This window comes from Providencia sp. PROV150 (genome assembly GCF_028481025.1).
In the GTDB taxonomy this organism is placed as follows: Bacteria; Pseudomonadota; Gammaproteobacteria; order Enterobacterales; family Enterobacteriaceae; genus Providencia; species Providencia hangzhouensis.
Window position 1 is genome coordinate 115344 of the sequence record NZ_JAMPPJ010000027.1, and the last position, 56705, is coordinate 172048.

The 56705-nt window shown below is 41.3% G+C and carries 63 protein-coding genes and 1 other RNA gene (2 of these 64 cut by a window edge); 28 read left to right on the top strand and 36 right to left on the bottom strand.

Translation table 11 applies throughout. From position 1 onward, the window contains the following. The 6 genes from yhdP to PSE83_RS17330 form a co-directional block, all read left to right on the top strand. Window positions 1-1977 carry the 3' portion of an AsmA2 domain-containing protein YhdP gene (yhdP, locus tag PSE83_RS17305; RefSeq protein WP_071585864.1) on the top strand. The gene continues 1815 nt to the left of window position 1, outside the view, so the window shows 1977 of its 3792 coding nt (coding positions 1816-3792); the start codon falls outside the window, past its left edge; its stop codon occupies window positions 1975-1977. Continuing rightward, window positions 1977-2828, top strand: a complete 852-nt coding sequence (gene nit1 / locus PSE83_RS17310; RefSeq protein WP_272661003.1) for a deaminated glutathione amidase — start codon at window positions 1977-1979, stop codon at window positions 2826-2828. Before yhdP ends, nit1 begins: the two co-directional genes overlap by 1 nt. A gap of 5 nt (window positions 2829-2833) precedes the next feature. Then, a complete protein-coding gene (tldD, locus tag PSE83_RS17315) occupies window positions 2834-4279 on the top strand; it encodes a metalloprotease TldD (protein WP_272661004.1) in 1446 nt (481 codons plus the stop codon). 109 nt (window positions 4280-4388) lie between these two features. Then, a complete protein-coding gene (locus PSE83_RS17320; RefSeq protein WP_004258351.1) occupies window positions 4389-4877 on the top strand; it encodes a ribonuclease domain-containing protein in 489 nt (162 codons plus the stop codon). Between the two features lie 13 nt (window positions 4878-4890). Then, window positions 4891-5178: a barstar family protein gene (locus PSE83_RS17325; RefSeq protein WP_004258345.1), complete on the top strand. Its 288-nt coding sequence runs from the start codon at window positions 4891-4893 to the stop codon at window positions 5176-5178. A gap of 60 nt (window positions 5179-5238) precedes the next feature. Beyond that, window positions 5239-5826: an RBBP9/YdeN family alpha/beta hydrolase gene (locus tag PSE83_RS17330; RefSeq protein ID WP_004258339.1), complete on the top strand. Its 588-nt coding sequence runs from the start codon at window positions 5239-5241 to the stop codon at window positions 5824-5826. Here PSE83_RS17330 and PSE83_RS17335 read toward each other — a convergent pair. Beyond that, a complete protein-coding gene (locus tag PSE83_RS17335; RefSeq protein ID WP_004258336.1) occupies window positions 5823-6152 on the bottom strand; it encodes a low molecular weight protein tyrosine phosphatase family protein in 330 nt (109 codons plus the stop codon). The genes PSE83_RS17330 and PSE83_RS17335 overlap by 4 nt on opposite strands. Before the next feature lie 402 nt (window positions 6153-6554). Next, window positions 6555-7100 carry a ribosome biogenesis factor YjgA gene (gene yjgA / locus PSE83_RS17340; protein ID WP_004258329.1) on the bottom strand — a complete coding sequence of 182 codons (546 nt, stop codon included), beginning with the start codon at window positions 7098-7100 and terminating at the stop codon, window positions 6555-6557. A 185-nt stretch (window positions 7101-7285) separates the two neighbouring features. Between yjgA and pmbA the strand changes: the two genes are divergently transcribed. Next, window positions 7286-8626: a metalloprotease PmbA gene (gene pmbA / locus PSE83_RS17345; RefSeq protein WP_004258326.1), complete on the top strand. Its 1341-nt coding sequence runs from the start codon at window positions 7286-7288 to the stop codon at window positions 8624-8626. Window positions 8627-8759: 133 nt separating this feature from the next. Here the strand turns inward: pmbA and rnk are convergent, their stop codons facing one another. From rnk to kdsD, 11 genes are all read right to left on the bottom strand, one after another. After that, the gene (gene rnk, locus PSE83_RS17350; RefSeq protein WP_004908251.1) at window positions 8760-9170 is read right to left on the bottom strand and encodes a nucleoside diphosphate kinase regulator; all 411 of its coding nucleotides are present in this window, start codon (window positions 9168-9170) and stop codon (window positions 8760-8762) included. Between the two features lie 234 nt (window positions 9171-9404). Beyond that, window positions 9405-9677 (bottom strand): PTS phosphocarrier protein NPr, encoded by a 273-nt coding sequence (gene npr / locus PSE83_RS17355; protein WP_004258320.1) that lies wholly within the window; start codon window positions 9675-9677, stop codon window positions 9405-9407. 5 nt (window positions 9678-9682) lie between these two features. Further along, window positions 9683-10534 carry an RNase adapter RapZ gene (gene rapZ, locus PSE83_RS17360; protein WP_004258318.1) on the bottom strand — a complete coding sequence of 284 codons (852 nt, stop codon included), beginning with the start codon at window positions 10532-10534 and terminating at the stop codon, window positions 9683-9685. 119 nt (window positions 10535-10653) lie between these two features. Beyond that, window positions 10654-11121: a PTS IIA-like nitrogen regulatory protein PtsN gene (ptsN, locus tag PSE83_RS17365; RefSeq protein WP_004258311.1), complete on the bottom strand. Its 468-nt coding sequence runs from the start codon at window positions 11119-11121 to the stop codon at window positions 10654-10656. 93 nt (window positions 11122-11214) lie between these two features. Then, entirely contained in the window at window positions 11215-11502 is a 288-nt protein-coding gene (gene hpf / locus PSE83_RS17370) for a ribosome hibernation promoting factor (protein ID WP_004258306.1), read from the bottom strand. Window positions 11503-11524: 22 nt separating this feature from the next. Next, window positions 11525-12970, bottom strand: a complete 1446-nt coding sequence (gene rpoN / locus PSE83_RS17375) for an RNA polymerase factor sigma-54 (protein WP_004258305.1) — start codon at window positions 12968-12970, stop codon at window positions 11525-11527. A gap of 42 nt (window positions 12971-13012) precedes the next feature. Continuing rightward, complete coding sequence (gene lptB / locus PSE83_RS17380) at window positions 13013-13738, bottom strand: LPS export ABC transporter ATP-binding protein (protein WP_164565527.1); 726 nt, start codon at window positions 13736-13738, stop codon at window positions 13013-13015. A gap of 5 nt (window positions 13739-13743) precedes the next feature. After that, on the bottom strand, window positions 13744-14304 hold the full coding sequence (gene lptA / locus PSE83_RS17385) for a lipopolysaccharide ABC transporter substrate-binding protein LptA (protein ID WP_004908264.1): 561 nt from the start codon (window positions 14302-14304) through the stop codon (window positions 13744-13746). 1 nt (window position 14305) lies between these two features. Continuing rightward, window positions 14306-14881 carry an LPS export ABC transporter periplasmic protein LptC gene (lptC, locus tag PSE83_RS17390; protein ID WP_004258294.1) on the bottom strand — a complete coding sequence of 192 codons (576 nt, stop codon included), beginning with the start codon at window positions 14879-14881 and terminating at the stop codon, window positions 14306-14308. Between the two features lie 16 nt (window positions 14882-14897). Then, window positions 14898-15458 carry a 3-deoxy-manno-octulosonate-8-phosphatase KdsC gene (kdsC, locus tag PSE83_RS17395; RefSeq protein ID WP_004258291.1) on the bottom strand — a complete coding sequence of 187 codons (561 nt, stop codon included), beginning with the start codon at window positions 15456-15458 and terminating at the stop codon, window positions 14898-14900. A 14-nt stretch (window positions 15459-15472) separates the two neighbouring features. After that, window positions 15473-16441, bottom strand: a complete 969-nt coding sequence (kdsD, locus tag PSE83_RS17400) for an arabinose-5-phosphate isomerase KdsD (RefSeq protein ID WP_036958027.1) — start codon at window positions 16439-16441, stop codon at window positions 15473-15475. A gap of 476 nt (window positions 16442-16917) precedes the next feature. Here kdsD and mlaF point away from each other — a divergent pair, with 476 nt between their 5' ends. The 7 genes from mlaF to murA all read left to right on the top strand — a co-directional run bounded on the left by mlaF (window position 16918) and on the right by murA (window position 21766). Further along, window positions 16918-17721 (top strand): phospholipid ABC transporter ATP-binding protein MlaF, encoded by an 804-nt coding sequence (mlaF, locus tag PSE83_RS17405; RefSeq protein ID WP_004258281.1) that lies wholly within the window; start codon window positions 16918-16920, stop codon window positions 17719-17721. A 6-nt stretch (window positions 17722-17727) separates the two neighbouring features. Further along, a complete protein-coding gene (gene mlaE, locus PSE83_RS17410; RefSeq protein ID WP_004258277.1) occupies window positions 17728-18510 on the top strand; it encodes a lipid asymmetry maintenance ABC transporter permease subunit MlaE in 783 nt (260 codons plus the stop codon). A 3-nt stretch (window positions 18511-18513) separates the two neighbouring features. Then, window positions 18514-19017 carry an outer membrane lipid asymmetry maintenance protein MlaD gene (mlaD, locus tag PSE83_RS17415; protein WP_004258272.1) on the top strand — a complete coding sequence of 168 codons (504 nt, stop codon included), beginning with the start codon at window positions 18514-18516 and terminating at the stop codon, window positions 19015-19017. Between the two features lie 35 nt (window positions 19018-19052). After that, a complete protein-coding gene (gene mlaC, locus PSE83_RS17420; protein ID WP_004258271.1) occupies window positions 19053-19682 on the top strand; it encodes a phospholipid-binding protein MlaC in 630 nt (209 codons plus the stop codon). 1 nt (window position 19683) lies between these two features. Then, complete coding sequence (gene mlaB / locus PSE83_RS17425) at window positions 19684-19974, top strand: lipid asymmetry maintenance protein MlaB (protein ID WP_004258270.1); 291 nt, start codon at window positions 19684-19686, stop codon at window positions 19972-19974. Window positions 19975-20196: 222 nt separating this feature from the next. Then, window positions 20197-20451, top strand: coding sequence for a BolA family iron metabolism protein IbaG (gene ibaG / locus PSE83_RS17430; RefSeq protein WP_004258269.1), 255 nt, complete (start codon window positions 20197-20199; stop codon window positions 20449-20451). Between the two features lie 52 nt (window positions 20452-20503). Further along, window positions 20504-21766: a UDP-N-acetylglucosamine 1-carboxyvinyltransferase gene (murA, locus tag PSE83_RS17435; RefSeq protein WP_004258258.1), complete on the top strand. Its 1263-nt coding sequence runs from the start codon at window positions 20504-20506 to the stop codon at window positions 21764-21766. Window positions 21767-21864: 98 nt separating this feature from the next. On the opposite strand, the gene degS is transcribed toward murA, so the two are convergent. The 3 genes from degS to zapG form a co-directional block, all read right to left on the bottom strand. Next, complete coding sequence (degS, locus tag PSE83_RS17440) at window positions 21865-22929, bottom strand: outer membrane-stress sensor serine endopeptidase DegS (RefSeq protein WP_004258255.1); 1065 nt, start codon at window positions 22927-22929, stop codon at window positions 21865-21867. 115 nt (window positions 22930-23044) lie between these two features. Continuing rightward, on the bottom strand, window positions 23045-24439 hold the full coding sequence (locus PSE83_RS17445) for a Do family serine endopeptidase (RefSeq protein WP_102137919.1): 1395 nt from the start codon (window positions 24437-24439) through the stop codon (window positions 23045-23047). A 378-nt stretch (window positions 24440-24817) separates the two neighbouring features. Continuing rightward, entirely contained in the window at window positions 24818-25222 is a 405-nt protein-coding gene (gene zapG / locus PSE83_RS17450) for a Z-ring associated protein ZapG (RefSeq protein ID WP_004258244.1), read from the bottom strand. Between the two features lie 346 nt (window positions 25223-25568). Between zapG and zapE the strand changes: the two genes are divergently transcribed. The 5 genes from zapE to sspB all read left to right on the top strand — a co-directional run bounded on the left by zapE (window position 25569) and on the right by sspB (window position 29528). Further along, window positions 25569-26699: a cell division protein ZapE gene (gene zapE / locus PSE83_RS17455; RefSeq protein ID WP_036958025.1), complete on the top strand. Its 1131-nt coding sequence runs from the start codon at window positions 25569-25571 to the stop codon at window positions 26697-26699. Window positions 26700-27006: 307 nt separating this feature from the next. Then, on the top strand, window positions 27007-27435 hold the full coding sequence (rplM, locus tag PSE83_RS17460) for a 50S ribosomal protein L13 (protein WP_004258237.1): 429 nt from the start codon (window positions 27007-27009) through the stop codon (window positions 27433-27435). Between the two features lie 14 nt (window positions 27436-27449). Further along, window positions 27450-27842 (top strand): 30S ribosomal protein S9, encoded by a 393-nt coding sequence (gene rpsI, locus PSE83_RS17465; RefSeq protein ID WP_004258235.1) that lies wholly within the window; start codon window positions 27450-27452, stop codon window positions 27840-27842. 545 nt (window positions 27843-28387) lie between these two features. Beyond that, a complete protein-coding gene (sspA, locus tag PSE83_RS17470) occupies window positions 28388-29029 on the top strand; it encodes a stringent starvation protein SspA (protein ID WP_004258227.1) in 642 nt (213 codons plus the stop codon). 7 nt (window positions 29030-29036) lie between these two features. Further along, on the top strand, window positions 29037-29528 hold the full coding sequence (gene sspB, locus PSE83_RS17475) for a ClpXP protease specificity-enhancing factor (RefSeq protein ID WP_172412237.1): 492 nt from the start codon (window positions 29037-29039) through the stop codon (window positions 29526-29528). Between the two features lie 73 nt (window positions 29529-29601). Here sspB and PSE83_RS17480 read toward each other — a convergent pair whose 3' ends face one another. After that, the gene (locus PSE83_RS17480; protein WP_210853260.1) at window positions 29602-31008 is read right to left on the bottom strand and encodes an FAD-dependent oxidoreductase; all 1407 of its coding nucleotides are present in this window, start codon (window positions 31006-31008) and stop codon (window positions 29602-29604) included. A gap of 300 nt (window positions 31009-31308) precedes the next feature. Between PSE83_RS17480 and arcB the strand changes: the two genes are divergently transcribed. The 3 genes from arcB to mtgA all read left to right on the top strand — a co-directional run bounded on the left by arcB (window position 31309) and on the right by mtgA (window position 35268). Beyond that, on the top strand, window positions 31309-33654 hold the full coding sequence (gene arcB, locus PSE83_RS17485; protein WP_165879525.1) for an aerobic respiration two-component sensor histidine kinase ArcB: 2346 nt from the start codon (window positions 31309-31311) through the stop codon (window positions 33652-33654). 232 nt (window positions 33655-33886) lie between these two features. Next, window positions 33887-34537: an isoprenoid biosynthesis glyoxalase ElbB gene (gene elbB / locus PSE83_RS17490; protein ID WP_094961520.1), complete on the top strand. Its 651-nt coding sequence runs from the start codon at window positions 33887-33889 to the stop codon at window positions 34535-34537. A gap of 8 nt (window positions 34538-34545) precedes the next feature. Continuing rightward, complete coding sequence (gene mtgA, locus PSE83_RS17495) at window positions 34546-35268, top strand: monofunctional biosynthetic peptidoglycan transglycosylase (protein WP_036958022.1); 723 nt, start codon at window positions 34546-34548, stop codon at window positions 35266-35268. Between the two features lie 63 nt (window positions 35269-35331). On the opposite strand, the gene dolP is transcribed toward mtgA, so the two are convergent. The 4 genes from dolP to PSE83_RS17515 form a co-directional block, all read right to left on the bottom strand. Continuing rightward, on the bottom strand, window positions 35332-35907 hold the full coding sequence (gene dolP, locus PSE83_RS17500) for a division/outer membrane stress-associated lipid-binding lipoprotein (protein ID WP_004258215.1): 576 nt from the start codon (window positions 35905-35907) through the stop codon (window positions 35332-35334). A gap of 9 nt (window positions 35908-35916) precedes the next feature. After that, window positions 35917-36507 carry a DnaA initiator-associating protein DiaA gene (gene diaA, locus PSE83_RS17505; protein WP_004908326.1) on the bottom strand — a complete coding sequence of 197 codons (591 nt, stop codon included), beginning with the start codon at window positions 36505-36507 and terminating at the stop codon, window positions 35917-35919. A gap of 116 nt (window positions 36508-36623) precedes the next feature. Further along, a complete protein-coding gene (locus PSE83_RS17510) occupies window positions 36624-37004 on the bottom strand; it encodes a YraN family protein (RefSeq protein ID WP_004258211.1) in 381 nt (126 codons plus the stop codon). A 39-nt stretch (window positions 37005-37043) separates the two neighbouring features. Beyond that, window positions 37044-38744 carry a penicillin-binding protein activator gene (locus PSE83_RS17515; protein ID WP_094961522.1) on the bottom strand — a complete coding sequence of 567 codons (1701 nt, stop codon included), beginning with the start codon at window positions 38742-38744 and terminating at the stop codon, window positions 37044-37046. A 61-nt stretch (window positions 38745-38805) separates the two neighbouring features. Here PSE83_RS17515 and rsmI point away from each other — a divergent pair, with 61 nt between their 5' ends. From rsmI to PSE83_RS17530, 3 genes are all read left to right on the top strand, one after another. After that, a complete protein-coding gene (gene rsmI / locus PSE83_RS17520; protein ID WP_004258206.1) occupies window positions 38806-39678 on the top strand; it encodes a 16S rRNA (cytidine(1402)-2'-O)-methyltransferase in 873 nt (290 codons plus the stop codon). Between the two features lie 95 nt (window positions 39679-39773). Then, window positions 39774-40147: RNase P RNA component class A (gene rnpB / locus PSE83_RS17525), an RNA gene on the top strand. 311 nt (window positions 40148-40458) lie between these two features. Then, window positions 40459-41535, top strand: coding sequence for a 4Fe-4S binding protein (locus PSE83_RS17530; RefSeq protein WP_164565521.1), 1077 nt, complete (start codon window positions 40459-40461; stop codon window positions 41533-41535). Window positions 41536-41673: 138 nt separating this feature from the next. On the opposite strand, the gene dagF is transcribed toward PSE83_RS17530, so the two are convergent. The 10 genes from dagF to PSE83_RS17580 all read right to left on the bottom strand — a co-directional run bounded on the left by dagF (window position 41674) and on the right by PSE83_RS17580 (window position 50693). Continuing rightward, window positions 41674-42414 carry a 2-dehydro-3-deoxy-phosphogluconate aldolase gene (gene dagF / locus PSE83_RS17535; RefSeq protein WP_004258199.1) on the bottom strand — a complete coding sequence of 247 codons (741 nt, stop codon included), beginning with the start codon at window positions 42412-42414 and terminating at the stop codon, window positions 41674-41676. 1 nt (window position 42415) lies between these two features. Beyond that, the gene (locus PSE83_RS17540) at window positions 42416-43528 is read right to left on the bottom strand and encodes a DgaE family pyridoxal phosphate-dependent ammonia lyase (RefSeq protein ID WP_165879518.1); all 1113 of its coding nucleotides are present in this window, start codon (window positions 43526-43528) and stop codon (window positions 42416-42418) included. Further along, window positions 43512-44651, bottom strand: a complete 1140-nt coding sequence (locus PSE83_RS17545) for an amidohydrolase/deacetylase family metallohydrolase (RefSeq protein ID WP_272661005.1) — start codon at window positions 44649-44651, stop codon at window positions 43512-43514. Before PSE83_RS17545 ends, PSE83_RS17540 begins: the two co-directional genes overlap by 17 nt. A 242-nt stretch (window positions 44652-44893) precedes the next feature. After that, window positions 44894-45544, bottom strand: a complete 651-nt coding sequence (locus tag PSE83_RS17550; RefSeq protein WP_004258187.1) for a DUF4310 family protein — start codon at window positions 45542-45544, stop codon at window positions 44894-44896. Window positions 45545-45546: 2 nt separating this feature from the next. Next, window positions 45547-46338 (bottom strand): DUF4311 domain-containing protein, encoded by a 792-nt coding sequence (locus PSE83_RS17555; protein ID WP_004258184.1) that lies wholly within the window; start codon window positions 46336-46338, stop codon window positions 45547-45549. A 26-nt stretch (window positions 46339-46364) separates the two neighbouring features. Continuing rightward, on the bottom strand, window positions 46365-46661 hold the full coding sequence (locus PSE83_RS17560) for a DUF4312 family protein (RefSeq protein ID WP_004258180.1): 297 nt from the start codon (window positions 46659-46661) through the stop codon (window positions 46365-46367). Continuing rightward, window positions 46661-47026 (bottom strand): SFCGS family glycine-rich protein, encoded by a 366-nt coding sequence (locus tag PSE83_RS17565; protein WP_004258177.1) that lies wholly within the window; start codon window positions 47024-47026, stop codon window positions 46661-46663. Before PSE83_RS17565 ends, PSE83_RS17560 begins: the two co-directional genes overlap by 1 nt. Window positions 47027-47058: 32 nt before the next feature. Beyond that, entirely contained in the window at window positions 47059-47397 is a 339-nt protein-coding gene (locus PSE83_RS17570) for a transcriptional antiterminator (RefSeq protein ID WP_004258172.1), read from the bottom strand. A gap of 482 nt (window positions 47398-47879) precedes the next feature. Further along, entirely contained in the window at window positions 47880-49850 is a 1971-nt protein-coding gene (locus PSE83_RS17575; RefSeq protein WP_004258168.1) for a BglG family transcription antiterminator, read from the bottom strand. A 135-nt stretch (window positions 49851-49985) separates the two neighbouring features. Then, window positions 49986-50693: a pirin family protein gene (locus PSE83_RS17580; RefSeq protein WP_094961527.1), complete on the bottom strand. Its 708-nt coding sequence runs from the start codon at window positions 50691-50693 to the stop codon at window positions 49986-49988. Between the two features lie 123 nt (window positions 50694-50816). Here PSE83_RS17580 and PSE83_RS17585 point away from each other — a divergent pair, with 123 nt between their 5' ends. Further along, entirely contained in the window at window positions 50817-51710 is an 894-nt protein-coding gene (locus PSE83_RS17585) for a LysR family transcriptional regulator (RefSeq protein WP_004258161.1), read from the top strand. Between the two features lie 391 nt (window positions 51711-52101). Here the strand turns inward: PSE83_RS17585 and PSE83_RS17590 are convergent, their stop codons facing one another. The 5 genes from PSE83_RS17590 to PSE83_RS17610 all read right to left on the bottom strand — a co-directional run bounded on the left by PSE83_RS17590 (window position 52102) and on the right by PSE83_RS17610 (window position 54645). Further along, entirely contained in the window at window positions 52102-52497 is a 396-nt protein-coding gene (locus PSE83_RS17590) for a DoxX family protein (RefSeq protein WP_004258158.1), read from the bottom strand. A gap of 237 nt (window positions 52498-52734) precedes the next feature. Beyond that, on the bottom strand, window positions 52735-53034 hold the full coding sequence (locus PSE83_RS17595; protein WP_004258151.1) for a YqjK-like family protein: 300 nt from the start codon (window positions 53032-53034) through the stop codon (window positions 52735-52737). Beyond that, window positions 53021-53428, bottom strand: coding sequence for a phage holin family protein (locus PSE83_RS17600; protein ID WP_004258148.1), 408 nt, complete (start codon window positions 53426-53428; stop codon window positions 53021-53023). The genes PSE83_RS17595 and PSE83_RS17600 overlap by 14 nt, the downstream gene beginning before the upstream one ends. Before the next feature lie 6 nt (window positions 53429-53434). Continuing rightward, window positions 53435-53740 carry a DUF883 family protein gene (locus PSE83_RS17605; RefSeq protein WP_004258145.1) on the bottom strand — a complete coding sequence of 102 codons (306 nt, stop codon included), beginning with the start codon at window positions 53738-53740 and terminating at the stop codon, window positions 53435-53437. A gap of 236 nt (window positions 53741-53976) precedes the next feature. Beyond that, window positions 53977-54645, bottom strand: a complete 669-nt coding sequence (locus PSE83_RS17610) for a DedA family protein (protein ID WP_004258110.1) — start codon at window positions 54643-54645, stop codon at window positions 53977-53979. A 614-nt stretch (window positions 54646-55259) separates the two neighbouring features. Between PSE83_RS17610 and PSE83_RS17615 the strand changes: the two genes are divergently transcribed. Next, window positions 55260-56219: a TerC family protein gene (locus PSE83_RS17615; protein ID WP_004258103.1), complete on the top strand. Its 960-nt coding sequence runs from the start codon at window positions 55260-55262 to the stop codon at window positions 56217-56219. A 264-nt stretch (window positions 56220-56483) separates the two neighbouring features. Beyond that, on the top strand, window positions 56484-56705 hold the start of the coding sequence (gene sstT / locus PSE83_RS17620; protein WP_004258100.1) for a serine/threonine transporter SstT. It continues 1032 nt past the right edge of the window; 222 of the gene's 1254 nt are visible here — the first part of the coding sequence; it begins with the start codon at window positions 56484-56486; the stop codon falls past the right edge of the window.

Consider the following 56705-nt stretch of genomic DNA (forward strand, 5'->3'; position numbering starts at 1 on the left):
AACCTTGATGCGAACATCCCTGATTACACTAAAGAAATGCTGTATATCAATGCAGACATCAGTGGAACTGGAAAACAAATCCAGCAATATTTTGTGCATACCCCGATGAACCACTCAATTGGCGATACGCTTGAAGAGTTACAAATTGGGGGGACTGTTAATGGCCAATTAGGGTTATCTATTCCATTGGTGGCGGGTAAAGATGTTTTTGCCAAAGGGAAAGTTAATCTCAATAAAAATGATTTATACATTCAGCCAATTGATAGCACTATTTCCGCTTTAACGGGCAGTTTTGAGTTTAACAATGGAGATTTACGCGGTGAAAACTTGCAAGGCCATTGGTTTGAACAGCCCATTACTGTTGATTTCACCACTACAGATCAAGCAAAAAATTATTTAGTGGATGTGAATGTTAGCGGAAACTGGGCGGTGAATAAGTTGGCAATGTTGCCTGCTGAGATTAAGCAAAAGGTGTCAGGAACCACTAACTGGAAAAGCCAAGTTGCGATCACTATTCCGAATACAGCAAAAGAACCTGTTGGCTTACAAATAGACGTTAGCGCAGGGCTAAAACAACTGAAAAGCCAGCTACCCGCTATTGATAACGCTCTATTAGCCGAACTTGGGCAAATTAATGTTCAGGCTAAAGGAACAACAGAACAGTTGGTGGTTGGTGGTGATATCGGTAAGCGCATTGGTTTTAATACTCAATGGGGGCTGAGTAGTAAGCCTTTAAGCTTATTAAAAGCCCATGTTGCCCAATGGCGTGATGGTATTCCTGAATTACCTAAAAATGCAACTTTTGTTGTTGATTTGCCACCGATTACCGATATGAACTGGGAGAAATTAGCCGGGTTGTTAGTGTCATCCCATAGCCGCGAAGGGGGGATGAATATTGGTTTACCTGACATGCTTGAGGTCAATATCCCATCAATCTACCTCGCTGGGCAGCAATGGAATGCAGTAAATTTTTCCTATGACTTACAACGGGCTGAGCAATTAGTCAGTATCAATAGTGAAAACTTAAAAGGTTCGTTACAAATCTTTGCTTCACAGCCTTGGCAGGTCGCCATTGATTATTTGTATTACAACCCTAGTGAATCCTCTAGTACTCAAATCAATGACCTTGCTACGACACAAATCGATTTTAGCCAATGGCCGCAGTTCCAGTTTCACTGTAAAGAGTGTTGGGTCGCTGGGCAGAAATTGGGGGAAATTAGCGCTAATATCCAACCTAAAGGCACTTTATTGCAACTGACAGATGGCACGCTAGATAACAGCGTCACGAAATTAAAGTTAGATGCTATTTGGAACAGCGAAAAAGGCAATAAAACACAAATTGCAGGTTCATTAACCGGTGAAGCTTTTGACGAAACGGCGGCGTATTTTGGTATATTGGTTCCCATTATCCAATCACCTTATACTATTGAATTTGATTTAGATTGGGCTAATTTGCCTTGGTCACCAGATATCGCCTCTTTAAATGGTAAAATGTCTGCAAAATTGGGCAAAGGAGCGATTGCACAAATGGGTGGTGGTCGTGCAGGGCAAATATTGCGTCTAGTCAGTTTTGATGCCCTGCTGCGTAAACTACGATTTGATTTTAGCGATACATTTAGTGATGACTTTGATTTTGACTCCATTAAAGGTGATGCGACCATTAAAAATGGTGTACTGGTTTCGAAAAATACCTATGTTGATGGTTTAGTTGCCGATATCGCTTTTAATGGCCAAATTGACCTTGTTAAACGCCAAATTAATGTTGAAGCCGTCATTACACCGGAAATATCTGCTACAGTAGGAGTAGCAACCGCGTTTGTGGTAAACCCATTTGCAGGCGCTGCCGTATTTGCGGCAACGAAAGTGCTCGGTCCACTATGGAGTAAAGTTTCCGTTATTCGTTACCGAGTAACAGGTAGTTTGGACGAGCCGAAAATTGATGAAGTATTACGTCAACTGAAGGAGACTCAAGAGTAATGAAAAATGGCAACGTTGCACTTTTGCAGTTATGTAGCGGAAATAATACTAAACACAATTTGGCGCAAATCGAACAACAGATCAAACAGTTACCAGAGACTGTTGAATTAGTACTGACCCCTGAAAATGCATTGTTATTTGCGGATGCGGCGACTTATCGTAAACAAGCGGAAGAGCAAGGAAAAGGCCCTTTGCAAAGTGCGATCAGCGAAATGGCCAAACGTTATCATGTTTGGATTTTAATTGGCTCAATGCCAATGATTAGCCGTGAAGATCCTGAACGTATTACGAGTAGTAGCTTATTATTTGATTCTGAAGGAAATATTAAAGCTCGCTACGATAAAATTCATATGTTTGATGTCAATATCGAAGACGAACAAGGCACGTATAACGAGTCTGTGATTTATCAACGCGGTGAACATATCACTGTCGTTGATACACCAGTTGGCCGTCTTGGCATGACAATTTGCTATGATTTACGTTTTCCTGGTTTATTCCAAGCATTACGTGAACAAGGCGCAGAAATTATCTCTGTACCAGCGGCATTTACTCGTTACACTGGGCAAGCACATTGGGAGCCGTTATTACGTGCCCGTGCGATAGAAAACCAATGCTATATTTTAGCGCCTGCTCAAGTCGGTGTGCACGGTACACGTCGCACATGGGGGCACAGCCTTGCGGTTGATGGGTGGGGTAAAGTGATGAAAAAGAACGTGGATGCAGTCGCGTCTACGGTACTGAATATTAAAACGGACAGCTTGGGTGTCATGCGAGAGCAAATCAAAGTGGTTAAACATAACCGCTTTAGACCACAATTGACATCCTTGATTAAAAAAGAAACCAAAGAGTAACGAATATGAGTTTAGTTTCTGTCAGCGAACATTTGCTGGCCGCCAACCGCCTTGGGCAAGAAAATCTGTATGACATTTTAGGTTTGTTATCTGAGCGCCATCTGGATTATGCGGATCTATTCTTTCAATCGAGCTTCCATGAGTCATGGGTGCTTGAAGATAGGATCATCAAAGATGGCTCTTACAATATCGACCAAGGTGTTGGTGTGAGAGCAGTCAGTGGTGAAAAAACCGGGTTTGCATACGCAGACCAAATTTCGCTACATGCGCTGACACAAAGTGCGACCGCAGCACGCAGTATTGTGAATGAGCAAGGTTCTGGTAAATCACAAATTCTAACTAACGTTGAATATAAGAAACTGTATTCAATGGCAGACCCACTGCAAAGCTTATCGCGGGAACAAAAAATTGATTTACTGCATCGTGTTGACCAAGTTGCACGTGCAGAAGACCCACGTGTTATCGAGGTCAATGCCAGTTTAACGGGTGTTTATGAGCAAGTGTTAGTCGCCGCAACAGATGGCACTTTGGCGGCAGATGTTCGTCCGTTAGTGCGTTTGTCAGTCAGCGTGCTGGTGGAACATGACGGTAAGCGCGAACGCGGTGCAAGTGGCGGTGGTGGCCGTTATGGTTACGAATATTTCTTGGAAATTCACCAAGGGCAAGTGGTTGCTGAACAATATGCACGCGAAGCGGTGCGTATGGCGCTGGTGAATTTGTCAGCGATCGCTGCGCCTGCTGGAATGATGCCGGTTGTGCTGGGTGCTGGTTGGCCAGGGGTTCTATTGCATGAAGCGGTAGGCCATGGTTTAGAAGGTGACTTTAACCGTCGCGGCACCTCTGTTTTTTCAGGTCAAATAGGCGAACAAGTGGCATCACCTCTGTGCACTGTGGTGGATGATGGCACGATAGCGGGCCGTCGAGGCTCTCTCGCCATTGATGACGAAGGGGTACCTGGGCAGTATAACGTCCTAATAGAAAATGGTATTTTACGTAATTATATTCAAGATAAACTGAATGCACGCCTGATGGGAGTTGCTCCAACAGGTAATGCACGCCGTGAATCTTATGCGCACTTACCTATGCCGCGTATGACCAATACCTACATGTTAGCAGGTACATCAACGCCAGAAGAAATTATTGCGAGTGTGGATAAAGGCATTTATGCACCAAACTTTGGTGGTGGTCAGGTAGATATCACCTCAGGTAAATTTGTATTTTCAACATCAGAAGCTTACCTGATTGAAAAAGGTAAGATTACTTCTCCTGTGAAGGGGGCGACGTTAATAGGCTCAGGTGTTGAAGCTATGCAGCAAATTTCAATGGTTGGTAATGACTTAGCGCTAGATAAAGGTGTTGGTGTTTGTGGCAAAGAAGGCCAAAGTGTTCCTGTTGGTGTAGGCCAACCTACATTAAAACTGGACAAACTGACCGTTGGCGGTACCGCATAATCGTTCATGGCGATATAAACTAGGCTCTGCTCGCCCTTGTAACAACTTCTTGTCGATGTTGTGACTGGGGCGATTGTGTGCCTGCAAAGCACAAAACAACTGAGGTGTTATGAATAAACGTTTTTTACCCGTCGTATTGATGGCTATTTTGATTGTGATTAGCCTTTATTTTAATGGTGGAGATAAAACACCATCTGAACCATCCGTTAATCAAAGCAATCCACCTTCTCGTGAAGCGATAACGCCAAAAGAAACACCACAACCGATTGATAAGCTAACTGCACAAGATAACGTGGTTAGTTTTATGGAAAAATATCAAAAACTTCCCGCTTTCTATATGACGAAAAAACAAGCCCGTGAAGCCGGATGGGATGCGAAAAAAGGTAATCTTTGCGATGTGTTACCTGGAAGAGCGATTGGCGGCGACCGTTTTTCTAACCGTGAGAAAAGTTTACCCATTGCACAAGGACGCCAATGGTTTGAAGCAGACATTAATTATCGCTGTGGTCATCGCGGGGCGGACCGTTTGCTATACTCATCAGATGGGATGATTTTTGTGACTCATGACCATTATAAGAGCTTTACACAAGTCAACTAAAGGAAATACCTTGATGAGCAAACAGGTAAGCTTTGATTTTAGGCAAATAAACTCATTGAATGATTTTTATGACCAATTTGCTCAACAATTTTCCCTTCCTGATTGGTTTGGTCATAATCTTGATGCTTTGTGGGATATGGTTTCCGCAGGCATTGAGTTACCTGTAACCATCACGTTTTCACATATGAGCGCGGAACAGCGTATAAAATTCGCAGATGTTATTGATGTGATGAATGACGCACAAGACATGTGGGAAGAAGAGTTTATTTTTGCTTTAGATATAACAAAAAGCTCTAACTAATATTCCTATCACTCATGGTAAAGTCTAAATAAGATAACTGAGCTGATAGGGGTCTTTAGGATGAATAACGTTACTTGCACTGCATTTCCACTAAAAGAAAAAAAATTTCTTATTGTTCATGGTTACACGGCATCCCCTGAAAAAAATTGGTTTCCATGGTTGAAATCAGAGCTTGAAGCCTTAGGCGCTTTTGTTAACGTCCCCACCATGCCTGACTCTTTAGCCCCCAACCCTGAAAGGTGGCAGCAGCGCTTACAGCATTTACCTTTTGATATTGATGAAAATACGGTTTTGATTGGCCATAGCTTAGGTTGCGTTACTGCATTGCGGTTTCTTCAACATGCAGGGCAATCGGTGGCAGGTTATGTATTGGTATCAGGGTTTGACGAAGAACAGCCTACATTGCCTGAATTACAGCCTCACACCGTTGAACCATTGAATTATGACGAACTCATAAAAGTGGCAAATAATCGAATATCGATTATATCAACCAATGATGAAATTGTGTCGCCGGGGTCTTCGAAAGCATTGGCAGAGGCCTTAAAAACACAGGTTATTATTGAGGAATCTGCTGGGCATTTCCTTGATAGAGAAGGCTATACTGAGTTCAAAACACTACTTGATACGATCAAAACGCATTTTAGCTAGTTATGGTTGGTAAGAATACTAGGCACACTGGTTTTGAGTATTTCAATCAACTCTGGGTCCATATATGGGTAATCATCAGGAATATCCAGAACATGAAGCGGTTTGTATTCCAAAAGGCGGGGGAAATCTGCTTTTAAGCGGTTTTTATGTTTTTGCTCCATCACAAAAATTACATCTGCCCAGCGGATTAAATCCGCATTAACAGGGCGCTTCGCATTGCGGCTCGTTCCCGCTGAACGGGTGACCCAACTTTCATGGTTGCGCCAGATCTGTTCAGCGGTTGGACTACGCCATTGGTTTTTACTGCAAATGAATAAAATATTCACGAGTTGTTGTGTATCTCTTCAAGGCTAATACGGGCAAGCTGTATATTACTTACTTGCGGGTATGCCATACCTAATTGGGCTGCACGGATCATTTTTTCGCTTCGACCGTACATCTGTTTCCAGTTTTTTCAGGTGTATAGCAGTCAACTAGTCGTGAATTTAGTTGATCACGGGATTTATTGATTCGAGCTTTGGCTCTGCGCCATGCTCTATTTCGGGTATTATCCATATCTTCCTCATTATTTATCGGGGTTCAGCAGCCGCGATAATACGGGTCAGAGTATGTCTAACAATGGCATGATAGGTTGTTTCGGCAGCGCTATCAACACGCTTCTGGCTTTTTCAGATTATTGCTTAATTTACAAAAAAAAATCCCCTAGCCGTAGCATAGGGGATAATTCATTAAGCCATTTCAGAGAGATCTTTCAAATATTGAAAGATTTGGCGATAAGCTTTTGGCGGTTTGTTGCCTTCACGCTCTTTTTTTGCATTACGGACTAATGCACGCAGTTGTTGCCTGTCTGTTTGTGGGAACAGGGCAACCACGTCTTCAATGACTTCATCACCGCCATCTAATAAACGGGTACGTAAGTCTTCCAGTTTATGTAAAATTACCACTTGCTGGTTGTGGCGGTTTTTAAGCTTGTCCAGAGCCTCAGTAATGGGCTCAACCTCACGTGAACGTAATAACTTACCAATCAATTGCAATTGGCGGCGACGGCCTTCACGTTTGATTTTTTGGGCAAGTTCAATGGCTTCAAGTAATTGAGTATCTAACGGGATGCGTTCTAATTCACTTTTACTTAAATCAACGAGCTCAGCCCCTAACTTTTTGAGGATCTCAGCATCGCGTTTAATTTCGCTTTTACTGACCCAAATGATTTCCTCGTCTTCTTCGTCTTGCGGCGCTGGGATATCATCCAGCCAGTCATCAGGCTGTTTGGCCATATCGATTTTCCTTTTTACCGAACACAGTGGTTTAATTACGCGTAATTAATATGATTTACTGTGTTGTGAGTGTTAACATTCATCTATTATATATTGTAACTGGGAAAACCCCTCTATGACTACCTAGCATTTGCTTGTTAGGGCAGAAAATCACGTTTCCCCCACATTATTGATTGGACTAAAGCATGAGTGTAACTGAACAAGTCACCGAACAACGTAAAAAACTCGAAGAAGCCGTCGCGCACGCATTAGAATTTGCTAAAACACGTTGTGATGCTGCGGAAGTCGCAGTAAACAAAAGCACTGGGATTAGTGTGAGTACCCGCCAAGGGGAAGTCGAAAATGTTGAGTTTAACAGTGATGGAGCGCTAGGGATCACTGTTTATTATCAACAACGTAAAGGCAGTGCGTCTTCAACAGATTTAAGCCCTGAAGCTATTGAACGGACTGTTCAGGCGGCAATTGATATTGCTAACTATACCTCAGAAGACCCGTGTGCAGGGCCGGCAGACAAATCTTTGCTGGCTTTTGAAGCACCAGACCTCAATTTGTTTCAAGCGAGCGAACTTTCTCCTGAAGAGGCGATCCGCTTAGCGTCGATTGCGGAAATGTCAGCATTAAATGCAGACTCCCGCATTGTGAATACGGAAGGCGGTAGCTTTAATGGGCACTACGGGGTTCGTGTATTTGGTAACTCCCATGGCATGCTGCAAAGCTATTGTTCAAGCCGCTATTCGATGTCAAGTTGTGTGATTGCTGAGCAAAATGGTGAAATGGAGCGTGATTACGCTTATACGATTGGCCGTAGCTTAGGGGCATTACAGTCGCCTGAGTGGGTTGGGCAGGAGTGTGCTCGTCGTACTTTGTCTCGTTTATCGCCACGTAAATTACCGACAATGAAAGCCCCTGTTATTTTTGCTGCAGAAGTGGCAACAGGCCTATTTGGTCACTTAGTGGGTGCCATTAGTGGCAGCAGTATTTACCGTAAATCTTCTTTCTTACTCGATAGCTTAGGAAAGCAAATTTTACCAAGCTGGCTAACTATCAATGAGCAACCCCATTTAATGGGCGGGTTGGCGTCATCACCTTTTGATAGCGAAGGCGTACGCACTTGTGAGCGCAATATTGTCGAAAATGGCGTTTTGCAAACGTGGTTAATGACCAGCTATTCTGCAAGAAAATTGGGTTTACAAAGTACTGGGCATGCTGGAGGCATCCATAACTGGCGTATTGCAGGGCAAGGGCTTTCATTCGAAGCATTGCTGAAACAAATGGGAACAGGGCTAGTCGTTACTGAATTAATGGGACAAGGGGTTAGTGGTATCACTGGTGATTACTCTCGTGGGGCTTCAGGTTTTTGGGTCGAAAACGGTGAAATTCAGTATCCTGTGAGTGAGATTACCATTGCTGGTAACCTAAAAGAGATGTGGGCGAATATGGTTACTATCGCTGATGATATTGAAACTCGCAGTAATATTCAGTGTGGTTCGGTACTGATCCCAGAAATGAGTATTGCCGGGGAGTAGGTTTCTACTCTGCCCATTTAAAGGCAACAAAAAAGGCACTCAATTGAGTGCCTGAATATGTCAGAGGACTTACCTGAGTTTTTTAAATAAAACTTTTTTCGCTAAGCCTTCCTTAATTCAGCCGTTATCGTTATTAACGGTGGAACTCACCAGCCGCTTCTGGCTGATAAACGATTTCCAGTACGCGAACACGTGTTTGAACGCCGTTTGGCAGTTCCCAACTGATTTCATCGTTTACATGCAAGCCCAACAAGGCTGCCCCAATCGGTGCCATAACAGACAGCTGCTCTGCACTATCTTTCAGGGACGCAGGGTAAACTAAGGTGCGTGTGCGTTCTTCGTTGCTGATTAAATCCAAAAAGCGAACGGTACTGTTCATCGTGACCACATCCGCAGGGATCTCTTGTGGGCTTAAGATATCTGCACGGTCAAGTTCATCATTGAGCGCTTCGGCAACTGGTGTGCCCGCATAAGCCGGCTGTTCCATCAGTGCATCTAAACGTTCAGCATCTAAATCATTGATAATAATTGTTGGCTTTGTCATACCACACTCCAATAGAGACATACAAAGCAAACACCCCCCACCCATAAGGTAGGGGGTGTCGCTAGAAATAAGTTTGTTTAAAATATTAGGCGCTATACGCTTTAAAGGGAAGAGATCATGATCACGATCTCTAAGCCTGCCTAGATAAAAATCTACTGATTGATATTATCAGTAGCTAGCTTGAAACTCAGCTATTTTTTATTAGCTACAGCCACGTTCCATCGGTTATATCAGCTATTCTTCATCAAACCTGTTTTCGAATAGGTTGATAATTGCGGACAAGGCCTGGTTTTCATCTGGGCCGCTAACTTCGATATCAATCTTACTGCCTTGTTCTGAGTCTAACATCAACATCGCAATAACGCTATCGGCCTCAGCCTCAATTTGATTATTATTACGCAAAATAACTCTTGAGTTAAATTGTTTAACTAAATCATAGAGTAACATAGCAGGCCTTGCATGCATTCCAAGCCGATTTTTGAGCGTTATTGTGGCTTTTACTGTCATTGCTGTTATTTGCGCTTTTCCAATGTTCTGTGGCGTGACTGCACGTTTTTACCACGGGAACGGAAATAGTCGGCAAGCTGCTCTGCGACATACACGGAACGGTGTTTACCTCCCGTACAGCCAATTGCAACAGTTAAGTAGCTACGGTTATTGGTTTCTAACATCGGCAGCCATAATTCTAAATAGCTACGAGTTTGATAGATGAAGTTATGGACTTCAGTATGCCTATCCAAGAATGCAGCGACTGGCCGGTCAAGGCCTGTCATCGGGCGCAATTTCGGGTCCCAGTGTGGGTTTGGTAAAAACCGTACATCGAATACATAATCGGCATCAATAGGAATACCATGTTTGAAACCAAAGGATTCAAACACCATTGTCAGTTCACGCTCACGCTTGCCCATCAAACGTGTTCTTAGCATTTCAGCTAATTCATGAACGGACATTTCAGAAGTATCGATGACTAAATCAGCACGAGAGCGTAAAGGCTCAAGTAACTCATTTTCTTCATCTATTGCGCTCTCAAGTGAAAGATTTTTACTTGAAAGTGGGTGCAACCGACGAGTGTCACTGTAACGGCGAATAAGCGTGTTGCGGTCAGCATCTAGAAACAACAATTGAGGAGAGAAGGTTGAAGGCAATTTATCAATCGCTTCTTCGAAAATCTCTGGATTATCGGGCATATTACGCACGTCGATACTAACCGCTGCTGAAATGTTACGATCAGCCAGTGAATTCGCTAACTCCGGTAGTAATACAACCGGTAGGTTATCTACGCAATAGAAACCCATATCTTCCAGCGCACGTAAGGCAACGGATTTCCCCGAACCGGAACGGCCGCTGACTATCATCAGCACCATGAGCTTGCTCCCTTTTGTTTCCTAATAATGAGTTTCTTGAAAAGCAGTACTTGCCAATTAATATTATTTAGAAACCATAACAATATCATTTGCATATGGCAAGATACATAATTTATCACTTACTCTGTAATTATGCTGTATAGCTCTTCATCACTTTGTGCACTGCGTAGGCGTTTACAGAGCGTTTTATCGGCTAGTTTTTTGGCGATAAGCGACAACGTATGCAGGTGCGTTTTACATTGGTCAGATGGCACAAGTAAGGCGAAAAGCAAGTCAACAGGTTGATTATCAATTGCATCAAAAGCAATGGGTTCCTCTAGATGTAAAAAGACGCCGACAGCACGGCTACTTTCACCTTCATTCAGCTTTCCATGAGGAATGGCAATACCACCACCAATACCTGTTGTGCCAACTTTTTCTCTGGTTAATAACGCTTCAAATACCGTATTTTCAGGTAATTCCAATTCAACGGCAGCCAGCTCACTAATAATTTCTAAAGCTCTTTTTTTACTCGTGCACACAATATTATTACGTGTACAGGCTGATGATAAAACAACGTTTAACTGGATTTCTATATCACTATTCATTTTATTGTTCACTTAGGACTACAAAACCAGATGGTGTATCCCACCATCTGGTTTGAAACATTATTCGGCTAATTAATAAGCCGCATCAATGCATTAATGTTGTCTCAGTTTTTCTTTATGTTTGGTTAATTGGCGCGACAGCTTGTCTACGAGTATATCTATAGCAGCGTACATATCATTTTCTTCCGCTGATGCGTGGAGATCCGCTCCATTAACTTGCACGGTTGCTTCAGCAATTTGCTGAACTTTTTCAACTTTCAAGACAACTTGGATACCATTAATGCGATCAAATAATTGCTCCAATTTTTTGAGTTTTTTCTCAACAGTCTCGCGCAATGCAGGAGTAACTTCAATATTGTGTCCAGTAATCTGAAATTCCATACAATCTTCCTTATTTTATCAATTAAACCAGTTGCTTACGCTGGTTAGAGGGCGGAATGGATAACGATTCTCGATACTTAGCAACAGTTCTGCGAGCGACTTGAATGCCTTGTTCTGCAAGCATACTCGTCAATTTACTGTCACTCAATGGTTTTGCTGGGTTTTCAGCAGCAACCAGTTTTTTCACCAATGCTCGAATTGCGGTTGAGGAGGCTTCGCCACCTGTGTCCGTATTGACATGGCTGGAGAAAAAATATTTCAACTCAAAAATGCCTCGTGGGCTATGGAGAAACTTTTGAGTTGTCACTCGTGAGATAGTTGATTCATGCATGTCCACTTGATAGGCGATATCGGCCAGTATCATCGGTTTCATGTGTTCCTCACCCAGCTCAAAGAATTCTTGTTGCTGTTCTACAATACAAGTCGCGACTTTTAATAGTGTCTCGTGGCGGCTCTCAAGGCTTTTAATCAGCCATTTTGCATCTTGTAGATGACTACGAATATATTGAGAGTCATCTTCATTTGCTGAATTGTTTAGCATCGAAGCATAATGGTTATTAATACTTAGTTTAGGGATGCTATCTGTATTTAATTCAACTTGCCAGTGCCCTGCGATTTTTTTCACTAAAACATCTGGAATAACGTATTCCGACTCCCCAGTATTGATGGATTGGCCTGGTTTTGGATTCAGCGTTAAAATTAAGTCTATCGCAGTTTTTAGGGCATCTTCTTTTAAACGAGTTAATTTCCCTAACTGACGAAAGTCACGGTTAGCCAATAAATCAATATGATTACTGATAATGAGCTTTGCATCTTGTAGCCCATCAGTTTCCTTAGGGTAGAGTGACAATTGGATTAATAAACACTCTTTTAAGTCTTGTGCTGCGACACCCAATGGGTCGAAATGCTGAATACGTTTTAGGACAGCAATGACTTCTTCAATACTAATCTCTGGGTTATCAATCCCTTCATGTATATCAGAAATGGCTGTTGTCAGGTAACCGGAATCATCTATTGAATCAATAATAGCTGTAGCTATTGCTCTGTCCGTGTCAGTAAAAGGGGTCAGTTCAGCTTGCCACGTCAGGTAATCTTGTAATGTTTGCGTAGTTTCACCTTGATAAACAGGGAGTTCATCAAAATTATAATCATTACTGGTGCCTGACGGCGTTCCTGCCGTATATATTTCATCCCAATTAGTATCTAAAGGGAGCTCATCCGGCATATCATGGTTTTCGAGCGCATCTTTGGTATCAAGCTCACTGGTATCCGCATTTTCATTCAGGGAGTCAATAGATTCAGTCTCGGGATTTAATTCTTCTTGCTCAAGCAGTGGGTTTGTTTCCAAGGCGAGTTGAATTTCTTGCTGAAGCTCAAGTGTAGACAGCTGCAACAAGCGGATAGCCTGCTGCAATTGAGGGGTCATTGCAAGTTGTTGACTGACTCTAAGCTGCAAACTTTGCTTCATGAATCTGCTTTAATCTCCCTAAAAAAATGACAACACGATAATTTATAACCGGAAACCTTCACCCAAGTATACACGTTTTACTTGCTCGTTCTCTAAGATCATGGTTGGTGACCCATGAGCAATTAAGTGCCCTTGGCTGACAATATAGGCTCTTTCACACACATCTAAGGTTTCACGCACGTTATGGTCGGTGATTAGCACACCGAGGCCGTAATCCCTTAAGTGCTGAATAATTTTTTTGATATCTAAGACGGAAATAGGGTCAACACCCGCAAAAGGTTCGTCTAATAAAATAAATTTTGGGTTAGCAGCAAGTGCACGAGCAATTTCCACACGGCGGCGCTCCCCACCGGATAGCGACTGCCCCATGTTGTCGCGAAGATGAGTAATACTAAATTCTTCCATCAGTTCTTCAGCACGTTCTTTACGTTGCTGGGAACTCAAATCTTCGCGAATTTCTAACACAGCCATTAAGTTATCATGAACACTGAGGCGGCGAAAAATTGAGGCTTCTTGAGGAAGATAACCAATTCCACGGCGCGCACGTTCATGCAGCGGTAGAAGGCTGATATCTTCACCATCAATCATAATTTTGCCAGCGTCCCGCTGAACAATACCCACCACCATATAAAAGGTCGTTGTTTTACCGGCACCATTTGGCCCCAATAAGCCAACGATTTCACCTGATTTAACTTCCAAGCTGACATCTTCAACGACTTTACGTTTTTTATAGGCTTTAGCTAGATTTTCAGCGGTTAGTGTCGCCATAACAGTTATTTACTCTTACTTGCTGATGAATTTTTATTTGCCGCAGGGCCTTTTTCTTGCAATTGTGCCGGCAGTATCACGGTGGTGACGCGTTTACCTTTATCACTAAACGCTTCCATTTGTTGCGTTGGAACTAAATAGGTAATTTTGTCACCCTGAATATTGCTGTCTAACTGCTCAAGATAGGCATTACCTGTTAATGTGACGAGTTGTTTATCAACCTCATAACGGGCTTTGCTGGCATGGCCTTTAATCGGTTTACCATCATCCTGTAATTGGTAAAAGGTAACCGGGGTCCCAAAGGCCTCAATCACAATTTTATCCGAGTCACTACTTGGACGTGTTACAACCACTTTATTGGCTCTGATATCAATAGAACCTTGTTTAATAACAACATCATCAGTAAAGGTGGTGACGTTTTTTTCTAAATCAAGAGATTGTTTGACCGAATTAATCGTCATTGGCTGCTGCGTATCACTTTTTAATGCCATCGCAGGTAGGCTAAGAGCCAAAATTGCACTGGCAACAGCTCCTTGAATAAAACGTTTCTTAGTTACTTGATTCATTTTAATGCTCTTCTGGTTGTAACACATAATGAGTTTTTACATCTTCGATTAATTCAGCCGTTTTTGTACGAAGGTTTCCCTTCATTTTCATACCGGTAGAATTGAGACCATGTCCAATGATGGTCACTTTATCATCAGATGAAACGTCTTGTGTTGTCAAATTGACAACTGCACTCTCAGTTGTAATTCGTTGGATCTGCGACTCTTTGGTTAAGCTATCAACCTGAACATCGCTATATAAATAGAGAATTCTATCGTTCGTTAACCGTGCTTTGAAAGCCTTAACCGTCCAGGTTGGCTCGCCAGCTTCGTTATAAGTGGTTAGAACTGGTTTCGAAAACCACGTGATTTTTCCTTCAGTATAATTATCTATTTTCTCTGAAACGAGTTTATACGCTAAATTACCCGTTGGATTATAGACAAAAGTCACTGAATCATCAGTTTGATAATTAGGTTGCCCATCATTAATTACTTTATCCTCTGCACTGTCGGAATCATTACCCGCTAAATTCCAGCCGATAAGGCCTAATACTACTAAGGATAAAATAACAATTAACCACTTCTTCGCATTGCTCATGAATTCAATCTATTCGTTATATTGATAAACCTTTTGCTTCTTCCAGTTTGTCTTGAGAAAGCAAAATAAGGTCACAAAGTTCGCGGACTGCACCTTTTCCCCCACCAATACGAGTCACGTAATCAGCTCTCGGTAATAACAAAGGATGGGCATCAGCGACGGCGACGGATAAGCCTACTTTGGCCATAACAGGCCAGTCAATCAGGTCGTCTCCAATATAAGCTATTTCTTCAGCTGATAATTGTAGTGTATCTAACAGTTCGTAATACGCCAAAAGCTTATCGCTTTGACCTTGGTAAAGATATGTAATGCCTAATGTTTGAGCCCTATCTTCAAGAAGTTTCGCTTTTCTTCCTGTTATGATGGCGACTTCAATACCGGAAGTTAATAAGCAGCGTATCCCATAGCCGTCACGGACATTAAAAGCTTTGAGTTCCTCGCCATTATTCCCCATATAGACCAAGCCATCTGACATGACACCATCAACATCACAGATCAGTAATTTGATTTTTTCTGCTTTATTTAAAACAGTATTGGCAACAGGGCCATAGCAGGTTTCCAAAAAGGTAGACGTCATGGTATTTCCTTATGTTATACAACACCGGCTTGTAGCAGATCATGCATATGTAGCACACCGACTAATTTATTATCATTTGCGACTAATAACGAAGTCACGTGCCGAGATTGCATTAAATTTAGTGCTTCAACCGCTAGCATTGTTGGTGATACCCGAATTCCACCGGGGGTCATTAAATCAGCAATTTTAGCGTTATTTAGGTCGATTCCCATATCAAAGATACGGCGTAAATCCCCATCAGTGAAAATACCTTCAATATTCATGTCATCATCACAAATGACTGTCATCCCCAGTTTTTTACGGGTGATTTCCACTAAAGCCTCACGTAAAGACGCGCTTTTAGGAATATGGGGGATTTCATCACCCGTATTCATTAAATCACGAACGAGGAGTAAAAGTTTGCGCCCAAGTGCGCCACCTGGATGCGAAAGCGCAAAATCATTCGCCGTGAACCCGCGTGCAGTTAATAAGGCAATAGCTAATGCATCTCCCATTACAAGTGTCGCTGTTGTACTCGTGGTCGGTGCTAGCCCCAAAGGACAGGCTTCTTGAGGTACTTTGATACACAAGTGGACATCTGCATATTTTCCCATATTACTTTCAGGGTTGTTAGTCATACAGATTAAAGGCACTTTAATTCTTTTTAAAACAGGAAGTAAGGCTAAAATTTCCCCTGACTCACCAGAATTTGAAATAGCTAACACAACATCTTTATGAGTAATCATTCCAAGGTCACCGTGGCTAGCTTCCCCTGGGTGAACAAAAAATGATGGCGTTCCTGTACTTGCTAGTGTAGCGGCAATTTTACGGCCAATATGCCCCGATTTCCCCATTCCCATTACGACGACTTTGCCTTCACAGTTAAAAATAAGCTGGCAAGCGTTGTCAAAGTCAGTATTGATATATTGTTCTAGGTTTTTTAAACCTTCGTGTTCGATATGGAGAACTTCTTTACCTACTTTCTGAAAATCGAAGTTTGACATTTCTAGTTCCATGCGTAGCTTTTAAGTTAATCGGATTAGCGAAATCAAATTGTATAACGAATACTTAGTATCAGTAAGTATTTTGTCAGTTAAGCACTTTTTAATGTTAGTTTTATACTTAATGAGTATTTTAGGGTGCTTCGATGCAGAATTTAATACGTACAAGATGGTTTTATTAGCATCTTGAACCAAAAATAGATATGCAAATTCGCGTATCCTCAAGTTAGGTAATCACAACATTCTAAGAGCTATCTGCTGTTAATAGTGATAGTTTTTGCTGACTATAAATAAATTATATCGTTTTTTCTCTGTTTTCTTTTGATAAAAACAGAGTTGTAATTCTAAAAGTCATATTTTCGACGCTATAATACTATAAATTCTATTTTGTTGTGATATTTGACGATTTTCAGTTTATCTTTCGGTAACATCTGAACGGATAAAAACATTTACGCGTGGTGTATAACGAGTTATTTAACATGCAAGCACAGACAGACAACTTAATTGAAGTACGGAACATGTCCTTTACTCGAGGAAATCGGAAAATATTTGAGAATATTAATCTGACCGTTCCCCGTGGAAAAATTACGGCAATTATGGGGCCGTCAGGGATTGGTAAAACCACATTACTGCGCTTGATTGGGGGCCAATTACGGCCAAACGAAGGTGAAATTTGGTTTGATGGTGACAATATTCCAACACTGTCACGCTCAAAGCTGTATCAGTCCCGTAAAAAGATGAGCATGCTGTTTCAATCAGGGGCGCTATTTACGGATATGAACGTATTCAATAATGTGGCTTTCCCTCTACGTGAGCACACGAATCTGCCAGAATCGCTGATTCACACTACGGTAATGATGAAATTAGAGGCGGTTGGTTTACGTGGCGCCGCAAAATTAATGCCATCCGAATTGTCAGGTGGTATGGCACGGCGTGCTGCATTAGCGCGTGCTATCGCACTTGACCCAGATTTAATCATGTTTGATGAACCTTTTGTCGGTCAAGACCCGATTACTATGGGGGTTTTGGTTAAATTGATTGATGAGCTTAATCAAGCACTGGGTGTGACCTGTGTCGTGGTTTCCCATGATGTTCCAGAAGTATTGAGCATCGCAGATAATGCTTATATTGTTGCACAGCAGCACGTCATTGCTCAGGGAACAGGCGAGGAATTACGTGAAAACCAAGACCCTCGTGTGCGACAATTTCTTGATGGTATTGCGGATGGGCCTGTTCCATTCCGTTTTCCCGCCAATGATTATCTAGCTGATTTATTAGGGTAAAATAAGATGATAATAAAGGCGATAGCAGCCTTCGGACGCCGATGGATTGATATATTTTCCGCGTTTGGTCGAGCAGGTTACATGCTGTTTCGCGCCTTACTCGGCAAACCAGAGTTTCGTAAACAATGGCCATTATTGATGAAGCAATTGTACGCCATTGGTGTGCAGTCATTGCTGATCATCGCTGTCTCAGGGTTATTTATTGGGATGGTTTTAGGGTTACAAGGTTATTTGGTTCTCACTACGTTTAGTGCTGAAGCTAGCTTAGGTATGATGGTGGCACTTTCACTATTACGTGAATTAGGCCCTGTTGTGACCGCCTTGTTGTTTGCTGGACGAGCGGGTTCTGCATTAACAGCTGAAATTGGCTTAATGAAAGCGACTGAACAAATTTCTAGCCTTGAAATGATGGCAGTTGACCCGCTTAGGCGTGTGATAGCCCCACGGTTTTGGGCTGGTTTTATTAGTATGCCGTTGTTATCTCTTATTTTTGTTGCTGTCGGTATTTTAGGTGGCGCACTAGTTGGGGTTGACTGGAAGGGGATTGATGAGGGCTTTTTCTGGGCTTCAATGCAATCTTCCGTTGATTGGCGGCTAGATTTAGTCAACTGTGTGATTAAAAGCTTAGTCTTTGCTATCACAGTGACTTGGATCGCATTATTTAATGGCTATGATGCCATCCCAACTTCGGAGGGGATAAGCCAAGCTACAACAAGAACAGTTGTGCATGCGTCATTGTCTGTTTTAGGACTGGATTTCGTACTTACCGCACTGATGTTTGGGAACTAAGTCATGCAAAGTAAAAAAAGTGAAATATGGGTTGGTTGTTTTATGTTGCTGGCGATTGCCGCAATTATCTTTTTATGTTTAAAAGTCGCTGATTTAAAATCGATAGGAAGCCAATCCACCTATCAAATCTCAGCCTCTTTTGAAAATATTGGTGGCTTAAAAGAAGGCTCACCAATTAAAGTTGGTGGTGTGGTGGTTGGCCGAGTTGCCAGTATCACACTAGATAAAAAGAATTATGTTCCTGAAGTTAAAATTGATTTATTGAGCGAATACGACAATATTCCTGATTCAAGCTCGCTGTCAATTCGCACGTCAGGTTTGTTGGGTGAACAGTATATTGCAATGAATATCGGCCCAGATGATGAAGAATTAGGTATAGCAATCTTAAAAAATGGCGGGCGTCTTGAAGATACTAAGCCAGCTATGGTATTAGAAGACTTAATTGGCCAGTTTTTATATAAAAGTGGTGATAGCCAAGGTGCAGAGCCAGAGTCAACTGCACAGTAATTTGATGCTCCCTTTGAAGAATAAAGGAATGAATTATGTTTAAACGTTTAATGATGGTTGCTATGTTGGCAATTGCGCCATTTGCCATGGCAGTAGACCAAACCAACCCTTATAAATTAATGGATGAAGCGGCGGCGAAAACGTTTAACCGCTTGAAATCAGAGCAACCTAAAATTAAGCAAGACCCTGAGTACCTTAGAACAATTGTTCGTGAGGAATTATTACCTTATGTACAAGTTAAATATGCAGGGGCTTTGGTGTTAGGAACCTATTATAAAGGGGCAACTCCAGCACAGCGTGAGGCTTATTTTAAAGCGTTTGAAGATTACCTTGAGCAAGTTTATGGTCAAGCATTGGCCATGTACCATGGTCAAACGTATCAAATAGCACCAGAGCAACCGTTGGGAGATAAAAACATTGTTGCTATTCGTGTGACTATTGTTGATACCAACGGCCGCCCTCCCGTACGTTTAGATTTCCAATGGCGTAAAAATAGTAAAACTGGCTACTGGCAAGCTTACGACATGATTGCAGAAGGTGTGAGTATGATCACAACTAAGCAAAATGAATGGGGTGATATTCTACGTAAGCAAGGTGTTGATGGCTTAACAAAACAGTTAGAAATCAGTGCAAAAGCACCTATTACTTTAGAAGAGAATAAGTAATATGAGTCAGTTGTTAGCATGGGAACTCATTGAAACAACGCTATATTTCAACGGGACATTAGACCGTGATTCGCTTATGTCTTTTTGGAATAAAAAAGAGTCATCGCTAGAACATACTGAAAGTATAGATGTTTCTGGTCTTAAACATGTGGACTCAACAGGGTTGGCGATGCTCGTTCGCTTAAAAGGTGAATTCCAAGCTAAAAACCGTTCACTGAATATTACTGGTGTCAGTGATAACTTGAAGACATTGATTGAGCTATACGGGGTTCAAGAGGTTATTCTCAATTAGGTTAAATATCCTAAATTGGGTCAAGTTATGTAAAAATGAGCGCCTCTATGTGCTTTTCGGCACGAGAGGCGTTTTCTTTGGTTTAAGTGTTAAGCCTAATCCTTTAGGATAGAGGATTAAGCTCTGGCTGTTCTTATTGCGATGTTTCTGTATGCAACGCATGCAATTTGCACTATTTAGAGTAAAATTATAAATCACAAATAATTAATAAATTGAGTCATTATGGATACCAACGAAATTAAGCAAGTATTGATGGAAAAATTGTCTCTGAATGAGGCTATTGTTACTGGTGATGGTAGCCACTTTCAGGTTATTGCTGTCGGTGACATGTTTGACGGCATGAGCCGTGTTAAGCAACAACAAGCAATTTATGCACCTTTAATGGAGTATATTGCGGATAACCGCATTCATGCTTTGTCTATTAAAGCGTACACCCCTGCGCAATGGGAGCGCGATCGTAAACTTAGTGGCCTTTGATTTCAAAGCCTAAGCGAACAGACTGTAAAATTCGACATACGAGAATACTTGAATGGATAAGTTTTTAGTTAAAGGACCAACCCGCTTAGAGGGTGAGGTCACGATATCTGGCGCAAAAAATGCGGCATTACCAATTCTGTTCGCTGCTCTGTTGGCTGAAGAGCCAGTAGAAATACAGAATGTCCCTCATTTGAGGGATATTGACACAACGATTAAATTATTAAATCAACTTGGTACTAAAGTAAAACGCAATGGCTCAGTATATGTCGATGCAAGCACGGTAACGACATACTGCGCGCCTTATGACCTCGTTAAAACCATGCGTGCATCCATTTGGGCTTTAGCGCCATTGGTTGCCCGTTTTGGTCATGGTGAAGTCTCTTTACCAGGTGGTTGTGCTATCGGTGCTCGCCCTGTTGATTTACATATTTCTGGTTTAGAGCAATTAGGCGCAAAGATTGCTTTAGAAGATGGTTATGTGAAAGCAACGGTTGATGGTCGCTTAAAAGGTGCTTGCATTGTGATGGATAAAGTCAGTGTGGGGGCGACAGTCTCTATTATGACAGCGGCAACCTTAGCTGAAGGAACCACAATAATTGAAAATGCGGCACGTGAACCTGAAATTGAAGATACTGCTAACTTCCTAAATACCCTAGGTGCAAAAATCACTGGGGCAGGGACTGACCGCATTGTAATTGAAGGTGTTGAACGTTTAGGTGGTGGAGTTTATAAAGTACTGCCTGACCGTATTGAAACGGGAACATTCTTGATTGCTGCTGCGGTTTCACGCGGTAAAGTCATCTGCCGTAATGCTCGCCCAGATACACTGGATGCGGTGCTAGCTAAATTGCGTGAAGCTGGGGCTAAAATTGAAATCGGTGATGACTGGATTAGCCTAGATATGGAAGGCAAGCGTCCAAAAGCGGTGACATTACGTACAGCACCACACCCAGGGTTCCCAACTGATATGCAAGCACAGTTTAGCTTACTTAATCTTGTTGCTGATGGGGCGGGGATGATCACTGAAACGATTTTTGAAAATCGTTTTATGCATATCCCTGAGCTGATCCGTATGGGAGCTCATGCTGAAATTGAAAGCAATACTGTGTTATGTCACGGTGTTGAAAAATTAACTAGTGCGCAGGTAATGGCAACAGATTTACGAGCATCTGCAAGTTTAGTTATTGCGGGCTGCATTGCTGAAGGGACAACGACAGTTGACCGTATTTATCATATTGACCGTGGTTATGAGCACATCGAAGATAAGCTACGTGGTTTAGGTGCTGATATTCAGCGCGTACATTCAGATGATTAATGCATTGGTAGGGTGATTGGGGCTCCTCCATTCAGCGAATCAAAAAAGGTTGTTCGATATCGAGCAACCTTTTTTTACGAAAGAGTATTTATCAATGATTATCCTGCCTGCTCATCAGGAATTTCTTCAATAATCACATCAATATTTTTAATTTCGCCATCTCGTAAGATTTGCACTGCGGTCTTGCTTCCAGGGCGGATTTCTGCGACTAAATCCATGGTTTCTGCGGCTGAAATAGCAGGTTTGCCATCAACCGATAAAATAATATCCCCTTGTAGTATGCCCGCTTTAGCTGCAGGCCCATTTGGGGCAACTTGGAAAACCCGCAAGCCTTGTATTTGGTTAATATTATTGTTATTTGACCTAATTTGAGGCAGTTCACGCGCTGTAATACCAATATAACCACGGATCACTCGGCCATCACGGATTAGCTTATCCATGATTTTAGTGGCAAGGGCGGTTGGAATGGCAAAGCTTAACCCCTCAGAACTAATGCCTTGGCCTGCTGTGAAAGAAAGAGTGTTAATGCCAACTAACTCCCCCTCGGTATTAATTAATGCCCCGCCAGAGTTACCCGAGTTGATTGAGGCATCGGTTTGCAGGAAATTTTGCCGACGGGTAGAGCTTAACCCTACGCGACCCGTTGCACTGATAATCCCCTGAGTAACGGTTTGGCCTATGTTATAAGGGTTACCAATAGCGAGTACGACATCACCAACATGAGTGACCCGTTGCGTATTAATTGGAATAACGGGTAGGTTATCAGCGTCAATTTTCAATACGGCGAGATCAGTCAATGGGTCCGAGCCAACCAGTAAGGCATCAAAAATAGCACCATCTTGTAAAGCGACTAAGATTTGGTCTGGGTTATCAACGACGTGTTTATTCGTGATAATGTAGCCATTTGGGCTCATGATCACACCCGAACCGAGGGATTTTAATTCACGCCCTGACTGGGAAAAACTACCTTTTGAGCTACTGTAAACATAGACTACTGCAGGCGCAGCACGGCGTACTGCTTTATTATAACTGACGGGCTCGCTATTTGTTTTACCATATAATAAGTCGGCTAAACCTTGAGGGCGCAACGAAGGAACCGCAACGATAATAATCAATGCAGTCAACAGGCCAAGCATGACAGATAAGGTTAGCTTCTTCACCATAGGATATAGAATATTTAGTTATTGCTTAAACATGTTCAGAGCATAACATAAAAAAACAGGTACAGCAGAGTGATACTGTACCTGTTTTGTTGATTTTCAGATGGTTTTTGATGAATTAATTTTTCATCAGTAAATATAAGGTTTCACCGTCACGTAATACTTTCATTGCTAATACAGGAGGTTTAGCATCAATAATCTTACGGAATTGTTCAATAGTCTCAACTCGAGCGTCATTAACACCAAAGATTAAATCGCCTTTTACGAGGCCAATGGCGGCAGCTGGCGATTTTGGTGCCACGCTATCAACTTGTACACCTTTAGTATTGCTAACGGTTGCATTAGAAATCGTTGCACCTAATAAGGATTCACTCAATTTTTCGGCTTTAGTTGCAGAGCCTTCGTCGTTCTCGAGAACCACTTTGACTTCCATTGGTTTACCTGAGCGAATCAAGCCAATAGTAATTTCTTTACCAATTTGGCTGGTACCGATTTTGGCTCTTAACTCTGCAAAGCTATTAATGCGTTTACCATCAACGGAAACTAACACGTCACCGGATTTAATACCCGCTTTAGCTGCAGATGATTTAGGTAAAACTTCACTCACGAAGGCACCACGCTGTGCATCAATATTAAATGCTTTAGCGATATCGGAGTTCATTTCAGTACCTTTGATGCCTAAGATCCCGCGTTTTACTTCACCATGTTTAATTAACTGCTCGCTAAGGTTTTTAGCCATATTACTTGGGATCGCGAAACCGATACCGATATTACCGCCGCCAGGTGCCAAAATCGCGGTGTTAATACCGATTAATTCACCGTTTAGGTTAACGAGAGCACCACCAGAGTTACCACGGTTAATGGAAGCATCGGTTTGGATAAAGTTTTCTAGGCCTTCAAGGTTTAAGCCGCTACGACCTAATGCTGAGATAATGCCAGATGTTGCTGTTTGCCCTAAACCAAATGGGTTCCCGACTGCAACCGCAAAATCACCTACACGCAATTTGTCAGAGTCTGCAATACTAACAGCAGTTAAGTTTTTGATATCTTTTGCATTGCTTATTTTCAATAACGCGATATCGGTTTGTGGGTCTTTCCCAATTAAGTTAACGGCAATTTCACGGCCATCGTTTAATTGAATTTGTATTTTGTCGGCGCCATCAATTACATGGTTGTTGGTTAAAATATAACCTTGCTGAGCGTCAATAATGACACCAGAACCTAAGCCTTCAAATGGACGTACGCTTTGTTGCTGTTGTGGTATATTCGGGCCAAAAAAGAATTTAAGCTCTTCTGGAATTTGTTGGTTCTGTACGCGAGTACCAGACACATGAATATTCACTACAGCTGGCAATACTTTTTCAAGCATTGGAGCTAAGCTAGGCATGTTCTGGCTTTGTGCTGTTGCAGGTAAAGTGGCAGGCAATGCTGCGCTACTAACCGCAGGAATAGCCGCTAAAGATAAGCCTAAACTCATTGCTACTGCGGTAAGAAAAAAGTTTTTTCTTTTCATAATTCAGTCGATTCTCTCAAGAATAAGTTATCAACTCACTGTGAATGCAGTTTTAGAAGAAACACAATGCGTTGAGATAATATTGGTTGGTATCAGATTCAATTTTACTGATGACTATGACCACCGATTATGCGCAAAAGTTCCCATGACGGGTAGCGAATATCCACTCTTTTACATCTATTTACATGTACCTTAAGTGAAACTTTAACTTCTATACAGTAGATAAATAAATTATTAAATTATATTTGGATGGAAATCTTGTTCAGAATTATTAACTAAAAATTTAATAATGGAAGACACACGGAAAGTGATAAAATTTAGTAGGTTTTATAGGAAATCACCAGTAAGCACTGCTTACTGGTGATAAAAGATAAAAATTTACTTTTCTTTCTCATCAATAGGACGGAATAGACCCGAAGCACCATCTGAGTAATCTCTTGGTGGCATTTTAACAGGCGCTTGGTCGTTATCTGCTTCAGATTCGGTTAAACGATAGTTAAATGGGTTGTCTTGTGCTGGCATATCAGGCATTAATTCAGATGAACTTTGTGCCATGTGTTGGTAAAGCTGGCGGTAATCGCGCGCCATTTTATCCAATAATTCTGCGCTACGAGCAAAATGGCTAACAAGTTCTTTACGGTACTCTTCGAGTTCAGTACTTTTTTTGTCTAGCTCAGCTTGCGCTGTTTTTTGTTGGCGAAGCTTTGGGTTGCCATAGCGCACAACTAATGCACCGATGATAAAACCCACAATCAATCCGATTAATGCATACTCCCAGGTCATGCTGACTCCTTCATTACTTCAATGTTCACAGATTCAATGTTCGCAGAAATTAAATGTTGTTACCGTTACTATACCTTAAATAATTCAAGTTGCATGTAAGCGTCAAGTAAAGCGTCTTAACATATTGTAATTTGGCTAGTTAAGTGATGACAAAATCTACAAGCCCTGAGTAGGTAGGTTAAATTAGTCAACAACTTATTAAGAGTGGAATCTTAAATCGAATTTCCTTACTCTATAGCGGCTCGTTAACCGAAAGTTAAATGATAACTGAATCTGGTTATAATAAAGGCAGTGTATATCAAATAACGGTAAAAAAACCGAAAAATTTTTAAGGATTATTCAGTTAATGTCGCCGATGACCCCTACAATGCGTTATCAACAAGCGCTGGCTGATGGAAACTACCAGCCAGATGACGTACAAAAGCTCGCTGTAGAACGCTTAGATAAAATATATCAGCAGCTTGTTAATACAACTTCTTCCACTTTACAAGATAAGCCCTCAGGTTTAAAGCAACGCTTTAGCCGCCTTCTTGGTAAAGCATCGACAGCACCAATTACCCCAGTAAAAGGGTTATATATGTGGGGCGGAGTAGGGCGTGGAAAAACATGGCTGATGGATATGTTTTACGAAAGTTTACCGGGTAACCGTAAACTTCGCTTACATTTTCATCGCTTTATGAAGAAAGTACAAGAAGATTTGATGGCATTACAAGGGCAAGAGAACCCGCTGGATATTATTGCGGATGAGTTTAAAAAACAAACAGATGTGTTGTGTTTTGATGAATTTTTTGTGTCAGATATTACCGACGCTATGATCCTTGGCACTTTACTCGAAGGGCTATTCGCTCGAGGTATCACACTGGTGGCTACCTCAAATATCATCCCTGATAATCTCTATCGTAACGGTTTGCAGCGAGCTCGTTTCTTACCTGCTATTGAGCAAATTAAAAAATACTGTGATGTAATGAATGTCGATGCAGGCATTGATTACCGCTTAAGAACTTTAACTCAAGCGCATCTTTTTTTATCCCCAATTAATTCTCAAAATCGTCAGCATTTAGATGATGTTTTCGTTAAATTGGCGGGTAAGCAAGGGGAGCAAAATCCCGTTTTAGAGGTTAATCATCGTAAGATGCAAGCCATTCATGCTGCGGAAGGGGTGCTAGCCATCGAGTTTAAAGTTCTGTGTGAAGAGCCTCGTAGCCAAAATGACTACATTTACCTATCAAATTGCTACCACACTGTGTTGCTGTACAATGTCCCCGTGATGGGAATAACAGATGAAAATCCAGCACGTCGTTTTTTAGCGTTAATTGATGAGTTTTACGAACGAAAAGTTAAATTAGTCATTAATGCTGAAGTGCCAATGGAGTCGCTGTATCAAGGGCAACTTTTGGTTTTTGAGTACCAACGCTGCTTGTCTCGATTGCAAGAAATGCAAAGTGAAGAGTACCTGAAAATACCTCATTTAACTTAAGGTAAACGACAAAGCAGGGTTGTTAGCGAACAAGTTACCTGAATTGCATGATTTAAGTACAGTATACGATGTTTATTTGAGCAAACGTAAAAAAAATGCATTTGGGGTCGATTTTTGTTTCTGACTTCTCTATAATCTTGCGACCCCACGTTACAGCGTTGTTTTTTATTTCCCAAAAAATAACGCATTAATGCCAGTTAGGCTGCTCGAAGGGGTAGGTTTACTGGACAAAGAGTCGTGTGAACCTCAGAAAGCTTATGAACATGAGTGTTCACCAACGTGTAACTTCAATATTGGGTAAGTTTTAATGAAAACTTTTACAGCTAAACCAGAGACCGTAAAACGCGACTGGTACGTTGTTGATGCAGATGGCAAAACTTTAGGCCGTCTTGCAACTGAAATTGCTAGCCGTCTGCGCGGTAAGCATAAAGCGGAATATACTCCGCACGTGGATACTGGTGATTACATCATCGTTCTGAATGCAGAAAAAATTGCTGTTACCGGCAATAAACGCGAAGACAAAATCTACTATCGCCACACTGGCCATGTAGGTGGAATCAAGCAAGCAACTTTCGAAGAAATGATTGCTCGCAGTCCTGAGCGTGTGCTTGAAATCGCGGTTAAAGGCATGTTGCCAAAAGGACCTCTGGGTCGTGCAATGTACCGTAAACTGAAAGTTTACGCAGGTAATGAGCACAACCACGCGGCTCAACAACCGCAAGTTCTTGACATTTAATCGGGATTATAGCAATGGCTGAAAATCAATACTACGGCACTGGTCGCCGCAAAAGCTCATCTGCTCGTGTCTTTATTAAGCCGGGTAGCGGTAACATCACAATCAATCAACGTACACTGGAACAATACTTTGGTCGCGAAACTGCGCGCATGGTCGTTCGTCAGCCGTTAGAGTTGGTTGAAATGTTGGAAAAATTGGATCTGTACATCACTGTTAAAGGTGGTGGTATTTCAGGTCAGGCAGGCGCAATCCGTCACGGTATTACTCGTGCACTGATGGCTTATGATGAGACTCTTCGTTCTGATCTGCGTAAAGCTGGTTTCGTTACCCGTGATGCGCGTTCTGTTGAACGTAAAAAAGTGGGTCTGCGCAAAGCACGTCGTCGTCCACAGTTCTCCAAACGTTAATTTATTACCCTTTGGGTATAAAATTGATGAAAAAACCCGTCTTAATGGCGGGTTTTTTATTGCCTATTGTTTTACTTACATTTTTATTATTGATGCTAGAATAGCTGTGTCTAATTATGATTCTTTATAAAAGAATGAATATAATAAAAGAGAAAAATAATAATTTAGTCTAAAATCAAAAATAATTATTAGTGGAACAATATTGGGATAATTCTACTAAATATAACTCGAACCCTAGAGTTCACTTTAGGTTTTTTATTCTTATTGTCTTTGTTTTTTCGTTTTAAAATTCTAATTTTTTATCTTTTCGAACCTAAAAATGAAATAAATCTGTGATTTTTTCGGTGTGTTCCCCCTAAGTTGTACAAAATCTGTTAGAATATGCCCCTGTTTTTTTATTTCACATTTCTCGCCTTTACTGTGCGGGAGGGTTGTGTTGACTTTCAGTATGGATAAATGAGAGTTAAACACAGGGGATTTTAAAATGGGTAATGGGTAATTAAAAATTAATTACATTTCGTCCATTTTGTATTTTGGAGGTTTTAATGGCTGTCGCTCCTAATAAACGTTCGGTAATGACATTGTTCTCTGGCCCTACTGACATTTTTAGCCATCAGGTACGGATTGTTTTGGCTGAAAAAGGGGTAAGTGTTGAAATTGAACATGTCGAACCCGGTCATCTGCCTCAAGATCTGATTGATCTCAACCCATACCAAAGCGTTCCAACATTAGTTGATCGTGACCTGACTCTGTATGACCCACACATTATCATGGAATACCTTGATGAGCGTTTTCCTCATCCGCCATTAATGCCTGTTTATCCAGTTGCACGTGGGACTAGCCGTCAATTGATGCACCGCATTCAAAATGATTGGTATTCATTAATGAGCAAAATAGAGAATGGTAGTGCGCAAGAGGCAGCAAATGCTCGTCGCCAACTCTCTGAAGAACTGATTGCGGTTTCTCCTGTTTTTGCTGAAATGGAATTCTTCATGAGTGAAGAGTTTAGTCTCGTAGATTGCTATTTAGCTCCATTGTTATGGCGTTTACCTGTACTCGGTATTGAATTGAACCCATCTAGCAGCAAATATCTGCAATTATATATGCAACGTGTGTTTGCACGTGACGCATTCTTAGCATCGTTGACTGAATCTGAGCGCGAAATGCGTTTGTCTACAAGAGGCTAAAAGAATGATGGAAATGACAGCAATGTCACCACGTCGCCCTTATTTGTTACGTGCCCACTATGAGTGGTTGCTTGATAACGATATGACTCCGCATTTGGTGGTTGATGTCACCGTTCCAGCGGTTAACGTTCCGATGGAATTTGCTCGAGATGGGCAAATTGTATTGAATGTTGCGCCAAGAGCTGTTGGTAATTTTGAAATAACCAACGAAGAAGTGCGTTTTAATGCTCGCTTTGGTGGGATACCTCGCCAAGTTTATGTCCCAATGGCCGCAATTATGGCGGTATATGCACGTGAAAATGGGGCTGGAATGATGTTTGAGCCTGAAGCTGCTTATGATGCAGAGTTATCAGCAGGTTTTGAACAGGTCGAAGAGCTTGAAGACAACATTTCTTTAGTTCATGAAACTGAATCTGTGGATGAAAATTCGCATGAGCCATCAGGGGATGAACCACCACGACCACCAAAAGGTCGGCCTTCGTTAAGGGTTGTCAAATAATCCATTAGCCGGGTTAGCAGTTAATGAATGAACAGAGGGGAATAAACCCTCTGTTTTTTATATAAATGAATCATTAAACCCCTAAAAATAATAAAATCCCTTCAGCAGCATTGCGCCCATCAGCAATAGCAGTCACAACAAGATCTGAGCCTCTTATTGTATCCCCGCCGGCAAACACTTTTTCATGGGAGGTTTGATAAGGAAAGGGACTGTTACGGTTTGCTATAATATGACCATATTTATCGCGCTGGATTAACGGTTTATCTAACCAAATTTGGTTATGAGGAATAAATCCATAAGCCACAATTATGGCATCGGCTTCGATAAAAAAAGTTGAATCTTTAATTAGTTCTACTTGATAACGGCCATTTTCTAATTCCCCATTTTGCGTACGAGCGGTATAAACTCCCATAAGTTGTTGCTGTTCATTAATCACAAATTCAGTGACTTGCATATTAAAATGGAACTGGGCTCCTTCATCTAATGCATTAGCGACTTCTTTTCGTGAGGCTGGCATACTTTGTTCATCTCTACGATAGAAACAGCTAACCTGCTTCGCTCCTTGACGAATAGCGGTACGTACGCAATCCATTGCAGTATCTCCACCTCCTAATACAATGACTCTTTTTGCGTGTAAATTAATATAGGGTTCGCCATTAGGGTTGGAAAGTTGCATTAAATGGCGTGTATTTGCGATTAGATAGGGAAGTGCTTCAAAAACGCCCTGAATCGCTTTTTTAGGTAAGTTACCTCGAATTGCTTGGTAAGTACCAGTACCAATAAAAATAGCGTCATAATTGGAAAGAAGCTCGTTTAGAGAGACATCTGTCCCTACTTCAGTATTCAATTGAAACTGAATACCCATTTCTGTAAATATTTCCCGTCTTTGGACCATTAGCTTCTTTTCTAGCTTAAATGACGGAATACCAAAGGTTAGTAGGCCCCCTATTTCAGGGTGTTTATCAAAAACGACGACATTTACACCATTTCGAATAAGCACATCTGCGCAAGAAAGACCCGCAGGGCCTGCACCAATAATGGCGACACGTTTGTTTACAGAGCTAATATGGGAAAGGTTTGGCCGCCACCCCATCGCAAAAGCAGTATCATTAATATACCGCTCAATATGACCAATAGTCACAGAACCTGTTGTATCATGAAGTACACATGCTAATTCGCAGAGTTTTTCTTGTGGGCAAACGCGCCCACAGATTTCAGGTAAACTATTGGTATGGTGAGATAATTCAGCCGCTTCGATAATTTTATCTTCAGCAGCAAGCTTGAGCCACTTCGATATTGGATTATGTAGTGGGCACTTCCATTCACAAAAAGGGCTACCGCAAGAGAGACAGCGGCTGGCTTGCTGTTGTGCATCGACGGCATTATTGGATTCATAGGCTTCAGTAAACTCTATTTTACGGATTTCCAGCGCTTTTTTAGGGGGCTCGCAACGTTGGGGACCGAAAATATTTGAACTCATGGCATTCCTTACTGAATTTTGTCTGATTTTACTTGAGATAGCTTGGGCTTTTACTTTGATTTTAGCGGCCTTCCACAAGAAACAGTAGCGTTATTGTTTTGATTTTTATGTGATTTTGATTAAAAAACACCCAAAATAAATTTTTACTTTATCTAACACAAAGAAAATACCTGATTGTTTTTTATCATTAATAGTAAAAAATGGCTATTGAATGAGCAGGATCGACATTTCGAGTGAATAATCATCCGAAACTGCCTTGTTTGATATATGATTCAAAGAGAATTTAACTAAGGGGTGGTTATGAAAGTACTTCGCGGCCTTGCGCAATACTATGTCGATTTAATGATGAAGCTCGGGCTGGTGCGATTTTCTCTGTTACTCGCATCTGCACTCGTTGTTCTCGCCATGATAATGCAAATGGCAGTGACAATTGTTTTAAGAGGGCATGTTGATAGCCTCGATATGGTGGGGTCAATTTTCTTTGGGTTAATTATTACCCCATTAGCTGTTTACTTTTTATCGGTGGTGGTTGAGCAGCTTGAAGAGTCTCGGCAGCGTTTATCGCGAATGGTTGATAAACTTGAAGTTATGCGAAAACGTGATGCTGATTTAAACACTCAGTTACAGGGAAATATTGAACAGCTTAACCTTGAAATTCTAGAGCGAGAAAAAGCAGAGCGTGCTCATTTAGAACTTCTGGAACAATTAAAACAAGAAATGAAGTACCGTGAGCAGACGCAAATTGAACTTGAGCAGCAATCTGTTTTACTTCGTTCATTCCTCGATGCCTCACCTGATTTAGTTTATTACCGCAACGAAAATAATGAGTTTTCGGGGTGTAACCGGGCAATGGAACTATTGACTGGAAAAAGTGAAAAACACTTAGTTGGGTTAACTCCATTAGATATTTATGATGTTGAAATTGCCTCTAAGGTTATGGAAACCGATGAAAAAGTATTTCGTCATAATGTTTCTCTCACTTATGAACAATGGTTGGTATATCCAGATGGTCGTAAAGCCTGTTTTGAACTTCGTAAAGTGCCTTTTTATGATCGCGTTGGTAAACGCCATGGTCTGATGGGCTTTGGGCGCGATATAACGGAGCGTAAACGCTATCAGGAGGCGTTAGAGAGCGCGAGTAGGGAGAAAACCACCTTTATTTCTACAATCAGCCACGAGCTTCGTACCCCCCTTAACGGCATTGTTGGTTTGAGCCGAATTTTATTAGATACAGATTTAACTTCGGAACAATCTAGCTATTTAAAAACTATTCATGTAAGTGCCGTTACGTTAGGTAATATATTCAATGATATTATTGAGATGGATAAAATTGAACGCCGTAAAGTTCAGTTAGATAACCAGCCCATCACATTATCTGAATTTGTGAATGATTTAGAGAATTTAAGTGGATTATTGGTACAGCCAAAAGGGCTTAAATTTGTCATGGATGTTGCCCCTGCATTACCGAAAACGGTGTTAACTGATGGGACCCGTTTGCGGCAAATATTGTGGAATTTAATTGGTAACGCAGTTAAGTTCACGCAAAAAGGTGAAGTGAAGCTTAGTATTTGGCAAGAAGCTGAAAATAAACTGTTTTTCAGGGTTCAGGATAGTGGCATAGGTATACCTAAGGGCGAATTAGATAAAATCTTTGCAATGTATTACCAAGTAACAGATTCTGCTGGAGGTAAACCTGCAACTGGAACGGGTATTGGGCTTTCTGTCTCTCGTCGCTTAGCACAAAATATGGGAGGCGATATACAAGTTGAAAGTGAAATAGGCCAAGGTTCCACCTTTACTTTATCTATCACAGCGCCTGTTGTTGAAAGTAATGTTATTGAACAGCAAGATAGTGAAGAGGATTACCCATTGCCTGCATTACATATTTTACTCGTAGAAGATATTGAACTGAATGTTGTTGTTGCTTGTTCTGTATTAGAAAATTTAGGAAATACGGTTGATGTGGCAATGAATGGGAAAGATGCTCTCGAGATGTTTGCCCCTGGAGAATATGATTTAGTTTTATTGGATATCCAATTACCTGATATGACAGGCCTAGATATCTCTCGGCAACTCAAACAGCAGTATGATAAGCAAGACTTACCACCATTGATTGCTTTAACGGCAAATGTTCTTAAAGATAAAAAAGAATACTTTGATGCAGGTATGGATGGGGTATTGAGTAAACCATTATCAGTTCCAGCATTGACCCAAATTATTGAGCAATTTTGGGGGGAACAATCTACTCAACCTGAAGAAATATCGGGTGAGCATGAGACTTCGAGTGTTGATGAATCTAGGCTCGATTGCGATATGCTAGAACAGTATATTGAGTTAGTTGGCCCTAAGCTTATTTATGATGGCCTAGATGTCTTTGAAAAAATGCTGCCGGGTTACTTAGCTATTCTTGATTCAAATATGGTGGCTAAAGACCAAAAAGGGATTGTTGAGGAAGCTCATAAAATCAAAGGCGCAGCAGGTTCTGTTGGCTTAAAGAACTTACAGAAAATTGCACAACAGATTCAATCTCCTGATTTACCTGCATGGTGGGACAATGTGCAAGAATGGGTCGATGAATTAAAACAGGATTGGAAAGCAGATATAGAAACTTTGAGAAACTGGGTTGATGAGCGTACAAAAAAATAACCCCAACCGAAGTTGGGGTGCGCGAATACTGCGCCAACACCAGGGAAATCGTTGATTTGCATATGCTTTTTGTTTTTTGCAAATCATAAAATTAGGTATATCACTGTAAAGGGCAACATCAAGATACCAAAATTTAGCGAATCTGTTACAAGATTCATTAAAATCTGTGATGAAGATTGATGTTTATGCACCTTAGCGCCTGAGAGATAATTTACTACAAATGGAGGAAGATATGAAATCAATTGCGGTTATTTTAAGTGGCTGCGGTGTTTTTGACGGAAGCGAGATTCATGAGTCAGTGCTAACTATGCTAGCTTTGAGTCAATATAATGCTGAAGTTCATTTTTTTGCGCCTAATGAGTTACAACCTACTGTTATAAATCATATAAATGGAGAATTGAAAACAGAAAAGCGTAACCAAATGGAAGAATCTTCACGTATTACACGTGGGAAAATATCACCTTTATCATCAGCTGATGCTTCAAAGCTAGATGCCCTCATTATTCCTGGTGGTTTTGGGGCGGCAAAAAATTTATGTGATTTCGCAGTTAAAGGAAGCGAGTGTGAAATTAATAAAGAACTATTAAGTTTAGTACGCCAAATGCACCAACAGAAAAAGCCGCTAGGGCTGATGTGTATTGCTCCAGTGATGCTTCCTAAAATGTTAAATACATCAGTAGAACTAACTATTGGAGATGATAGTGAAACGATTGCTCAAATAGAAATTATGGGGGGGAAACATATTAAATGTGCTGTTGATGATATTGTAATTGATGAAGTTAACCGAGTTGTTACAACACCTGCTTATATGCTAGCTCAATCAATTTCTGAAGCAAATACGGGTATTAATAAGCTTGTTAAGAAAGTATTGGAAATGGCGTGATTATTTGAATGCGAACTATTGTTTCTAGATTATGGCACTGGTTAAAGAAGATCACATTTTCATTACTTGTGGTGTGGATTTGTTCAGTCATTTTATTTAAATACATACCAGTGCCTTTTTCTGCAGTGATGATTGAACGGCAAGTTAGCGCATGGGTAAACTTAAATTTTTCTTATGTGTCTCATTCTGAATGGGTAGATGAAAATCACATTTCTCCGTATATCTATTTAGCAGTAATTGCAGCGGAAGATCAAAATTTTCCTCATCATTGGGGGTTCGACCTTGATGCAATTGAGCGAGCTTACAAACATAATTTGAGTAATAAACAAACAATTAGAGGGGCTTCAACTATCTCACAGCAGACAGTAAAAAATGTGTGGTTATGGGATGGAAGAAGTTGGTTAAGAAAAGGCTTAGAGACAGTAATGACTCCTGTTATGGAGCTTTTATGGTCAAAGAAAAGAATACTGACCGTTTATCTTAATATAGTAGAGTTTGGTGATGGTGTTTTTGGGGTCGAAGAGGCTGCAAATAAATTCTTTAATAAGCCTGCTAGCAAGCTTTCAATGAGCGAGGCTGCACTATTAGCTGCGGTTTTGCCTAATCCTCATAGATATAGTGTAAAAAACCCATCTTCCTATGTGCTCAAAAGGCAAGCTTGGATCTTGAACCAAATGCACTTATTGGGAGGTAAGAATTATCTGAAAATAAACCAGTTGATGAACGAATAAGAAAAAAGCCATGGTTTTTAACCCACGGCTTTTGTTTTTATAACAATATATTATTGTTTATGATTAATTAAGATAAGTGAAAGCAGTTGTTACTCGACGAACACCATCTGTTTCACTAGCGATTTTCGCCGCTGCATCTCCTTCTTGCCTTGTTAATACACCTAGCAAGAAAACCTCACCGTTTTCAGTAATGACTTTCACACTACCAGATTTAACGCTATCACTCGCGAGGATTTTAGATTTAACTTTGGTTGTTAACCAAGTATCTTTTGAGGCTGTACCTAAATCAACAGGCTCACCACTACGGACTTCATTATAAACTGCGATGGTACCATCAACGTTAGAGGCTATTTGTTTTGCTCGTTCAGCCCAAGCCATATCAGGGCTTTGGCCTGTTAGCAGAACATTTCCTTTATAAGCGGTTGCAATGATACGAGCCTTGCCCGTAATTTCTTTATCTTTGTTCAGTTGCCCACTAACTCGAGCTTCTAAGGTGCCATCGTCAACTTGTTGACCAACTGTACGAGGGTCAGTTGCGCTTTTTGTTGCAACAGCAGCGGAACCGACTACAGCAGCACCAATACAACCTTGTAATAGAATAGTACTAATGACTATGGCAAAAACCGGAATTAATCGCATTTTATCTCCTTAATCGTCCTGATGTGGGAAAAGAGTATTATCTATGAGGTCACATAGACAATTTACAGTAAGAAGGTGAACTTCTTGAATTCGAACACTTCGTTGGGATGGAATACGAATTTCAACATCTTGGGGGCCAAGTAAACCTGCGAGTTCCCCTCCGTCATAACCTGTTAGGGCGACAATTGTCATGTCTCTAGTCACGGCTGCTTCAACTGCCTTAATGATATCGCTACTATTACCATGGGTTGAAATTGCCATCAAAACATCACCATGTTGCCCTAATGCTCTAACTTGTTTCGCATAAATTTCAGAAGGCTGCTTACTACCCGAAATCGCAGTTAACACTGCATTATCTGTATTAAGTGCTAAAGCGGGTAAGCTAGGGCGTTCGGTTTCAAAGCGATGGATCATACTTGCAGCAAAACGTTGTGCAGTAGCGGCAGAAGCACCATTACCACAACATAAAATTTTGTTGCCATTGAGTAGAGATTGAACCATCATCATCGCGGCTCTTGAAATGGCATCAGGCAGCGCTTCAGCAGCTGCTATTTGAGTTTGTATACTTTCAGTGAAGCAAACTTTTATTCGGTCTAGCACGAGTTTTTCCTTTGTCGCCTCGATATAATTCAAATTATTTTTGTATATTGCCATTATATTTGAATTATAGCTTTGTTGACTGCATGATCAGCGTATAAAACTGATTATATCATTTGTTAATAAATATCATTTTCGTTGAATGCATTTTGTATCCAGTCAAATTGGTTTCCCGTGATGGCGCAGATATCAAAACGGCATGCACTGGTTTCAAAACTTTCTTGCCTTTGTGAGAGCCAATATTTGGCAGCAGCTAATAGTTTTCGACGTTTGTGCCAGTTTACTGATAAAAGTGCATCTCCGTAATCACAATTCTTGCGAAACCGAACTTCAACAAATACCCAACCTGTATTATCTCGCATGATGAGGTCGATTTCTCCGCCTCGGTTCCTTGCATTACGTTCAACAAATGTTAATCCCTGCTGTTTCAGGAATGCGAGCACTTGATTTTCATAGTACCGGCCTGTTAACCATTGTATGGCTTTTGGCATAATTTTCATGACGTCCTTGTCTGAAAAAAAATGAAGTATTCAGTGATGTTATTGTGAGGAAACCACTTTGCCTTGTTTAAATTGCAACCAAGGTAATTCTCGGAACACTACACAGTTTGGTGTAGTACTCAAGGTTCCTGATGCACCATTGATACGAAATTGTCCCGATTGCTGTAGTTTGTCGTAATTGTTGGCTAAAGACCATGCGTCAATACCCATGGCATATAAGCGGAATAAAGAGTAATCATTGTTCAGCTTTTGTTGGGCTTGTTTACGTAAGTTATTGTTTGCACCTGCGAGTAAAGGGATTTCGCTAAATTTAACGCCATCCATTTCAAAGCGGTAGTCTGCGCCAGATCCAGCTTGGTTACTGCGAGAGCTTGCGTAAAGCGAAGGACGAGAACGAGAACTAATTGCCATTTCAATCATTGGCTTGATTAAGGTCAGCTCATCACGGGTGGCAACAATATAAACGCCGTCAATCGCACCAGCTGAATCGACATATTGTGAGTCTATCGATTGTATTCCGGTATTCACAGGCGTTCCTGTCATACGGATACCTGCGCCGCGATTAATCGACTCTTTTAAAGAAGGGACAGACCCAAAGGTTTGCATTAAAACGGTCCCGCCGCCTTTTTCTTGCCACCCTTGTGCAAAGGCTTTGGCTATCCTATCACCGAAAGCATTAGCGGGAACTAGTACCAATGGCATTTGCTTACCTTCAGCTTTCATGTAAGCGGCAGCATTTTGTGCCTCATCTTCTGGCGATAATGAAAAATAGCAAAGATTAGGTCGAGGCTGTAATTGGTTCGCATCAAGCTCATTGAGGGCGAGCACACTAACAGGTGCTCCCATTTGGGTAATAACTTGAACGTCACTTTTTAATAATGGCCCAACAATAAGATTGAAACCTTCATTTTTCGCTTGTTCAATAAGCTCAGGCATTTGCTTGTTTGTGGTATCAAACACTTTGACGCTTTGGGTATTCACAGGGGCGGCATCAATACGCAAAGTTGATGTCACCACGTCGCTATCGCTAGAAGTGGGAGCATTACCTGTTGTTGCTGCAACTTGTTCATAAATTTGGTCAAGCACATCATTTCCACTACTTGGTGGCGGTGTTATGGCTGTTTGAGTAGCGGGCCCTTGAGGCAGGCCTTTTTGTGCATCCATAAAGCCTTGCATAATCGCTTGACCGAATACTTGTCCTTGCCCACTCATGGGTAAAAACAATGCAATCTTAGGGTTTTTGCCCACTTGAGGTATCATGGCTTGTTGCAAAAGAGTCGGCGTTGTCATCACTCCAGGGTTATTCGAGTAACGCATTTTCCAATCGTTATAGCCTGCAAGTAAAGCATCTGTGTCGTCTCGGTTGTTTTGATAAATATCTAAAAGATCGACCCAGCCTTGGAGAATATTTTCATCTGCCCCAATTCCATGAATTTGTTCTGGCGTTAACTGTGTTAACATCTGCCATAACCCATCAATATTAGCTTGGCGTTCAGCGGCTGTTTTTAATAAAGGTTCTTGGCTAATGTAGGCCCTTATCGCCTCCATTGAAGGCTTACCTTGTGCAGCATCAATGATTGCTTGGTAACGGCTAGCATCATCAGATGTGCTCTGCTCAGGCGTTTTTTGGGTTGACGGAAAGTATTCCGAGACAATTTGGCACCCTGACAGTGCAAATGTGGACAGCATTGCTGTGCAGATTAACCCTTTTTTCAAATGCAAAAAAATTGAAGGACGCATACTGTATCCAATGGTGTATTTTTCAATTGCTTAATTTTAAACCGGCTATTCGGATGAAACAATGAACCAACCTAATCAAGCTGTGGTTATGGCATCCACGCTGTATATTGTCCCTACCCCAATTGGTAATATGGGGGATATAACGCAACGCGCGTTGGATGTTCTTAAACATGTTGACCTTATTGCAGCAGAGGACACTCGGCATTCAGGCATTCTATTACAGAATTTTGCGATAAATGCGCGGTTGTTTGCTCTGCATGATCATAATGAACAGCAAAAGGCAGATCAATTAATTAGTCGACTTCAACAAGGTGATAGTATCGCATTAGTCTCCGATGCGGGTACACCTTTAATTAATGATCCAGGTTATCATCTAGTTAATCGTTGCCGCGAAGCGGGTATTCGTGTCGTTCCTTTACCGGGTGCCTGTGCTGCTATTACCGCGTTATCAGCAGCGGGTTTACCCTCAGACCGTTTTTGTTATGAAGGTTTTTTACCCGCTAAAACAAAAGGGCGTAAAGATGTTTTACAATCTCTCGAACAAGAAACTCGAACGCTGATTTTCTATGAATCAACCCACCGTTTGTTAGACAGTTTAGCAGATATGGTGGAAGTCTGGGGACCGGATCGCCATGTTGTTTTAGCACGTGAAATTACGAAAACGTGGGAGTCCATTGAAGGCCGCCCAGTGGGGGAATTACTCGCTTGGGTAAAAGAAGATGAAAACCGTCACCGTGGCGAAATGGTGTTGATTGTCGAAGGGTATAAAAAGCCAGCTGATGACTCCGCAGTTTCCCCTGAAGTGGTGAGAACATTAAATTTATTACAAAAAGAATTACCCCCTAAAAAAGCGGCTGCAATCACGGCTGAAATTTATGGTCTCAAGAAAAATATGTTGTATAAGTTGATGCTTGATAATCAAAGTGATGAATGATTTTTGGGCAAATACCACGATTTGATTGATATAAGTGGTAAATTGCCCACGCTAGAGTCTGTACAAGCAACAACAAAGTGCCTATAATTCGCCGCGGAGTTGGCCAGACAACCGCTGCTTTATCGTAGTCCCTTCGGGAGACGGGTAGAGGGGAGGAAAGTCCGGGCTCCATAGGGCAGGGTGCCAGATAACGTCTGGGAGGCGCGAGCCTACGACTAGTGCAACAGAGAGCAAACCGCCGATGGCCTGTTTACAGGATCAGGTAAGGGTGAAAGGGTGCGGTAAGAGCGCACCGCGCGACTGGCAACAGTTCGTGGCACGGTAAACTCCACCCGGAGCAAGACCAAATAGGGGTTCATATGGTGCGGCCCGCATTGAACTCGGGTAGGTTGCTGGAGCCAGTGCGCAAGTGCTGGCCTAGATGAATGGTTGTCCATGACAGAACCCGGCTTATCGGCCAACTCCACAGACAAATAAAAAAGGCTATAGCACTTTTATTGCTATAGCCTTTTTTATTACTCGTCATATTTCAACTTGTAGGGGTGTTGGCTGCTCTCGGCTACTCTAGTCACATACTTATGTATGCTCCTAGAGATATCCTCCCTTGCCGCCTACCTACAAGCTGAACTATTTAGAGCTGTTTATTGCCGCAAGCTAATCTTGTCACCTCGTTTTTCTGAAATCATCAATATCGTCACGCTCTGATGTAAATCAATACGCTATGTGAATATGTAATTACAATAGTGGTATTTATAATGCATGTTAAAGAGATGTGCGTAGATGATAAAGAAATCACGTGTAAGGTACCAACGTCGCCCAGGTACAACTGGGGGAAAACTCCCTTGGAGTGATTGGCGAAATGCATCAACATGGCGTAAATTTGTACAGTTCACGCTATTGGCAATCAATATTTATATTGGAGTTACCTTCTATTACTGGGTACGATATTACGAAACTGGAGGGGCGACAATTCACCTTCCTCGCCCTGGTGGAATTGAAGGTTGGCTGCCGATTGCGGGGTTAATGAATTTAAAATATACCTTGGAAACGGGGAGTTTTCCGCCAATTCATGCGGCCTCAATGTTTTTATTAGTCTCTTTTATTGTGATTAGCTTACTGTTCAAAAAAGCATTTTGTTCATGGATGTGCCCGATTGGCACAATATCAGAGTACACTGGTAAGTTAGGGAAAAAAGTCTTTCGTTATCAAAACCAAATTAGCTTACCTAAATGGCTCGATATCCCTTTAAGGGGCCTAAAATATTTGTTATTAGGTTTCTTTCTTTATATTGCATTTTCCATGTCTGCGCAGATGATCCAATATTTTATGATGTCGCCTTATGGGATCATTATTGACGTAAAAATGTTGGATTTTTTTCGTTATATTAGCTTGTTTGCGCTTATTACTGTGGTCATTTTAGTGATAGCAAGCTTGTTTATTCGTAATGCTTGGTGCCGTTATTTGTGTCCTTATGGCGCTTTGTTAGGCATTTTTTCGTTATTTTCGCCATTTAAAATTCGGCGAAATGTGGAAAGTTGTATTGATTGCGGAAAATGTGCCAAGAACTGCCCATCACGGATACCTGTCGATAAGTTAATTACTGTAAGAACGGTGGAATGTACGGGATGTATGACTTGCGTTGAATCTTGCCCTGTTGCATCAACGTTGGATTTTTCATTGCAAGTGCCAACAAAAAAACATCAATTTCGCTTATCGGGTTGGATGATGGCAATTCTAACCTTAGCAGTTTTATTTATTATTATTGGTATTGCTATGTATTTTGGCGTTTGGGATAGCCCAGTACCTGATAATTATTGGTTTCATATTATACCAAATGCAAGAATGATAGGTCATTGATGTGTAATAAAAAGCCCCGCTGCATACAATGATGAGCGGGGCAACTTGTTGTTTTGTCATGATGACAGATTTTGTACTGCTTATTTATACTTATTTACTCGCTTATATTTATTTTCTCACTTACTGCTTACTACCACATCAATTAACCGCTTGCTTAACCATCTGCAATAATTGACGTACATCTTCTGGGCGAGTGTTGCCCGTTTCTTTATCAATGATGGAACTATAAATATGAGGAATGATTTTTTTCACGCCTGCATCAAGGGCAATTTGCAAAATTTCAGCAAAGTTATCTAAATCAATGCCGCCTGTAGGCTCTAAAGAAAAATCAAAGTCAGCGCAAGCTTTGGCAATGGCTTTATATTCTTCAATATATGTTAATCCTTTCATATTAAAGAATTTAACTGAGTCAGCACCCATGTCTTTAAGCATCATAATGGCAGTTTCAACCGGAACAATGCCATCTGGCGCTTGAGAGCTTAGTGGGCCTGTAGAAATTTTCACCATACCTACCGTGCCTGTTGGTGATATGAGCGCATTCACGAAGGTTTCGTTTTGGCCTAATAGTGCACGGCTAATTGGTGCACCAGTGAATACTTGGTTAACGTGTTGTGGTTGAACTTCTTTTGCAATTAACGACACCATGGTTGACTGATTTGGGTCGCCAGCGCCGAGACCAACTGATAATGCATTATCGGTTTCTTGTGCATAAATGCGCATATCAGCAATTGCACTTTCTAAGTCAGGGTAATTTTTAGATAAAACACCAACAACAACAAAGGTTTCTGCTGCGGCATAGATATCTTTTGCATTCTGATGGCTGCCTGCCAGTACGTTTAAACAGACACGGTCACGATAAAAATTCGGTGACAATTTCATCTTAAATTCCTTCTACTAACAAACGAATATTCTTAGAAATAACATCAAGTTGTTCAGTGCTAACACTGCGAATGTCAGCCTCTACTTTTCCTTCGTTGGCTTTGTACTCACGGAAGTAAATCGCGGTATCGCCCTGCTTTAGCTCAGCCATGATTTGGTAAGTGGTTTTGCCTATCATTTTTTCATCAAAGCTAATCTCGGTACGGGCAATATCACGTCCTGCACCATCCCAGACGACTCGAGCAGAGATACCTTTAATGGCATTTAAATCACTGATGAATTGACTCATTCGATTAACCATCTCTGCGCCTGTTTCTTTGGTAGCAGTCAGGTACTGTTCGATAGCGAGTGTGAGCCCCAAAATACCTTCTTTACCTACTTTCATCGCACGGCCAATACCTTGGCTTTGGCGTTTTACCCACTCAATATATTGTTTTTTACCGATAACCAGACCGCTTGTTGGGCCTTCGATTGCTTTTGCTCCGCTGTAAATCACAATATCGCCACCGGCTTGGTAGTAAGCGGTAAGTTCTTCTTCTGCTGCGGCATCAACGATCAGGGGGAGCTGGTGGTCATGAGCCACTTTGGCGGCTTGTTCCACGGTTAACATGCTTTTTTGCACGGTATGGTGTGATTTGATGTACAAAATAGCGGCTGTATTGGGGGTGATTTTTGCTGCTAACTGGGCGGCACTGCACTCATTAGCAAAACCCGCTTCGACTACTTTACCGCCACCTAAGCTTACCATTGTGTCCACAGGGGCACCAAAATTAACGTTATGGCCTTTAGGTAAAATAATTTCACGAGGAACAACTTTGTCGGATGAATGCAAATTGAGCAGTAAATCATCATCATCTTGTACAATCACCGCTGCAACAGCTTGTGCAATACCAGCAGAGGCACAAGATACAACTACCGCAGCTTCAACATTTAATAGATTAGCAATATATTCGCCAGTTTTATTAACTAAGTCTTTAATTTCAAAATAATTATTTAATCCATAAGCAACACGTTCAACAACTTCTGGAGTTGGCGTTGAAACACCCAGAATTGTCATGCGGCCAGAGGCATTAATAACGTGTTTTAACTGATATTTATCATAAATCGATTGCATGTTCTGATTCACCTTGTGTATGAATAATGTGTTTTCCACCGACGATAGCAGCCAATGGTACGAAGCGGTGAGTGCCTATACGGTGTTCGCCTTCTGCATCCGTGAGCTCTGTTTGCTCTTCTTTAAGGTCAAAAAGGGTTATGTCGGCGTCAAAGCCCGGCCTTAAATAGCCTTTTGCGGGTAACGATAAGAAGTTGGCGGCTTTTTCGGTAACGCAGCGAAGCACTTGTTCCGCACTAAAGCCCATACACAGAAATTTGGTCATCACAAAAGCGAGGCTATAAACAGGGCCATTAACGCGGTTGCGGTGGTAAATATCGGAACTGATGATGTCAGGGTAAGTGCCAATGCGCATCGCTTGCTCTGCAACTTTAAAGCTAAAGCTTTCACCGCCATGTCCAACATCTAATATGACACCCCGTGCGAGTGCGCGAGCAATTGATGGTTTTAGGTAGCCATCTTCGCCTAAAATCTTATTGGGTTTGCCATTAAAGCAGTGAGTGATGATATCGCCGCGCGTCAGTAAATCAGCGACTTCATCAATATCCGGCGGGTTGTTGCCAATATGCACCATGAGTGGAAGATGGTGTTTTTTCTGCATTTCTTTAGCTTTAATCAGTGGGGTAATGCCATTTTCACCAACCACGCTTTTACTCATACGGGCTTTCATACCAACAACAAAGCCGGAGTGGCGCTCGATAGCGTCTTGAAAGCAGGCTTCATTGATGTTGTTCATATCCGACAATTCATTTTGCGCAATGATGCCAATACGTGAAATATTTAACAGAGAAAAGACATTCGTTTTTGATTTCTGGGTGAGCTGATAAAATTTATCAATATCATCAGCACCGACACTACCTGCATCAACCAGTGAGGTAACTCCGCCAGCGGCTCCTGCTAAATCAGGGTCATCGAAGTAAATAGGTGACTCAACAAAGCAATGAGCATGAGAGTCAATCCACCCAGCACTGACATAAGTTTTTCCTTGTAGGTCAATGACTTTGTCGGCTTGCTGATTATTCGCTAATTCAGGGCCTGCCGCTTCGATTTTTCCATCTTTAATAAGAATGTCGATAATCGAGCCATCGATACGCTTACCTTGTTTGATGATTAAAGTGTACATAGTTGTCCTCTCTATACTCGATACTCGTCATACTTCAAACCGCAGCGTTGTTGGCAGCACTTCCGCTACCCTAGTCACATACTTTTGTATGCTCCTAGGGATATCGTCGTTTGCCGCCTAGCTGCAATTTGAATTATTTCGAGCATGCTTGCAGCACTTTCGCTACTCTTTGAACTATTTCGAGTCTGTTTTTAACTTATGTTATTCAGTAACCCGGAGCATATGCCCCGGGAGAGTGTTGGTTAAGCGACGATTGGGAAGAAATAACCGAACAACATTGCACCTAAAATGGCGCCACCGGCAACGGGTTTTTGCCATACATAGAAAATCAATGCGCCAATTAAAGAGCCAATTCCGATTGGAATGGATGCGGCCATCGCAGCTAAAATAATTAATGGACCTAAGAAACGGCCAGAGGTATTACCCGCACCCATCATGACGTCAGCACCAAAGGTTGAGTTAGCCTGAGCAATCGTGAATTTACGTGCAAATACAATCAGTAAGCCGATTAATACGCCAAGGAATAAGCCAGTTAGTAACGACATCCAGAAGTTAGTGACTAAAAAATCCCAACCAGCGGCTAAAAATAAGGCGGGAACACCGAGGCCAATACCGGTTTGCAGTGCACCACCGATATCTAAAATACCGACCAATGAACCTTCGATGATCCTAGCAAATAAGAAACTTGCACCAAATGCTGCGACTGCGCCATAAACCCCGGTATCTAACCCTGCACGTAACATGGCGACGAACGCCACTTCGTTAAATGCCCCAAAACCGTAGACGACATACATGTGGGTACCTGCGAAGATCCCTGCGGAAAGCAACCCAACAAAAATCGGGAAGGACCATTCTGCGTACCAAAAATCTTGTTTGTTAATTTCTGTTGTCATGATTATTTCCCGCTCAGCAGACCGTGGACGTATTCAAGCCACAATGGTTTATCCAGGTTGAAAGAGGTGATCATCTTTAGGTCGAATTCACGGAAGAAGCCGCTGAGAACGAACAGGAGAACCACTGTTATCATCATTGTACGAGTGATACGGTTCCAGCCGTTGTCATCAACGCCTTTACCAATCAAGATACCTAAAACTAAACCAGGGATAGCATTCCCCATGATTAGCTGAGCACAACCACCAAATAATGTTGCCCAGAAACCTGAACGACGCCCTGCATCCATGGCGGCTAACCAGAAGATGACTGGCATCACGGTATTAACTAACAAGTTTGCGGCAGGCACTAGTACGTTAATGGCTGTCGTTTGTAGTGCAGCAGGAACTGCGGAAGCGGTTGTGTTTAAGAAGGCGACAACTAATGCCCCAATGATGGCACAAGCGATAGCCATTTTTTTCGGGTTATGCAGTGTGTCAGCGACACTACGGTTTTTGGTTAATAGTGCAGCCGCGCCCCAGTTTGGGATGATGCGATGGTCAACATCTTGTGTAAATGCCCCAGCAGCAACTGACGATGCCCATGCGTTAAAGAAGAACCCTAAGCCGAAAGAAAAATGAGACGCTGGGTCGCCTTCACAAGCGTTCAGCTCACCCAATGTACGGAATGCCCCCATACCTTGTACGGTTGGTGCGTGGAACATACGCGCAGCCCCTGCGCCTAAGCCAAAGCCGCAGAGCCCACCGATGATCAGGGACATGCCCAATATTTCTAAAAAAGATGCAGTTTCACTCATGGAATTAACTCCAGACCTGATTGCTATTATTGTTCTGTAAATGGTATTTCGTTGACAGAAAGTAAAGTGACATCCAGCGAAACGTCGAGTACAACACGAAAATGTTCACGTTTGCGTGGCAAAAAGAGAAAAAGAAATTTTTCTGTCCGCGAATGAGAGTGAGCACTAATCACTTCAACATCCTTTGGTTCTATCCGTAGGATGATATCTGTGCTGTTCTTCAGTACGGTTTTTTGAATTGAATTTAAGGCGTCAGCTATTGCTTTTTGCTTAGTGTCGCCTTGCCCTGTAACCCGTACAACCGTTTCGATAGATTTTTTCATTAAGCGTTGCCGTATTTTTTATTGAATGCTTTTACCAAGCGCTCGCCTAACTCTTCCTTGTCCATAAAACCGAAACCTAATACATTGCAACCGTCTGCAATCGCGGTTTCTCCCTCTTCAATAGAGCGCATCCCATAGCGAGCTTTATAGCCATATTTAGTTTGAGCGGTAATTGCGCCAGCGCCACCACTACCACAAAATGAGATGCCTAAATCGGCTTGTTCTGCGTTCATGACATCACCGAGTTTCATATCAGCAGCGACCCCCGGAACAACAACGGCTTTGCCACCCGCAGCTTCAACACCCGCAGCCACTTTTTGGCCTTTACCTAAACGGTCACCGATAACAACAACTATCTGTTTCATAAAATATTCTCCAAATCCTACCAAATTAGTAATTAATCATTTGAACGTGCGACTTCAAAGTGAACAGAGAGTAAATAAGTCTCTTCAGGTGCTAATCCAGGAAGTGTGTCAACAACCCGCTGTGCGAGCACTATCGAATGTTCAGAAATTTCATCGAATAAGCTGATATCGACTTCTGGTAAGGCTTCACCCGTTTTTGCTCTACCGACCATGGCACGTAAATGAGACTCCAACATCTGTTGTTGTACATCTGTGGTGTAGCAGTCCTCCTGCTTGAGCCAGTCAGTAATCACTGCTAGCAGTTTTTGTGTCACCTCATCAATATCAAGGTTATGTTCTAACATTTTAAAAACGACAACTGATTCACTCATAACTATTTAAAATCCAAAGTAATATTGCAAGTTAGACTACTCTGTTCCTTCATGCTTAATACCTTAGTCTGTTCTTGTTCATTTTTGCAGGCAGGAAATTTCCACTTATAAGTGGAAATTGTTTGGAAATTAATAAATGTATTTTTGGTGTGTTTTTTGCTCTATTTGGAAATTAAGTGGAAAAATTGACATCAGTCAACTATCTAAATAAGATGTGAATAACAATACTTTGGATAAAATATGTTATTTATCAATTGACTATTTTTTTAATTAAAAAATGGAAACAAAAAAAGGAACTGGAAAGGGAAGTGGAAGCTATAAATGGAAATGATGTTGCGTGGGTTGTACTCGCTTCCATTTAGTCACTTTGGCCGTAAAATAGACAGTTTAGGATAGGAAAGTATTTATAAGAGTTGTGGTTAGGATCACGTAAAAGTCAGCAACTTCCACTTTTCCACTACAAAGTGGAAATTGCTACCAAGTTAGAGGATACGCGCTAAGCTATCTTTAGCTATTACTTGGAACTCATTGAAATTTTTGACACTCACTAAGCGACGTGTTGTCTTTTCTTTTACAAAGGTAACGAAAAGGTCATAAATAGCCATTGCTTCTTCATAGTCTGTTTTACTGATAGCTAATAAGAAAATGACATAAGCATTTTCTTTGGTTTCCTTATTCCACTCAATGCCTTTCGGGGCGACAACGGTTGCAACCACTGTTTTATTGGCAAGTAGACCTAAAGAGTGAGGCAATGCGATACCTTCCCCGAGCAAGGTGGAAACAATTGATTCACGCTCTTGTAGTGAAGGGTAGAAATCAGGTGTGACGTAGCCTTCTTGCTGCAATTTATTGCAAACCATTTGAAAGAGCTCTTCTTGGCTAATTTTTTCATTAATTACCATGAAGAATCGTTCATCAAAAAAGCGCTCGATAATATAAGGGCGAGTTTGATCAACCATGGCGAGGCGGCCAACTTGCTCTAGTTGATAGGGTGTTGGGAACGGCGCAATTTTAATAACAGGCTTATTTTTCTCTGAAATTCGTACAGTGGTAATCACGAAATCTTCAGAGACTTCATCCAAGGATTCATACTCTTGTAACGTTAACCCTCGGCTAAATTTGAGCTGTGGAAATTCACGCATGATTTTAGATTCAACCACGCGAAACGTGGAGTTCCCTGCATCAGTGACTACCAGTACTTCTGTTTGGCGAATGGAGCCAGCGCCATAGTTACGTTCGAGGCTGACTCCAATATGAACCGCAAGGTAACCTAGTTCATCTTCACTGATTGGGTGGGGGAGTAATTGCTTACTTGCACTGGTTAACGCGCTCAGTGTGACATCATAGGCGAACGGGTAATATTGTTTGATATCAGATAATAGCGGGTTTGGTGTGGAAATATGATACTGCAAACGGGTGATCAGCGATGCAAGATGAGTATTGAGATCTTTTTTGAGTTTTTCATCGCTCCGTAAGTCATAATTATATAATTCATTAATATAATTTAAAATATATTCACATAGCTCATTATGAGTACCACTTTTTTGCGTACTAGAGTCTTGGTTACTAATGCGTTGGGCAACGATTTGGTCATGCAAATAGCTAAGTTCTGCCCCTGAAAGGTCATTGCCAAGAAAGTAGATTAAACCTTTGGATATTTCATCACAGGCTTTGCGGATCACTTCTTCACTGTCATCATTTTTGACGGAGGTGGTGAGTTCATGACCACGAGTGATACGCAAAATAGTCACCGCACAATTAAAAACCAGGTATAAATGCCCTTCGTTGCTAATCCGAATATCAAAGCGATTCATACTGTTATGTAAAACTTTATCGATATATGTCAGGTCTAAATTATCAAGGCAATCAGGGCGGAAAGTGGTTAAATCAGGGGTTATCTGTGCGGAATAGCGGCGCCATAAAGTTTCGGTCATACAAGCTCGAACTGCCCACTCGCTACCGTTCAAACGAATGCCTTGATGAGGGATACTTTCTAATGCAATTTGGTATTTATGAAGCTGTTCTCTCACCGCGCCCATATCTTGCTGTAAAGTGCCACGGCTGATAAACCACTCTTCAGCGATATCATCAAGTTTTACGGGGAGTGATAACATCAAGAGTTTTAATAGCAGGGCATCAATGCGCTCTTTGCTAGTGCGAGGAATCTGATTGTCTTCATCACTTTGTTGAGTAAAGGTAGCAAATAGGGCTTCGTCTTCAATTTTTAGTCGGTAACCGCGACCTCGCTCATATACAATATGAGCACTATATGGCTGTATCAATTCATTGATTTCATTGATATCAGAACGAATAGTTCGAGTAGAAACGGAGAAATTTTTGGCTAACTCGTCTTGAGGCACTACCTCATTGAGAATTTGAGCAAAAATTTGATTATGTCGCTGTTGAGTGAATAGAGCCACGGAAACACCTTTAAAATCAAAACGAAAAAGCATTTGAGCAAGAAAATGACTTGTTTTTTGCTCGCTAATGGCAGGACTCTAACACAAGCATGTCAATATGTAGGATATGTAAATCATAAAATTTGCGAATCCGTTCGCAAAATTCACTCTGCTATAGCAGGAAAAGGGCTAGCTTTGCTCTCCAAGATCGATTAATAGCCCTCTAAACGGTTTATTTACACTAATGATGACTTGATTGTCGTCTTGGATAAAAGCCCCATCATTGCAATTCATTTCTAACTGCTCGCCTTTTGGTGTACGCAATGTCGCTCCACCATGTATAGACTGAAGGAATGAGTTTTTTCCTTTTAGCGTGATCGCTGTTGACTCATTAGTTGCCAAATGAATTTGGGTGATCCAAATTTGTTGACGTAACTGAATGCTTTGACTTTCCCCGTCAGGAGATGCGATAAGTTTGTTCTCATTTTCACTAATGGCTATTTTTTGCAAAGGCAAAGATTCTTGCTGTGGGCAAGCATTTAGCCAGAGCTGTAAACGTGTCAACGGTGTTTTTGGGCACACATTTTGTTCGCTGTAGCTCAGGTCTGGGCGCGGTGAAAAACGCACACACTCACCTTCATCCGCTTGGATGGTGTTACCTAGGCTATCTCGATATTCTGCATGCCCTTTTAGGATGATATTTAAGATATCGACATGTGGATAGGTTCTTGGCTGTAGTGCATTTTGTGGTGCGATAACTTCTTGGTTCAGCACTCTGAGAGTTTTAAAACCCATAAAGTCTGGGTCAAAATAATGGCCGAATGAAAAGGAATAACGCGCTTGTAGCCAACCATAATCAGCTTTTCCGCAATGGTTAGCGGGTCTTAATGTCATCATAATGGTTAACCCTCATTGAAAATAAATAAGTTAATAATCTATTGTTATAATAAATAGCTGGACGTTGAATTGTTAGCCAGTTAATCTGTTTCCTTTGTTCAAATTTCCTGAAAGAGAAACTTCATGAGTAAAGAGAGAGCATTAACGCTTGAGTCATTAAGGGTTATGGATGCAATCGACCGCCGTGGTAGTTTTGCTGCAGCCGCTGAAGAGTTGGGGCGAGTCCCATCTGCGCTGAGTTATACCATGCAAAAATTAGAAGAAGAGCTCGATGTCATTTTATTTGACCGTTCAGGGCATAGAACTAAGTTTACCAATGTCGGTAGGATGCTACTTGATAGAGGAAGGATCCTACTTGAAGCCGCTGATAAGCTAACATCTGATGCGGAAGCGCTTGCAAAAGGATGGGAAACGCATTTAACCATCGTGTGTGAGGCTTTAGTTCCTGTTCATTCACTTTTTCCGCTGGTGGAACGATTGGCGGAAAAATCAGAAACACAGTTATCGTTAATTACTGAAGTATTGGCGGGAGCATGGGAACGTCTTGAAAGCGGTAAAGCGGATATAGTCATTGCTCCTGATATGCATTTTCGATCCTCTTCAGAAATTAACTCTAAATCGTTATATACCGTTAATCATATTTATGTAGCGAGCCCGGATCATCCCATTCACCAAGAACCTGAGCCGTTATCTGATGCGACTCGAGTGAAATACCGTGGAATTGCAGTGGCTGATACCGCTCGTGAGCGGCCTGTGATCACGGTGCAGTTGTTGGATAAACAACAACGATTGACGGTGTCAACGATTGAGGATAAACACAGAGCCTTGTTGGCCGGCCTTGGTGTTGCGACGATGCCGTACCCAATGGTTGAACAAGATATTCGCGAAGGGCGTTTAAAGGTGGTTGGCGCAGAGTTTAGCCATGAGACGAATATTATTATGGCGTGGCGGCGGGATAGTATGGGGGAGGCTAAGTCGTGGTGTCTCCGAGAAATCCCCAAATTATTTAGAGTGTAAACTCGTTATATTTTGAGCCGTAGGGGTGTTGGCTTCATTGAGTCACCCGAGTCACATACTTATGTATGCTCACGGGATGACTCAATTTGCCGCCTACCTACAACTCAAACTATTTAGAGTTTACGAGTAAGGTTTGCTGGTAGCGATTCAAAAGAGTAAAACTATCTCAGTCATAGCTCAGTTGTAGCACGAATTATTTAGAAGTTAACCGTGGCTGAAAAGATAAAACCGCTCGACTAATTTGTCGCCTACCTACAACTCAAACTATTTAGAGTTTACGAGTAGGATTTGCTGGTAGCGATTCAAAAGATTTAAATAAAAAAATACCTCCCGAGGGAGGTATAAGTTGGACAAACAAATAAAGTCAATAAGGGTGATAATGAAATCGGAATTACCATTTTTTATTTAATAAATGGTCAATACTAAATTTCCCTGGGCCGGTTACTGCTAATAGTAAGAAACCGCCTGCGATAGTAAAGTTCTTCATAAACATTAAACTATTTGGTGCAACGCTAAAGTCGATATGGAACAGTAGCGCCGTTAATACGGTAAAGCCTGCAGTAAATAGGGCTACAGTTCGTGTTAAGAAACCAAATAGAATGGCTAAACCGCCACCAAGTTCTAATAAAATGGTTAAAGGTAATAAAAAGCCTGGAACACCCATTGCTTGCATGTATTGTTGTGTTCCTGCGTATGCATCTCCCAGTTTTCCATACCCAGCAACAATGAACAGAATTGGCATCATAATACGAGCTAACAATACCGCACCATTTTCTAAATTTTTCATTAAGATTCTCCAGACTAATAAGCCATTAAATATAAAGTATTTGCGATATGTGTCGCTTTGTAATGTTGTTTTCAGCACAAATAGGTAAGAAAACATTTGATGGGCTTATAATAGTCATTTGCTTATTCAATAAAAAGCAAAGCTTATTAACAAAGATAGTCAAAAAAATTGAATGGTGATGAAGGGGAGCTAGCTAAAGTGAAGAGGCTTAATTTAGCATATTGATTTTAATTGAAATTACTTCTTTCCTGCATTGATCGTACTTTGAATTGTCCTTGCTATACCCCACATTGTGAAGGCTTTTTTCCCTAATTGAAGTATGCGTTTGGGTTTTTTCAGTGAATAAATCGAAAGCAGGCCTGTTGCCGCAATAAATAAAGGACGGAAGGTAACGAAGGTTTTCCATGTACGGTCATAAGGAGCGGTCACTCGTAGCCAATCTTCAGAACTTGCAGCAAGGTCGCTCCGTTGCTGCTCAATTCTGTTGAGTAACCGTTGTTTTTTTGCGGCAAGTAATTGGCGTTTATTTCTGGTCATTATCTTTACCTGCTAATGCATTCGCGTCTTGGCTTAATTGCTCCCGTGTGGAGCTCAATAAGGTAGACTGCTTTGCTTTTTTAAGAGCCCAAATAGCAAAGGTAATGGCGAGTAGGACTAAGCACCCTGTTGTTATAGCAAGTGCTTGATAACGATAAACAGGGTCAACAGACCAAAAAATAAGACCAATTAAACACATTAGGCCAAAAGCAGTAAAAAGAAGCGCTAGTCCAACTAACAATAACAACTGGATAAAATTAACTTTCTCTTCTTCGAGCTCAACGGCAATGAGTTGAAGGCGAGTTTCAACAATATTAACGGTAATACTGGCAATGCGTTGCAGTATTTCAAGGACCCCTTTACCGGGGCCCTGACGTTGTTGATTTTGTTCCATAAGCAATTAACGTTTCGCGAGAAGTACGCCAAGAACCACACCAACAGCAGCACCGATACCGATACCAGTCCATGGGTTTTCTTTGACATAGTTGTCTGCACGGCCCGCAATTTCTTTAGTTTGCTCAGTGATCCTTTCGGTGGTTTGACCGAGTTTAGCGCGAGATGAGTAAAGTACATCTTTCGCTTTGGATTTCAAGCTTTCAATCTCTTCTTTCGACTTCTCGCCTGTATCATTTAATACGGCTTCAAGAGAATCTGCTAACGCTTTTAGTTCTGCGCGTAGGTCTTCTGATGAATGATTTGATGACATATAGAACCTCCTATCAATAGAAAAGAAACTTCACTGTATTAACAATAACTGTTTTTGCATTAAGTGCAATGAGTTATTCAATAATAAATTAGGGGTTAAGAAAAAATGTAAAAAACAGTATTTATAAAAATTCTATAAATATCAGTTAGTTAATTTAATTGTGGGGAGTGGGGATACTAAGACGTAAAATTAAGTAAAAATGAAAATGCGAGAACTGAGAGTTCCCGCATGGAGAATTAATTCGCTTTTTTATTTGAGAATTTTTTCTTAACGACAACAGCAATGCTACCAATTAAGCCAAGGATCAGTAGCCCTACAGGGATCAACATCAAAATGTTCATAATATGATGTTCATATTGTAGGAAAATCGGGCTTTTACCAAAGCCATAACCAATTGCAGTCAAAATTAACACCCACAGTAGGCCACTTAACCAATTGAATACTTGGAAACGACCGTTTTGCAAGCCAGCTAGCCCTGCTATTGTTGGAAGTAGTGTTCTGACAAAAGCTAAAAAACGACCAATTAACAAGGCTGCGAGGCCATGACGGTGGAACAAGCCATAAGCGCGTTGGTGGTAGTGTTCAGGTAAGTGCTCAAGCCAGCCTTTAACTATTCGTGTGTTCCCCAGCCATCGTCCTTGTATATAACCAACCCAACAGCCTAAACTGGCGCCAGCGGTTAAAATTACAATAGTGAGCGGATAACTTAATGTGCCTTTAGCGATGAGAACACCAACTAAAATCAATAAGCTATCGCCAGGTAAAAACGCTGCAGGCAACACCCCGTTTTCAAGAAACAAGATAGCGAACAGCATGAAGTAAATCGACCACACTAACGATGGGTTAGATAGGGTGACATAATCTTGGTGCCAAAGGGCGAAAAAAAGTTCTTTAACTAATTCCATTAATGTTTCCTAAACGGCAATAACAGCAACAAACTTGTTGTTGGGCAGGGAGAAATGGATTAAGTGAATGCCAAAGTGAAAGTAGTGTTTCCTCAGGCTGTTAGTGTAAAGCACGCTCACTTTAACAAAACAGAAAATAACTAAACAGTAAATTTTAAGCTTATTTTTAGAATTCATTTAAGTTTTGGCCGATTTTTACGATTTATTGCGCGGCATGGAACGATGTAAAGTGCTTAAAAATGGCGTTTAACCCGCTTTTTACCGAGAGTATGCGAAATATACTTGTTAATTTATCTTTTAATGTAAAAAAATAACGATAAAACAATAAAGGCTAATTATTGCATTTTAAGACTATTTACCGTATCTTATCGCCATAGCAAAGGGGAGTAACTTCTTCTTGTCGGTTTATCGTCATTACGGTGTACACATTACACCCGGTAGCCGAGCACCACAGTTACCTATTTTTAGGTTATTTGTGTTGTAAGTGAGACCTTGCCAGAAGGCGAGGTTTGCTCATAATTTACAACCAAAAGAAATAGCTTGTGGTTAACGAATTTTAAGCGGCTGATGTCTTCTGGATATCAGCCGTTTTTTGTTTTTTAAGGGAAAGGAAAATGCACTCAGTTGGTAACCCGATTTTATGGGGTAGTTTTGCCGTTATTATTTTACTTATGTTACTCATTGATTTGTTCTGGCAAGGGAAACACAAAGGCCAAGCAATGTCGATGAAACAAGCTGCGGCTTGGAGTATCGTGTGGGTAACGCTTTCGCTTCTCTTTGCAGCGGGTTTTTGGTGGTATCTTAATGAGAACGTAGGGCGTGAGTTTGCTGATAGCCAAACCATGGCGTTCTTAACGGGTTATTTATTAGAAAAAGCATTAGCTGTTGATAACGTATTCGTTTGGTTGATGTTATTTAGTTATTTTGCCATTCCTGCAACTTTACAGCGTCGTGTGTTGGTTTATGGAGTATTAGGCGCTATCGTACTTCGTACGATTATGATTTTTGCAGGTAGTTGGTTAGTCACACAATTTAGCTGGATTTTGTATGTATTTGGCTTGTTCTTGCTATTTACTGGTTTGAAAATGGCTTTTGCCAAAGAAGATGACTCGCCAATAACGGATAAACCGCTAGTAAAATGGGTTCGTTCTCATTTACGTATGACGGATGAATTACATGGTGAAAAATTCTTTATTAAACGTAATGGCGTCCTATTTGCGACCCCACTTATTTTAGTGCTGATTTTAGTTGAAATTAGTGACGTGATATTTGCGGTGGACAGTATACCCGCTATTTTTGCGGTGACGACTGACCCATTCATTGTTTTAACATCGAATTTATTTGCAATTTTAGGCCTACGTGCCATGTATTTCTTGTTGTCAGGGGTTGCTGAAAAATTCTCAATGCTAAAATACGGTTTAGCGGTAATTTTAAGCTTTATCGGTATAAAAATGCTATTGATTGATATTTTCCATATCCCAACACCGATTTCGTTGGGTGTGATTGCGTCAATTTTAGTCGTGACGTTAATCATTAATGCAATTGTTAATAAACGCAACGAAGCAAAAAGTTAATTTATCTTTTTTATTTTTAAATCCTCTGCTGTGAAAAGCAGGGGATTTTTTTTAACCCTCTGAAAACGCTCAACCATTTTGTTTATCCCATTCTACTATAAGAAACAAAACTCTATTGAGATCACAGTTATGTAAAATGTTTGTTAAACAAAGTCAATCATTGTGTATATTTTGAATAATTGCCTTTTCAGGCGACTATTATTCCTTATACTTGCTGTGCAAACACATTTAATTCCTAATAAAGATAAATAATATAGGTCTATTATGGATACAAATAAAACAGGGTTATGGCGAGTTATTAGCCAAGGTAGTCTAGTCAAACAGATACTGGTTGGCTTGATAGCGGGTATTTTGCTTGCATGGTTATGGCCATCTGCTGCAAAAAATGTCGGGTTGTTAGGGGATTTATTCGTTAGTGCGTTAAAAGCTGTTGCTCCTGTACTGGTTTGGGTGTTAGTAATGTCATCCATTGCTAACCACCGCCAA

Excerpts from the sequence above, each read along its gene's own strand:
- nit1 (WP_272661003.1), top strand. The coding sequence starts at position 1,977 with ATGAAAAATGGCAACGTTGCACTTTTGCAGTTATGTAGCGGAAATAAT.
- tldD (WP_272661004.1), top strand. The coding sequence starts at position 2,834 with ATGAGTTTAGTTTCTGTCAGCGAACATTTGCTGGCCGCCAACCGCCTT.
- PSE83_RS17320 (WP_004258351.1), top strand. The coding sequence starts at position 4,389 with ATGAATAAACGTTTTTTACCCGTCGTATTGATGGCTATTTTGATTGTG.
- PSE83_RS17325 (WP_004258345.1), top strand. The coding sequence starts at position 4,891 with ATGAGCAAACAGGTAAGCTTTGATTTTAGGCAAATAAACTCATTGAAT.
- PSE83_RS17330 (WP_004258339.1), top strand. The coding sequence starts at position 5,239 with ATGAATAACGTTACTTGCACTGCATTTCCACTAAAAGAAAAAAAATTT.
- yjgA (WP_004258329.1), bottom strand. The coding sequence starts at position 7,100 with ATGGCCAAACAGCCTGATGACTGGCTGGATGATATCCCAGCGCCGCAA.
- pmbA (WP_004258326.1), top strand. The coding sequence starts at position 7,286 with ATGAGTGTAACTGAACAAGTCACCGAACAACGTAAAAAACTCGAAGAA.
- rnk (WP_004908251.1), bottom strand. The coding sequence starts at position 9,170 with ATGACAAAGCCAACAATTATTATCAATGATTTAGATGCTGAACGTTTA.
- npr (WP_004258320.1), bottom strand. The coding sequence starts at position 9,677 with ATGACAGTAAAAGCCACAATAACGCTCAAAAATCGGCTTGGAATGCAT.
- rapZ (WP_004258318.1), bottom strand. The coding sequence starts at position 10,534 with ATGGTGCTGATGATAGTCAGCGGCCGTTCCGGTTCGGGGAAATCCGTT.
- ptsN (WP_004258311.1), bottom strand. The coding sequence starts at position 11,121 with ATGAATAGTGATATAGAAATCCAGTTAAACGTTGTTTTATCATCAGCC.
- hpf (WP_004258306.1), bottom strand. The coding sequence starts at position 11,502 with ATGGAATTTCAGATTACTGGACACAATATTGAAGTTACTCCTGCATTG.
- rpoN (WP_004258305.1), bottom strand. The coding sequence starts at position 12,970 with ATGAAGCAAAGTTTGCAGCTTAGAGTCAGTCAACAACTTGCAATGACC.
- lptB (WP_164565527.1), bottom strand. The coding sequence starts at position 13,738 with ATGGCGACACTAACCGCTGAAAATCTAGCTAAAGCCTATAAAAAACGT.
- lptA (WP_004908264.1), bottom strand. The coding sequence starts at position 14,304 with ATGAATCAAGTAACTAAGAAACGTTTTATTCAAGGAGCTGTTGCCAGT.
- lptC (WP_004258294.1), bottom strand. The coding sequence starts at position 14,881 with ATGAGCAATGCGAAGAAGTGGTTAATTGTTATTTTATCCTTAGTAGTA.
- kdsC (WP_004258291.1), bottom strand. The coding sequence starts at position 15,458 with ATGACGTCTACCTTTTTGGAAACCTGCTATGGCCCTGTTGCCAATACT.
- kdsD (WP_036958027.1), bottom strand. The coding sequence starts at position 16,441 with ATGTCAAACTTCGATTTTCAGAAAGTAGGTAAAGAAGTTCTCCATATC.
- mlaF (WP_004258281.1), top strand. The coding sequence starts at position 16,918 with ATGCAAGCACAGACAGACAACTTAATTGAAGTACGGAACATGTCCTTT.
- mlaE (WP_004258277.1), top strand. The coding sequence starts at position 17,728 with ATGATAATAAAGGCGATAGCAGCCTTCGGACGCCGATGGATTGATATA.
- mlaD (WP_004258272.1), top strand. The coding sequence starts at position 18,514 with ATGCAAAGTAAAAAAAGTGAAATATGGGTTGGTTGTTTTATGTTGCTG.
- mlaC (WP_004258271.1), top strand. The coding sequence starts at position 19,053 with ATGTTTAAACGTTTAATGATGGTTGCTATGTTGGCAATTGCGCCATTT.
- mlaB (WP_004258270.1), top strand. The coding sequence starts at position 19,684 with ATGAGTCAGTTGTTAGCATGGGAACTCATTGAAACAACGCTATATTTC.
- ibaG (WP_004258269.1), top strand. The coding sequence starts at position 20,197 with ATGGATACCAACGAAATTAAGCAAGTATTGATGGAAAAATTGTCTCTG.
- murA (WP_004258258.1), top strand. The coding sequence starts at position 20,504 with ATGGATAAGTTTTTAGTTAAAGGACCAACCCGCTTAGAGGGTGAGGTC.
- degS (WP_004258255.1), bottom strand. The coding sequence starts at position 22,929 with ATGGTGAAGAAGCTAACCTTATCTGTCATGCTTGGCCTGTTGACTGCA.
- PSE83_RS17445 (WP_102137919.1), bottom strand. The coding sequence starts at position 24,439 with ATGAAAAGAAAAAACTTTTTTCTTACCGCAGTAGCAATGAGTTTAGGC.
- zapG (WP_004258244.1), bottom strand. The coding sequence starts at position 25,222 with ATGACCTGGGAGTATGCATTAATCGGATTGATTGTGGGTTTTATCATC.
- zapE (WP_036958025.1), top strand. The coding sequence starts at position 25,569 with ATGTCGCCGATGACCCCTACAATGCGTTATCAACAAGCGCTGGCTGAT.
- rplM (WP_004258237.1), top strand. The coding sequence starts at position 27,007 with ATGAAAACTTTTACAGCTAAACCAGAGACCGTAAAACGCGACTGGTAC.
- rpsI (WP_004258235.1), top strand. The coding sequence starts at position 27,450 with ATGGCTGAAAATCAATACTACGGCACTGGTCGCCGCAAAAGCTCATCT.
- sspA (WP_004258227.1), top strand. The coding sequence starts at position 28,388 with ATGGCTGTCGCTCCTAATAAACGTTCGGTAATGACATTGTTCTCTGGC.
- sspB (WP_172412237.1), top strand. The coding sequence starts at position 29,037 with ATGGAAATGACAGCAATGTCACCACGTCGCCCTTATTTGTTACGTGCC.
- PSE83_RS17480 (WP_210853260.1), bottom strand. The coding sequence starts at position 31,008 with ATGAGTTCAAATATTTTCGGTCCCCAACGTTGCGAGCCCCCTAAAAAA.
- arcB (WP_165879525.1), top strand. The coding sequence starts at position 31,309 with ATGAAAGTACTTCGCGGCCTTGCGCAATACTATGTCGATTTAATGATG.
- elbB (WP_094961520.1), top strand. The coding sequence starts at position 33,887 with ATGAAATCAATTGCGGTTATTTTAAGTGGCTGCGGTGTTTTTGACGGA.
- mtgA (WP_036958022.1), top strand. The coding sequence starts at position 34,546 with ATGCGAACTATTGTTTCTAGATTATGGCACTGGTTAAAGAAGATCACA.
- dolP (WP_004258215.1), bottom strand. The coding sequence starts at position 35,907 with ATGCGATTAATTCCGGTTTTTGCCATAGTCATTAGTACTATTCTATTA.
- PSE83_RS17510 (WP_004258211.1), bottom strand. The coding sequence starts at position 37,004 with ATGAAAATTATGCCAAAAGCCATACAATGGTTAACAGGCCGGTACTAT.
- PSE83_RS17515 (WP_094961522.1), bottom strand. The coding sequence starts at position 38,744 with ATGCGTCCTTCAATTTTTTTGCATTTGAAAAAAGGGTTAATCTGCACA.
- rsmI (WP_004258206.1), top strand. The coding sequence starts at position 38,806 with ATGAACCAACCTAATCAAGCTGTGGTTATGGCATCCACGCTGTATATT.
- PSE83_RS17530 (WP_164565521.1), top strand. The coding sequence starts at position 40,459 with ATGATAAAGAAATCACGTGTAAGGTACCAACGTCGCCCAGGTACAACT.
- dagF (WP_004258199.1), bottom strand. The coding sequence starts at position 42,414 with ATGAAATTGTCACCGAATTTTTATCGTGACCGTGTCTGTTTAAACGTA.
- PSE83_RS17540 (WP_165879518.1), bottom strand. The coding sequence starts at position 43,528 with ATGCAATCGATTTATGATAAATATCAGTTAAAACACGTTATTAATGCC.
- PSE83_RS17545 (WP_272661005.1), bottom strand. The coding sequence starts at position 44,651 with ATGTACACTTTAATCATCAAACAAGGTAAGCGTATCGATGGCTCGATT.
- PSE83_RS17550 (WP_004258187.1), bottom strand. The coding sequence starts at position 45,544 with ATGACAACAGAAATTAACAAACAAGATTTTTGGTACGCAGAATGGTCC.
- PSE83_RS17555 (WP_004258184.1), bottom strand. The coding sequence starts at position 46,338 with ATGAGTGAAACTGCATCTTTTTTAGAAATATTGGGCATGTCCCTGATC.
- PSE83_RS17560 (WP_004258180.1), bottom strand. The coding sequence starts at position 46,661 with ATGAAAAAATCTATCGAAACGGTTGTACGGGTTACAGGGCAAGGCGAC.
- PSE83_RS17565 (WP_004258177.1), bottom strand. The coding sequence starts at position 47,026 with ATGAAACAGATAGTTGTTGTTATCGGTGACCGTTTAGGTAAAGGCCAA.
- PSE83_RS17570 (WP_004258172.1), bottom strand. The coding sequence starts at position 47,397 with ATGAGTGAATCAGTTGTCGTTTTTAAAATGTTAGAACATAACCTTGAT.
- PSE83_RS17575 (WP_004258168.1), bottom strand. The coding sequence starts at position 49,850 with ATGCTTTTTCGTTTTGATTTTAAAGGTGTTTCCGTGGCTCTATTCACT.
- PSE83_RS17580 (WP_094961527.1), bottom strand. The coding sequence starts at position 50,693 with ATGATGACATTAAGACCCGCTAACCATTGCGGAAAAGCTGATTATGGT.
- PSE83_RS17585 (WP_004258161.1), top strand. The coding sequence starts at position 50,817 with ATGAGTAAAGAGAGAGCATTAACGCTTGAGTCATTAAGGGTTATGGAT.
- PSE83_RS17590 (WP_004258158.1), bottom strand. The coding sequence starts at position 52,497 with ATGAAAAATTTAGAAAATGGTGCGGTATTGTTAGCTCGTATTATGATG.
- PSE83_RS17595 (WP_004258151.1), bottom strand. The coding sequence starts at position 53,034 with ATGACCAGAAATAAACGCCAATTACTTGCCGCAAAAAAACAACGGTTA.
- PSE83_RS17600 (WP_004258148.1), bottom strand. The coding sequence starts at position 53,428 with ATGGAACAAAATCAACAACGTCAGGGCCCCGGTAAAGGGGTCCTTGAA.
- PSE83_RS17605 (WP_004258145.1), bottom strand. The coding sequence starts at position 53,740 with ATGTCATCAAATCATTCATCAGAAGACCTACGCGCAGAACTAAAAGCG.
- PSE83_RS17610 (WP_004258110.1), bottom strand. The coding sequence starts at position 54,645 with ATGGAATTAGTTAAAGAACTTTTTTTCGCCCTTTGGCACCAAGATTAT.
- PSE83_RS17615 (WP_004258103.1), top strand. The coding sequence starts at position 55,260 with ATGCACTCAGTTGGTAACCCGATTTTATGGGGTAGTTTTGCCGTTATT.